Annotated in this window: 53 protein-coding genes (1 of these 53 running past the window's edge); 17 read left to right on the forward strand and 36 right to left on the reverse strand. The window is 65.5% G+C overall.

What is annotated here, in order from left to right; translation table 11 throughout:
* Together UNPF46_RS37380 and UNPF46_RS09620 are read left to right on the forward strand one after the other, a co-directional pair.
* Positions 1-384, forward strand: a 384-nt coding sequence (locus tag UNPF46_RS37380) for a hypothetical protein (RefSeq protein WP_181769871.1), incomplete at its 5' end; no start/stop codon positions are given.
* 192 nt (positions 385-576) lie between these two features.
* Entirely contained in the window at positions 577-933 is a 357-nt protein-coding gene (locus UNPF46_RS09620) for a hypothetical protein (RefSeq protein ID WP_142249850.1), read from the forward strand.
* Between the two features lie 111 nt (positions 934-1,044).
* On the opposite strand, the gene UNPF46_RS09625 is transcribed toward UNPF46_RS09620, so the two are convergent.
* Positions 1,045-1,176, reverse strand: coding sequence for an SDR family oxidoreductase (locus tag UNPF46_RS09625; RefSeq protein WP_100180613.1), 132 nt, complete (start codon positions 1,174-1,176; stop codon positions 1,045-1,047).
* A 138-nt stretch (positions 1,177-1,314) separates the two neighbouring features.
* Positions 1,315-2,913 carry a glutamine-hydrolyzing GMP synthase gene (gene guaA, locus UNPF46_RS09630; RefSeq protein WP_142249851.1) on the reverse strand — a complete coding sequence of 533 codons (1,599 nt, stop codon included), beginning with the start codon at positions 2,911-2,913 and terminating at the stop codon, positions 1,315-1,317.
* 148 nt (positions 2,914-3,061) lie between these two features.
* Between guaA and UNPF46_RS09635 the strand changes: the two genes are divergently transcribed.
* The 3 genes from UNPF46_RS09635 to UNPF46_RS09645 all read left to right on the forward strand — a co-directional run bounded on the left by UNPF46_RS09635 (position 3,062) and on the right by UNPF46_RS09645 (position 4,404).
* Entirely contained in the window at positions 3,062-3,433 is a 372-nt protein-coding gene (locus tag UNPF46_RS09635) for a nuclear transport factor 2 family protein (protein ID WP_142249852.1), read from the forward strand.
* A 163-nt stretch (positions 3,434-3,596) separates the two neighbouring features.
* Positions 3,597-3,929, forward strand: a complete 333-nt coding sequence (locus tag UNPF46_RS09640) for a DHCW motif cupin fold protein (protein WP_142249853.1) — start codon at positions 3,597-3,599, stop codon at positions 3,927-3,929.
* Positions 3,930-4,194: 265 nt separating this feature from the next.
* Positions 4,195-4,404, forward strand: coding sequence for a cold-shock protein (locus UNPF46_RS09645; RefSeq protein ID WP_008141931.1), 210 nt, complete (start codon positions 4,195-4,197; stop codon positions 4,402-4,404).
* Positions 4,405-4,611: 207 nt separating this feature from the next.
* Here UNPF46_RS09645 and UNPF46_RS09650 read toward each other — a convergent pair whose 3' ends face one another.
* Both UNPF46_RS09650 and UNPF46_RS09655 read right to left on the reverse strand, forming a co-directional pair.
* Positions 4,612-5,913 carry an RsmB/NOP family class I SAM-dependent RNA methyltransferase gene (locus UNPF46_RS09650; RefSeq protein ID WP_142249854.1) on the reverse strand — a complete coding sequence of 434 codons (1,302 nt, stop codon included), beginning with the start codon at positions 5,911-5,913 and terminating at the stop codon, positions 4,612-4,614.
* 46 nt (positions 5,914-5,959) lie between these two features.
* Positions 5,960-6,382: an MAPEG family protein gene (locus UNPF46_RS09655; RefSeq protein WP_100181547.1), complete on the reverse strand. Its 423-nt coding sequence runs from the start codon at positions 6,380-6,382 to the stop codon at positions 5,960-5,962.
* 159 nt (positions 6,383-6,541) lie between these two features.
* Between UNPF46_RS09655 and UNPF46_RS37385 the strand changes: the two genes are divergently transcribed.
* Together UNPF46_RS37385 and UNPF46_RS09665 are read left to right on the forward strand one after the other, a co-directional pair.
* Entirely contained in the window at positions 6,542-7,156 is a 615-nt protein-coding gene (locus UNPF46_RS37385) for an acriflavin resistance protein (RefSeq protein ID WP_181769872.1), read from the forward strand.
* 69 nt (positions 7,157-7,225) lie between these two features.
* On the forward strand, positions 7,226-8,068 hold the full coding sequence (locus UNPF46_RS09665; RefSeq protein WP_142249855.1) for a metallophosphoesterase family protein: 843 nt from the start codon (positions 7,226-7,228) through the stop codon (positions 8,066-8,068).
* Positions 8,069-8,081: 13 nt separating this feature from the next.
* Here the strand turns inward: UNPF46_RS09665 and UNPF46_RS09670 are convergent, their stop codons facing one another.
* From UNPF46_RS09670 to guaB, 3 genes are all read right to left on the reverse strand, one after another.
* On the reverse strand, positions 8,082-8,381 hold the full coding sequence (locus tag UNPF46_RS09670) for a hypothetical protein (protein ID WP_100180607.1): 300 nt from the start codon (positions 8,379-8,381) through the stop codon (positions 8,082-8,084).
* Between the two features lie 249 nt (positions 8,382-8,630).
* Entirely contained in the window at positions 8,631-9,665 is a 1,035-nt protein-coding gene (curA, locus tag UNPF46_RS09675) for an NADPH-dependent curcumin/dihydrocurcumin reductase (RefSeq protein ID WP_142249856.1), read from the reverse strand.
* Positions 9,666-9,955: 290 nt separating this feature from the next.
* On the reverse strand, positions 9,956-11,449 hold the full coding sequence (gene guaB, locus UNPF46_RS09680; protein WP_142249857.1) for an IMP dehydrogenase: 1,494 nt from the start codon (positions 11,447-11,449) through the stop codon (positions 9,956-9,958).
* Between the two features lie 484 nt (positions 11,450-11,933).
* Between guaB and UNPF46_RS09685 the strand changes: the two genes are divergently transcribed.
* The gene (locus UNPF46_RS09685) at positions 11,934-13,424 is read left to right on the forward strand and encodes a DHA2 family efflux MFS transporter permease subunit (RefSeq protein ID WP_100180604.1); all 1,491 of its coding nucleotides are present in this window, start codon (positions 11,934-11,936) and stop codon (positions 13,422-13,424) included.
* A gap of 22 nt (positions 13,425-13,446) precedes the next feature.
* On the opposite strand, the gene UNPF46_RS09690 is transcribed toward UNPF46_RS09685, so the two are convergent.
* From UNPF46_RS09690 to UNPF46_RS09705, 4 genes are all read right to left on the reverse strand, one after another.
* On the reverse strand, positions 13,447-14,136 hold the full coding sequence (locus UNPF46_RS09690) for a response regulator transcription factor (RefSeq protein WP_100180603.1): 690 nt from the start codon (positions 14,134-14,136) through the stop codon (positions 13,447-13,449).
* A gap of 46 nt (positions 14,137-14,182) precedes the next feature.
* On the reverse strand, positions 14,183-16,675 hold the full coding sequence (locus tag UNPF46_RS09695; protein WP_181769873.1) for a sensor histidine kinase: 2,493 nt from the start codon (positions 16,673-16,675) through the stop codon (positions 14,183-14,185).
* Positions 16,676-17,041: 366 nt separating this feature from the next.
* Entirely contained in the window at positions 17,042-17,746 is a 705-nt protein-coding gene (locus UNPF46_RS09700) for an RlmE family RNA methyltransferase (protein ID WP_142249859.1), read from the reverse strand.
* Position 17,747: 1 nt separating this feature from the next.
* Complete coding sequence (locus tag UNPF46_RS09705; RefSeq protein ID WP_142249860.1) at positions 17,748-18,833, reverse strand: Ppx/GppA phosphatase family protein; 1,086 nt, start codon at positions 18,831-18,833, stop codon at positions 17,748-17,750.
* 212 nt (positions 18,834-19,045) lie between these two features.
* On the opposite strand from UNPF46_RS09705, the gene UNPF46_RS09710 reads away from it, so the two are divergent.
* A complete protein-coding gene (locus UNPF46_RS09710; protein WP_100180600.1) occupies positions 19,046-21,418 on the forward strand; it encodes a xanthine dehydrogenase family protein molybdopterin-binding subunit in 2,373 nt (790 codons plus the stop codon).
* A gap of 101 nt (positions 21,419-21,519) precedes the next feature.
* Here the strand turns inward: UNPF46_RS09710 and UNPF46_RS09715 are convergent, their stop codons facing one another.
* On the reverse strand, positions 21,520-22,320 hold the full coding sequence (locus UNPF46_RS09715; protein WP_142249861.1) for a hypothetical protein: 801 nt from the start codon (positions 22,318-22,320) through the stop codon (positions 21,520-21,522).
* Between the two features lie 105 nt (positions 22,321-22,425).
* Between UNPF46_RS09715 and UNPF46_RS09720 the strand changes: the two genes are divergently transcribed.
* From UNPF46_RS09720 to UNPF46_RS09730, 3 genes are read left to right on the forward strand one after another with little or no spacing between them, the layout of a single operon-like run.
* A complete protein-coding gene (locus tag UNPF46_RS09720; RefSeq protein WP_100180598.1) occupies positions 22,426-22,917 on the forward strand; it encodes a YaiI/YqxD family protein in 492 nt (163 codons plus the stop codon).
* A gap of 2 nt (positions 22,918-22,919) precedes the next feature.
* Positions 22,920-24,731, forward strand: coding sequence for an ABC-F family ATP-binding cassette domain-containing protein (locus UNPF46_RS09725; protein ID WP_142249862.1), 1,812 nt, complete (start codon positions 22,920-22,922; stop codon positions 24,729-24,731).
* A gap of 3 nt (positions 24,732-24,734) precedes the next feature.
* Positions 24,735-25,814 (forward strand): D-TA family PLP-dependent enzyme, encoded by a 1,080-nt coding sequence (locus UNPF46_RS09730; RefSeq protein ID WP_142249863.1) that lies wholly within the window; start codon positions 24,735-24,737, stop codon positions 25,812-25,814.
* A 177-nt stretch (positions 25,815-25,991) separates the two neighbouring features.
* On the opposite strand, the gene UNPF46_RS09735 is transcribed toward UNPF46_RS09730, so the two are convergent.
* The 8 genes from UNPF46_RS09735 to UNPF46_RS09770 all read right to left on the reverse strand — a co-directional run bounded on the left by UNPF46_RS09735 (position 25,992) and on the right by UNPF46_RS09770 (position 35,329).
* On the reverse strand, positions 25,992-27,212 hold the full coding sequence (locus UNPF46_RS09735; protein ID WP_283811657.1) for a BaiN/RdsA family NAD(P)/FAD-dependent oxidoreductase: 1,221 nt from the start codon (positions 27,210-27,212) through the stop codon (positions 25,992-25,994).
* Positions 27,209-28,126 carry an SDR family NAD(P)-dependent oxidoreductase gene (locus UNPF46_RS38215; protein ID WP_142249865.1) on the reverse strand — a complete coding sequence of 306 codons (918 nt, stop codon included), beginning with the start codon at positions 28,124-28,126 and terminating at the stop codon, positions 27,209-27,211. The genes UNPF46_RS09735 and UNPF46_RS38215 overlap by 4 nt, the downstream gene beginning before the upstream one ends.
* A gap of 236 nt (positions 28,127-28,362) precedes the next feature.
* Positions 28,363-28,839, reverse strand: coding sequence for a MaoC family dehydratase (locus UNPF46_RS09745; RefSeq protein ID WP_142249866.1), 477 nt, complete (start codon positions 28,837-28,839; stop codon positions 28,363-28,365).
* A complete protein-coding gene (locus UNPF46_RS09750) occupies positions 28,840-30,558 on the reverse strand; it encodes an AMP-binding protein (protein ID WP_142249867.1) in 1,719 nt (572 codons plus the stop codon).
* A 128-nt stretch (positions 30,559-30,686) separates the two neighbouring features.
* Complete coding sequence (mmsB, locus tag UNPF46_RS09755) at positions 30,687-31,580, reverse strand: 3-hydroxyisobutyrate dehydrogenase (RefSeq protein ID WP_502705484.1); 894 nt, start codon at positions 31,578-31,580, stop codon at positions 30,687-30,689.
* 19 nt (positions 31,581-31,599) lie between these two features.
* Positions 31,600-32,667, reverse strand: a complete 1,068-nt coding sequence (locus tag UNPF46_RS09760) for an enoyl-CoA hydratase/isomerase family protein (protein ID WP_142249869.1) — start codon at positions 32,665-32,667, stop codon at positions 31,600-31,602.
* Positions 32,664-33,809: an isobutyryl-CoA dehydrogenase gene (locus UNPF46_RS09765; RefSeq protein WP_142249870.1), complete on the reverse strand. Its 1,146-nt coding sequence runs from the start codon at positions 33,807-33,809 to the stop codon at positions 32,664-32,666. Before UNPF46_RS09765 ends, UNPF46_RS09760 begins: the two co-directional genes overlap by 4 nt.
* 23 nt (positions 33,810-33,832) lie before the next feature.
* A complete protein-coding gene (locus tag UNPF46_RS09770) occupies positions 33,833-35,329 on the reverse strand; it encodes a CoA-acylating methylmalonate-semialdehyde dehydrogenase (RefSeq protein WP_100180589.1) in 1,497 nt (498 codons plus the stop codon).
* A 102-nt stretch (positions 35,330-35,431) separates the two neighbouring features.
* On the opposite strand from UNPF46_RS09770, the gene UNPF46_RS09775 reads away from it, so the two are divergent.
* Positions 35,432-36,340 carry a LysR family transcriptional regulator gene (locus UNPF46_RS09775; RefSeq protein ID WP_142249871.1) on the forward strand — a complete coding sequence of 303 codons (909 nt, stop codon included), beginning with the start codon at positions 35,432-35,434 and terminating at the stop codon, positions 36,338-36,340.
* Positions 36,341-36,458: 118 nt separating this feature from the next.
* On the opposite strand, the gene UNPF46_RS09780 is transcribed toward UNPF46_RS09775, so the two are convergent.
* Together UNPF46_RS09780 and UNPF46_RS09785 are read right to left on the reverse strand one after the other, a co-directional pair.
* The gene (locus UNPF46_RS09780; protein WP_142249872.1) at positions 36,459-37,076 is read right to left on the reverse strand and encodes a TetR/AcrR family transcriptional regulator; all 618 of its coding nucleotides are present in this window, start codon (positions 37,074-37,076) and stop codon (positions 36,459-36,461) included.
* 64 nt (positions 37,077-37,140) lie between these two features.
* Complete coding sequence (locus UNPF46_RS09785; RefSeq protein ID WP_142249873.1) at positions 37,141-37,674, reverse strand: PaaI family thioesterase; 534 nt, start codon at positions 37,672-37,674, stop codon at positions 37,141-37,143.
* Between the two features lie 154 nt (positions 37,675-37,828).
* Here UNPF46_RS09785 and UNPF46_RS09790 point away from each other — a divergent pair, with 154 nt between their 5' ends.
* From UNPF46_RS09790 to UNPF46_RS09800, 3 genes are all read left to right on the forward strand, one after another.
* Complete coding sequence (locus UNPF46_RS09790; RefSeq protein WP_142249874.1) at positions 37,829-38,599, forward strand: enoyl-CoA hydratase; 771 nt, start codon at positions 37,829-37,831, stop codon at positions 38,597-38,599.
* A gap of 130 nt (positions 38,600-38,729) precedes the next feature.
* Positions 38,730-39,926 (forward strand): acetyl-CoA C-acyltransferase, encoded by a 1,197-nt coding sequence (locus tag UNPF46_RS09795; protein ID WP_142249875.1) that lies wholly within the window; start codon positions 38,730-38,732, stop codon positions 39,924-39,926.
* Positions 39,927-40,037: 111 nt separating this feature from the next.
* Positions 40,038-41,333 (forward strand): MFS transporter, encoded by a 1,296-nt coding sequence (locus UNPF46_RS09800; protein WP_142249876.1) that lies wholly within the window; start codon positions 40,038-40,040, stop codon positions 41,331-41,333.
* On the opposite strand, the gene UNPF46_RS09805 is transcribed toward UNPF46_RS09800, so the two are convergent.
* The 12 genes from UNPF46_RS09805 to UNPF46_RS09860 all read right to left on the reverse strand — a co-directional run bounded on the left by UNPF46_RS09805 (position 41,330) and on the right by UNPF46_RS09860 (position 53,609).
* Complete coding sequence (locus UNPF46_RS09805; protein WP_246668622.1) at positions 41,330-42,670, reverse strand: carbohydrate porin; 1,341 nt, start codon at positions 42,668-42,670, stop codon at positions 41,330-41,332. The two genes, UNPF46_RS09800 and UNPF46_RS09805, sit on opposite strands and share 4 nt — an antisense overlap.
* A 63-nt stretch (positions 42,671-42,733) precedes the next feature.
* Positions 42,734-43,750: a transporter gene (locus UNPF46_RS09810; protein WP_142249878.1), complete on the reverse strand. Its 1,017-nt coding sequence runs from the start codon at positions 43,748-43,750 to the stop codon at positions 42,734-42,736.
* Between the two features lie 1,000 nt (positions 43,751-44,750).
* Positions 44,751-45,245, reverse strand: coding sequence for a hypothetical protein (locus UNPF46_RS09815; RefSeq protein ID WP_142249879.1), 495 nt, complete (start codon positions 45,243-45,245; stop codon positions 44,751-44,753).
* A gap of 344 nt (positions 45,246-45,589) precedes the next feature.
* Complete coding sequence (locus tag UNPF46_RS09820; RefSeq protein ID WP_142249880.1) at positions 45,590-46,336, reverse strand: CoA-transferase; 747 nt, start codon at positions 46,334-46,336, stop codon at positions 45,590-45,592.
* The gene (locus UNPF46_RS09825) at positions 46,333-47,139 is read right to left on the reverse strand and encodes a CoA transferase subunit A (RefSeq protein ID WP_142249881.1); all 807 of its coding nucleotides are present in this window, start codon (positions 47,137-47,139) and stop codon (positions 46,333-46,335) included. Before UNPF46_RS09825 ends, UNPF46_RS09820 begins: the two co-directional genes overlap by 4 nt.
* A 43-nt stretch (positions 47,140-47,182) precedes the next feature.
* On the reverse strand, positions 47,183-48,397 hold the full coding sequence (acdA, locus tag UNPF46_RS09830) for a 3-sulfinopropanoyl-CoA desulfinase (RefSeq protein WP_142249882.1): 1,215 nt from the start codon (positions 48,395-48,397) through the stop codon (positions 47,183-47,185).
* Positions 48,398-48,445: 48 nt separating this feature from the next.
* A complete protein-coding gene (locus UNPF46_RS09835) occupies positions 48,446-49,021 on the reverse strand; it encodes a peroxidase-related enzyme (protein WP_142249883.1) in 576 nt (191 codons plus the stop codon).
* A 19-nt stretch (positions 49,022-49,040) separates the two neighbouring features.
* Complete coding sequence (gene acuI / locus UNPF46_RS09840; RefSeq protein WP_210248331.1) at positions 49,041-50,036, reverse strand: acrylyl-CoA reductase (NADPH); 996 nt, start codon at positions 50,034-50,036, stop codon at positions 49,041-49,043.
* A complete protein-coding gene (gene acuR, locus UNPF46_RS09845; protein ID WP_142249884.1) occupies positions 50,026-50,697 on the reverse strand; it encodes an acrylate utilization transcriptional regulator AcuR in 672 nt (223 codons plus the stop codon). The genes acuI and acuR overlap by 11 nt, the downstream gene beginning before the upstream one ends.
* A gap of 269 nt (positions 50,698-50,966) precedes the next feature.
* A complete protein-coding gene (locus UNPF46_RS09850) occupies positions 50,967-51,620 on the reverse strand; it encodes a TadE/TadG family type IV pilus assembly protein (protein ID WP_142249885.1) in 654 nt (217 codons plus the stop codon).
* Positions 51,620-52,156 carry a TadE/TadG family type IV pilus assembly protein gene (locus tag UNPF46_RS09855; RefSeq protein WP_246668623.1) on the reverse strand — a complete coding sequence of 179 codons (537 nt, stop codon included), beginning with the start codon at positions 52,154-52,156 and terminating at the stop codon, positions 51,620-51,622. Before UNPF46_RS09855 ends, UNPF46_RS09850 begins: the two co-directional genes overlap by 1 nt.
* Before the next feature lie 31 nt (positions 52,157-52,187).
* Positions 52,188-53,609 carry a TadE/TadG family type IV pilus assembly protein gene (locus tag UNPF46_RS09860; protein WP_100181541.1) on the reverse strand — a complete coding sequence of 474 codons (1,422 nt, stop codon included), beginning with the start codon at positions 53,607-53,609 and terminating at the stop codon, positions 52,188-52,190.
* Between the two features lie 494 nt (positions 53,610-54,103).
* On the opposite strand from UNPF46_RS09860, the gene UNPF46_RS09865 reads away from it, so the two are divergent.
* Positions 54,104-55,579 carry an FAD-binding oxidoreductase gene (locus UNPF46_RS09865; protein WP_142249887.1) on the forward strand — a complete coding sequence of 492 codons (1,476 nt, stop codon included), beginning with the start codon at positions 54,104-54,106 and terminating at the stop codon, positions 55,577-55,579.
* Position 55,580: 1 nt separating this feature from the next.
* On the opposite strand, the gene UNPF46_RS09870 is transcribed toward UNPF46_RS09865, so the two are convergent.
* Entirely contained in the window at positions 55,581-56,018 is a 438-nt protein-coding gene (locus UNPF46_RS09870) for an EF-hand domain-containing protein (RefSeq protein ID WP_100180560.1), read from the reverse strand.
* A 206-nt stretch (positions 56,019-56,224) separates the two neighbouring features.
* Positions 56,225-56,552, reverse strand: partial view of a hypothetical protein gene (locus tag UNPF46_RS09875; RefSeq protein WP_246668624.1) — the 3' portion only. It continues 38 nt past the right edge of the window; the window shows 328 of its 366 coding nt (coding positions 39-366); its start codon lies off the right edge, out of view; its stop codon occupies positions 56,225-56,227.

Raw genomic sequence — 56,552 nt, forward strand, 5'->3', positions numbered from 1 at the left:
ACCGATGTCGTCACCGTTTCGGCGGTGCCGCTCAAGGTCACCGTCGAGGATGCCGCTGTCGCGGCGACCGTTACGTTGGCGTTGTTGCCCGTCAAGGTCAGGATGTCGTTCGACCCGTTCAGCGTCACGCTCGCTGTACTGCCGTTCACCACCCCCGAACTGCCCGCGCTCGCAATCGACAGCGTATCGTTTGTCCCGTTGACGGTAATCGTTCCACCAGGAGTGTTCAGCTCCACCCACCCTGAATTCACCAGCACCGTGTCGTTGGTGCCGGTGACGATCAGGCTGCTGCCGTCTGTGAGCGAAATCGTGGTGTTGCTGACGTTTGTCGTATTGGGCATTCTCGCCTCCCCCGAACCGGCAGTTGATCGCAGATCACGCTGACGCAACTCAGACCACGTCTGGGAATCGGCCGGTTTCGTGGATAACGTCCCTCTGAATCACGCGGCTTGCCGCCGATGATGCCCAACTGGCATTACGCGCAATCTCCCAACAGATCTCCGGGCGCAGGCAATCGCCCGCCCGCCTGAGACTGGGCGACCGACTTCTTGCGAAGTACTTCTGTCGATTGCGTGAGTGTGCCGCTACGCGAACTATGGCGAGTCGTTGCTACTCAGCCTGGTTCGTGACGGGCGCGAGATGATAGAGGAAAGTCATTCACATTCGCCAGCCAACATTCCCCTATTCCCCAAGCACTACCCCTATGTGCACAGTCAGAATGTCGCAACCGATGAAAAAGGGCAAGACACGATCGGAAATAATTTTGGGAGGTGCAGTTCCGAGTTCGGCGAGTGCGAACAGCGCGTCGATAAATTGCTCGTCAAGCCGGGAACCCGCCACGACTATTCCAGCGTCCTGTCAATCGAAATGAGGAGCGCGCTTTTAGAAGAGCGTCCGCCGCTCGCAACAATCGCGGCTTGCGCCGTGACGTGAATTTTGATCTTCGGATCGTGCGACCCGCCCTCGCGGCGCTCCAGCGCGATAGCCCTGATCAGGTGTAGGCTCATTCTTGTCGCGGCGGCCGAATGCAGCACTTCAGCTGCATCATAGTGACAGCTTGCCGATCGACGCCCCGCCATCGACGTGCAGTGTCTGACCGGTCGTGAAAGCTGCGTCGTCGGAGAGAAGAAAGGCGATTGCCGCTGCGACTTCCTCCGGCTTGCCGAAACGGCGCATCGGAATGCTGGCGAGACGGAGGCAGCCGGATGGGCCCAATGCCACGTCTGAGCAAGAATAAAGCCAGTGCAGTTATCGGTTAGAACAAAATAGCGAAAACGACCGCCGAAACTACGATATCGCCGCCGCCTGTATCCGTCACTCCCACTCGATCGTCCCGGGCGGCTTGCTGGTCACGTCGTACACCACCCGGTTCACGCCCTTCACCTCGTTGATGATGCGCGTCGCGGTCTCGCCTAAGAACTTCATGTCGAACTGGTAGAAATCCGCTGTCATGCCGTCGGTCGAGGTCACGGCGCGCAGGCCGACCACATAATCGTAGGTGCGGCCGTCGCCCATGACGCCCACCGTCTTCACCGGGAGCAGCACGGCAAAAGCCTGCCAGATCTCGTCGTAGAGGCCGTGCTTGCGGATCTGGTCGATGTAGACGGCGTCCGCCTTGCGCAGGATGTCGAGTTTTTCGCGCGTGATCTCGCCGGGGCAGCGAATGGCGAGGCCCGGGCCCGGGAACGGATGGCGGCCGACGAAGATTTCGGGGAGACCGAGCTCGCGGCCCAGCTTGCGCACCTCGTCCTTGAACAGTTCGCGCAGGGGCTCGACGAGCTTCATGTTCATGCGCTCGGGGAGACCGCCGACATTGTGGTGCGACTTGATGGTCACCGACGGTCCGCCGGTGAAGGAGACGCTCTCGATCACATCGGGATAGAGCGTGCCCTGCGCCAGGAAGTCGGCGCCGCCGATCTTCTTGGCCTCGGCCTCGAACACCTCGATGAAGAGGCGGCCGATGGTCTTGCGCTTCTTCTCGGGGTCGGTGACGCCTTCGAGCTCGCCGAGGAACTGCTTGGAGGCATCCACGTGCACGAGCGGGATATTGTAGTGGTGGCGGAACAGGTCGACCACGGTCTTGGCTTCGTCGAGACGCAACAGGCCATGATCGACGAACACGCACGTGAGCTGGTCGCCGATGGCTTCGTGGATCAGCACGGCCGCCACGGCGGAATCGACGCCGCCGGAGAGGCCGCAGATCACCTTGCCCTTGCCGACCTGCTGGCGGATCTTGGCGATCTCCTCCTCGCGGAAGGCGCGCATGGTCCAGTCGCCGGACAGGCCGGCGATCTTGCGGACGAAGTTGCGGATGAGCTTGGCGCCATCCGGCGTGTGCACCACTTCGGGGTGGAACATCAGGCCGTAATATTTGCGCGTCTCGTCCTGGATGATCGCGAAGGGCGCGTTCGGCGAGGTGCCGGCGACCGAGAAGCCGGGCGGCATCCTGGTGATGCGGTCACCGTGGCTCATCCAGACCTGGTTCTTGCTGCCCGACGACCAGACGTCCGCGAACAGCTGGCTCTGCGCCTTGACCTCGACATCGGCGCGGCCGAATTCGCGGTGATGACCGCCCTCGACCTCGCCCCCTAACTGGGCCGCCATGGTCATCTGGCCGTAGCAGATGCCCATCACCGGCACGCCGGAATCGAAGATCAGCTGCGGGGCGCGGGGCGAGCCGGCCTCATGCACCGATTCGGGCCCGCCGGAGAGGATCACCGCTTTCGGCTTCATCTCCTTGAAGGCCTCTTCGGCCTTGTTGAACGGGACGATCTCGCAATAGACGCCGTCCTCGCGCACGCGACGCGCGATCAGCTGCGTCACCTGGCTGCCGAAGTCGACGATGAGAATCTTGTCATGCGCCGAGGCCACCGAGGGCGTCGACGCGGAGCGGTCGTTCTGTGCTGCTGTCATGGCCAGCAAATACGCTGGCAACGGGCGCGCCGCAACCGCGCGCGCCGCGCGCCCACATGCTTCTTTGGGCATGGACAAACGCATATAGGTCAGTATTATTGACCTATTAGGCCCCACCCTCAAACAGGGGCTGATCAGGGAGAACGCCATGCCACAGCATCATCAGCCATCCACGCTTGCCGCGCTCGGCCGGAGCTGGGTCGAGGCCTGGAACGCGTGCGATCTCGAGCGCGTGCTCGCGCTCTACGACGAGGCCGCCGTGATGACCTCGGACCGCATCCCCGCGCTGGGCTTCGACGCCAGCGGCACCGTGCGCGGCAAGGACGCGCTTCGCGCCTATTGGGGCAAGGCGCTCGGCCTGCTGCCGGGGCTGCATTTCACGCTGATCGACCTGTTCGTCAGCCCCGACAGCGTCGTGGTGTTCTACGCCAACGAGCGGGGCAAGAAGATCTGCGAGTATCTGCGGGTGAACGCATCAGGGCTGATCGTGCAGGGCTCGGCGAACCATCTGGTGGCGTGAGCTGCTCTCTCCTCGTCTTTGCGAGGAGCTCTTGCGACGAAGCAATCCAGACCGTCGCCGCGGACGCAATCCTGGATTGCTTCGCTGCGCTCGCAATGACGGAGACCGTGGCGGCAGCATGCGCTAACAACACCACTGCCGGCTCCGAGACAGGATTCCCCCTATGAAGCTCCCCGCCTCCCCCTTCACCGTCACCGACTGGAGCAAGGTCGAGCCGACCACGCATGCCGGCGAGACCGGCCAAGCTACTTGGCGCACGCTCAATATCGGCGAGCTCCGGGTGCGAATCGTCGAGTATTCGCCAGGCTATCTGGCCGACCATTGGTGCGACCGCGGCCATGTCATCTACGTCGTCAAGGGCGAGCTCGACAGCGAGCTGCGTGACGGGCGCACCTTCAAGCTGACGGCGGGGATGAGCTACCAGGTCTCGGATTTCGGCGACGCCGCGCACCGGTCCTCGACGGCGTCAGGGGCGACGCTTTTCATCGTCGATTGAGGTGCGGCGGGCGGTTAATTTGCACCGCAAAATAGAAAAGTCGCGCCACGTTCCGGGCCGCGGGTGGTGCCTTGAACTGGCCCCAAATTCTCGCTATATTGTGATCATCGATACTTGGCCGAACGACTGGGCCGCTTCGCCTTGTTGCTGACGGGCGCGCACGCTTCAGATGACTTCTCCAAACATCGACTGAACAGGGCTATGGGCGCAAGGCTGCGTTCCGGTCCACGTGCGTACTCTCTCTAACTAACTAAAGGAAATTCCCATGGCTATGGGCACCGTGAAGTGGTTCAACACCCAAAAGGGTTATGGTTTCATCCAGCCGGACGACGGCCAGAAGGACGTGTTCGTGCACATCAGCGCCGTCGAGCGCGCTGGCCTCTCCTCCCTCAACGAGGGTCAGAAGGTCTCGTTCGACATCGTCGCTGACCGCCGCAGCGGCAAGTCGTCGGCCGACAATCTCCGCGTCGGCTAACGCCAACGCACCGTTCTGACCACGGACGTACCGGCAGAACGTTAGAACTTGAAAACCCCGCGACCGGGATCCGGTCTGCGGGGTTTTTGTTTGCCCCGGTCATTCCGGGGCGCCCGCAGGGCGAGCCCGGAATCCATCAGGCCACGGCGACTGTTGCCCGATGGATTCCGGGTTCTCGCTTCGCGAGCCCCGGAATGACGACGTTGATCAGGCCGTCTTCCTCAACACCGACACGAAGAACCCATCCGTCCCGGTCCTTCTCGGCGTCATCAGCCAGCCCTCGGGCGATTGCAGCGCGGCTTCGGCAAAGGCCTCCGCCTTGTCCCAGAGCACGCTTGCGGTCTGTTCGGGCGGTTGAATCGCGAACTCGCCATGGCGCGCGACGAACGCCCTCACCTGCCCGCCGTTCTCCTCGGACAGCACCGAGCAGGTGATGTAGGCGATGCGCCCGCCCGCCTTCACCAGCGGCACGGCGCGCTCCAGCACCTCGGCCTGGTCGCGCAGGCGGATCTCCAGCGCGCCGGGGCGCATGCGCCATTTGGCGTCGGGGTTGCGGCGCCAGGTTCCGGTTCCCGTGCAGGGCGCGTCGATCACGACCAGATCAGCCGAGGCGCGGATGTCGGCGAGCGGATCGGCCTCGCCCTTGGGCGTGCGGACATCGGCATTGTGGACGCCGGCGCGCGACAGGCGTTCATGAATGGGAGCAAGCTGCCGCTTGTCGCGGTCGGTCGCGATCAGCCGCCCTTTGCCCTGCATCAGGGCCGCGAGCGCCAGCGTCTTGCCGCCGGCACCGGCGCAGAGATCGATCACCTGCTCGCCGGGTTTTGCCGCGGTGAACTGGGCCGCAAGCTGCGATCCCTCATCCTGCACTTCAATCGCGCCCTTGATGAAATCCTCCTCGGCCTGGATGCCGGGGTTGCGCGCGTCGGCCGAAAGCTCGATGCGCAGGCCCGTTGCCGACCACGGCGTCGGTTTCGCATGAAGATGAGAAAGCGCCTTCAGCACCTTGTCGCGATTGGATTTTAGCGTGTTGACGCGCAGGTCCAGCGGAGCCCGGCTCGCCATCGCGGCCGCCTCCGCCACGCGGTCCTCGCCGAACACCTTTGCAAGGTGCGGATCAAGCCATTCGGGATAGTCGCCGGCGATCGCGGCCGGCGCATCCCTCAGGGAGCGCGAGGCGAGCGCGGCCTGCTCGGCCTCGGTCAGCGGCGCCGGCGCAAAGCGGCTGCCGTCGAACAGCGCGCCCATCGTCGCCGCGTCCATGTCGCGCTCGAGCCGGAGCATGCCGATCAGCCGCGCGCGCGCGGTATCGGCGTCCATCAGCCAGGCACTCGAGGCGTAGCGGCGCAGCACGTCCCAGACGAGGCCGGCGATGGCGGCGCGGTCGCCGGAGCCGGCGAAGCGGTGCGCGGTGCCCCACTCTTTCAGCGCTTTCGCCGCGGGCACGCGGTCCTTCTCGATGGTGTCGATCAGTTCGATGGCTGCGGACAGCCGGGCAGCGGGGGTCATTTGAATCTTTCAGTGAATCTTGCAGGTCAGGAATTGCGCGCAAGCGTCAGATCAGCAACAGCATCTTCAGCGCGAAGTAGATCCACATTGCCAGCAGCACGAGGCAGCCGGCGAGCCAGACCGAGGAGCGGCGGCCGAGATCGTTCGAGGAGACGAACACGCCGGCATGGGCGAACCGCGTCACCACGAACACCCAGGACATCAGCACGATGAAGAGATCGGCATGGCGGAGCGGGAGCGCCAGCGCGATCAGAACGTAGAACAGCACCGGCAACTCGAACTGGTTGCGGTAGCAATTGGCGATTTGCGTGGCGCCCTTGGGCCAGTTCGGCTCGCCCAGCGCGATGTCGCGGATCTTGGTCTCGCCCGCAACCAGCGCGCGGCGGCGCGCCAGCACCATGCCGATCAGCAGCGCGAAGGTGAGCCCCACCTGCACGAACACAGGCAGCAGAACCATCTGGATAGACATCGGAACTTTCCCGTAAGGCGGCACGCCGCGGACCGTCATTAGCCGCGTCTGCTGGTTCTGACAATCAACGAGTTGAACCGGCGTTCCAGATCTTGCGACCAACCAGCGATAGTTAAAGCGATTTCGGCCCCATCACGGGGCCCGAGGCGAGATGGCGCCATGACCACCCTTTCCAGCCTTTGGACCGATTCCGCCGACGGCCAGCTCGGTATCCTGATGTCGGCCCTGTCAGGTATCGCGATGGCGCTCGCGGTCGCGCTGGCCATGACGGTGTATTTTCGCCTGAGCTACCGCAGCTGGCGCGATGTCGTCCGGCATGGTCTCGCCGGGTTCGCGGCGCTCGCCTTGTTCGCCTTTGCCGCCTACGACATGCGCCACGCCGCGCTCGCCTATCTCGGTCTCAATCCGTCGAAGCCCGCGGTCGAGTTCGAGATCCGCATGCCCCGGGAGATGCTGGCGGCGGCGACAGACAGCCAGATCGAGCTGCATACCGACCGCAACCAGATCCTGGCGCTGGTCGACGGCGTCCGCGACCTCGCCGACGGCCGCGCGCTGCTGCGGGGCGCGGTCGCGCTCAACCACCGCACCGCCGACCGCGTGCTGGTCGTGAACCTGCCGGGCAAGGGCACGTTCGAGTTCCGCCTGCGCCTGCCCGCCGAGCCACATCGCTCCACAGAGTTCGGCCCCTGGCACCTCGCCGACCGCATCGCCTCAAAGCTCGCAGGGCCGATCGCGCCGCAGGACGCCTACACGATCCGCTATCGCGTGCTTTAAACTTTGTTCGTCTGCGATCCATCCCGCGCCGTCATCGTATCGACGCGCGAGGGCGGCTAAGCTGATCGCATGTCCGAATTTCGCCTGACGCAGATTTCCGACACCCATCTCGGCCGGCGCTTCCCCGGCCTGATCGCCAACTTCCATCGCGTTTGCGAGCACATCGACGCTGAGCGGCCCGATCTCGTCGTCAACAGCGGCGACGTCGCCTTCGACGGGCCGACCGGCCGCGACGATGTCGTCTTCGCCAAAGGCCTGCACGACGCCCTGCCCGTCGCGTGCCGCTACATTCCCGGCAATCACGACATCGGCGACAATCCGACCGCGATCGGACCGGCGCCAAAGCCGCCGGTCAGCGAGGCGCATCGCCGGCAATTCTGCGACATCATCGGCGAGGACCATTGGGCCTTCGAGGCCGCGGGCTGGCGCTTCATCGGCCTCAACACGCTGGTGATGAATTCAGGGCTCGCCTTCGAGGCCGCGCAGTTCGACTGGCTGGCGTCCGAGATCGCGCGCACGAACGGCCGGCCGGTCGCGCTGTTCCTGCACAAGCCGCTCTTCCTCAATTTGCCCGACGACCCTGAAACGCCGGAGACCTCGATCCGCTATGTACCGCAGCCGGCGCGGGCTCGGCTGATCGAGATGTTTGCGGGCGTCGATCTGCGCCTGGTCGCCAGCGGCCACGTGCACCAGCGGCGCGACTTCAGCTGGCGCCACACCCGCCATGTCTGGGCGCCGTCGGCCGGCTTCATCATCAACGATCAGCGCCAGGACCGGATCGCGATCAAGGAGGTCGGGCTGGTCGAGTATCGCTTCCGCCCCGACAGTTTCGAGGCTCGCCACGTCAGGGCCGCGGGTCAGGTCGATGTCGACATCGAGGAGCTCTTCGCCCAGATGGGCGGCGCGCACTGATGCGCTCGGCCGCTCAGGCGACGCTCTTGAGGTCCTGCTGGATCGCAGCGAGCAAGGACTGCAGCGCCTCGCTGTTCACCGGCTTGGCCGCGAGATCATTGGCGGGCGGCTGCCTGACAGGCAATGCGGCCTTGACCGGACGCTTCGGGAATGGCGGCGGCGGTGTCGGCATCGAGGGGCGGGTCAGACCGCCCTCCTCGTCGACATGGACGAACTTGCCATGGATGACGTCGTCGCGACGGCCCATGATGAACATGGCCGTCCAATAGCCGGCGGCCAGCAGGATTACGCAGAAAACACTGATCTCTAACATCGCAGCACCTGAAATATGCGCGATGATTCAATGCCTTCGCGGGCCCGTCAATGAACGGCCGGTCACACCTGCGGCTTTTGCGGGCAGGTGTGACCATTTGGTGACTCTTTTTTAACTATCCCATCGGGCGTGTGGCTCTCGAGCCACGGGAGTCCCACTCCCTGTCGCCTAAAGCGCGATGAGTCGCGCTTTAGGTTGTTGTTGGGCATCATCCTCCGGAGAACCGCTTCGCACTTTTCCGGATCACGCCTAGGCCTTGTCCGGCCCGACCCGGACCAGCTGCTTGCCGAAATTGGCGCCCTTCAACAGGCCCATGAAGGCACCGGGCGCGCTCTCCAAGCCTTCGGTGACGAACTCCTTGTACTTGACCTTGCCGTCGCGAACCCATCCCGACATGTCGCGCAGGAAGTCGCCGTGGCGGGAGGCGAAGTCGGAGACGATGAAGCCGCGGAAGGTCAGACGCTTGGTCAGCGTCGCACGCATCATGCTCGCGGCCCATTTCGGCGGCTTGGCCTCGGTGTCGTTGTAATGCGCGATCAGGCCGCAAACCGGCACGCGCGCGAACGGGTTGAGCAGCGGGAATACCGCCTCGAACACGGCGCCGCCGACATTCTCGAAATAGACGTCGATCCCTTTCGGGCAGGCCTCTTTCAGCTTGGCGGCGAGATCGGGATCGCGGTGATCGATGCAGGCATCGAAGCCGAGCTCCTTCACCACGTAGTCGCACTTGTCCTTGCCGCCGGCGATGCCGACTGCGCGTGCGCCCTTGATCCTGGCGATCTGCCCCACCGCCGAGCCGACCGCACCGGAGGCGCCGGCGACGACGACGGTCTCGCCTGCTTGCGGCTTGCCGATGTCGAGCAGGCCCGTATACGCGGTCATGCCGGGCATGCCGAGCACGCCGATGGAGGTCGAGATCGGACCGAGTTTCGGATCGACCTTGATCAGGCCCTTGCCATTCGAGATCGCATGCGTCTGCCAGCCCGAGCGGATGCGAACGATGTCGCCTACCGCAAAGTCAGGATTGTTGGAGGCCGCGACCTCGCTCACCGCCTCGCCTTCCATCACGCCGCCGACTGGCACCGGTGCGGCATAAGACGGTCCCTCACTCATGCGCCCGCGCATATAAGGATCGAGCGACAGCCAGATCGTGCGCAGCAGCACTTCGCCCGCGCCGGGCGTCGGCACCGCGAATTCCTCCAGACGAAAATCAGACGGCTTGGGCTCGCCGACGGGACGCGCGGCGAGAACGATGCGCTTGGCGCTATGTTGAGCTTGGGACATGTTGGCTTCCTCCGATTTTCTGTCGACGTGGACGGAAGCGGAGGGAGGTAGCTGCGTCAATACAAAAGCGGCGGAAGTCGATGGTGTTTCGCCGCGCGCACCTCTCGTGTCCCGGACGCGCTGCAGCGCTCTTGCGCTGCTGCGCAGAGCCGGGACCCAGCAGGCAACACGGTATGTTCGGAGACATGGGCCCCGGCTCTGCAGCGCATCACACCGGACGACGCTTCGCATCGCCGGGGGTGCTGCGCTGCGTCCGGGGCACGAGAGCGCCGCGAACGAGGACGGAGCGACTAACCCCCGCCCGGATAGTTCGGGCTTTCGCGGGTGATGGTGACGTCGTGGACGTGGCTCTCGCGCAGGCCCGCGCCGGTGATGCGGACGAACTGGGCCTTCTCGTGCAGCTCCTTCATGTCCTTTGCGCCGACATAGCCCATCGCGGCGCGCAGGCCGCCGGCGAGCTGGTGCATGACATGGCCGACCGCGCCCTTGTAGGGCACCTGGCCCTCGATGCCTTCAGGCACGAGCTTGAGCGTGTCCTTGATGTCCTGCTGGAAGTAGCGGTCGGCCGAGCCGCGCGCCATCGCGCCGACCGAACCCATGCCGCGATAGGCCTTGTAGGAACGGCCCTGCCACAGGAACACTTCGCCGGGCGTCTCGTCGGTGCCGGCCAGCAGCGAGCCGACCATGGCGATGTCGGCACCGGCGGCGAGCGCCTTGGCCAGGTCGCCGGAGAACTTGATGCCGCCGTCGGCGATGACGGGAATGTCGGCCTTCTTCGCCGCCTCGACCGCATCCATGATCGCGGTAAGCTGGGGAACGCCGACGCCGGCGACGATGCGCGTGGTGCAGATCGAACCCGGGCCGATGCCGACCTTGATGCAATCGGCGCCCGCATCGATCAGCGCCTGCGTGCCTTCCGTGGTGGCCACGTTGCCGGCAACGACCTGAACCGAGTTGGAGAGGCGCTTGATCCGGTTCACGGCATGCAGCACGTGGCGGGAATGGCCGTGCGCGGTGTCGACGACGATGAGATCGACGCCGGCATCGATCAGCCGCTCGGTTCGCTCGAAGCCGGTATCGCCGACGGTGGTGGCGGCGGCAACGCGCAGGCGCCCCTGCGCATCCTTGCAGGCGAGCGGATGGGCGACCGCCTTCTCCATGTCCTTGACGGTGATGAGACCGACGCAGCGATATTGCTCGTCGACCACGAGCAGCTTCTCGATGCGGTGCTGATGCAGCATCCGCCGCGCCTCGTCCTGGCTGACATTCTCGCGCACCGTGACAAGGCCTTCATGCGTCATCAGCTCGGAGACTTTTTGCCTGCGGTCGGTGGCAAAGCGCACATCGCGGTTAGTGAGGATGCCGACCAGCTTGCCGGGCGTGTTCTTGCCGGCGCCGGTGACGACGGGAATGCCGGAGATGCCGTGATCGCTCATCAGCTTCAGCGCTTCGTCGAGCGTGGCGTCGGGACTGATGGTGAGCGGGTTCACCACCATGCCCGACTCATAGCGCTTGACCTGCCGCACCTGGGCCGCCTGCCCTTCGGGATCGAAATTGCGGTGGATGACGCCGAGACCGCCGGCCTGCGCCATGGCGATCGCCATGCGGGACTCGGTGACCGTGTCCATGGCCGAGGCCATGATCGGGATGTTGAGCGGAATGGCGCGGGTGACGCGGGAGCGGATGTCGACCTCGCCCGGCATGACATCCGACAGGCCCGGCTTCAACAGCACGTCGTCGAACGTAAAGGCTTCGCGGATGCCCTGAAGTTGCACCGTGGCCATTTGCCAACTCCTTCCTGCGGCCTTGCCGCAAATGCTAATGGATGAGCGCCGCCCTCGGCGTACCTTGCGGCATCGCCTTGAGAATCGGAGCCCATCGGTGGGGTTGACGCGGGTCGATAGCACGGCCGCGTGACGAATCAAAGCAATTCGGACCGCTGGCCAGCCATGCACAGGCTTTTTTGGGTGGTATCGGCGGGGATGGCCGGTCCGCCCTCCCTCCGCCGTCATTCCGGGGCGCGACGAAGTCGCGAACCCGGAATCCATGTCCCGGCGGTGCCCGCATCCCGATGGATTCCGGGTTCGCGCCAAGTGGCGCGCCCCGGAATGACGAGAGAGTGAGAAGCCGTGTGCCCCGGAATGACGGAGGGGCCAGACCGTGTCACGCAGGATTTAGGTGCTATGCGCCGATCCGCAATGGTCGCAGGCGAGCGCCGGTGATAAGCCGCAAACAGCCTCTCCTTCCGATTTCCCTTACCAATCCGTCATGGTCGACAAGCAACGCATCATTCCGCTGATCGTGGCCACCGCACTGTTCATGGAGAACATGGACTCGACGGTGATCGCCACCTCGCTGCCGGCGATCGCGGCCGACATCGGCACCAGTCCGCTGACGCTGAAGCTCGCGATCACCTCCTATCTGTTGTCGCTCGCGGTGTTCATCCCGGCGAGTGGCTGGACCGCCGACCGGTTCGGCGCGCGGATGGTGTTCGCGATCGCGGTCGGCGTGTTCATGGTCGGCTCGGTCGGCTGCGCGCTGTCGTCCTCGGTCACCGATTTCGTGTTCGCGCGCATCCTGCAGGGCATGGGCGGGGCGATGATGACGCCGGTCGGGCGCCTCGTGCTGCTGCGCTCGGTGGACAAGAGCGCGCTGGTCAACGCCATGGCGTGGGTGACGGTCCCTGCCCTGATCGGTCCGGTGATCGGGCCGCCGCTCGGCGGCTTCATCACGACCTACGCGTCGTGGCACTGGATCTTCCTGATCAACATCCCGATCGGGTTGCTCGGCATCTTCATGGCGCTGAAGTTCATCGACCCGATCAAGAGCGAGGAACGCGAGCCGTTCGATCTCTACGGCATGGTGCTCGCCGGCATCGGGCTCGCAGGCATCGCCTTCGGCCTGTCGGTTGCCGGGCTGAACCTGCTGCCGTGGAGCACGGTCGCGGCGCTGATCGCCGGCGGCGCGATCTCGATGACGCTCTACGTCATGCACGCCCGGCGTACCGGCTCGCCGGTGCTCGATTTCTCCCTCCTCAAGCTGCCGACGCTGCGGGCGGCCGTGTTCGGCGGCTTCCTGTTCCGGCTCGGCATCGGCGCGCTGCCGTTCCTGCTGCCGCTCTTGATGCAGATCGGCTTCGGTCTGTCGCCGTTCCATTCAGGCCTCGTCACCTTTGCCTCCTCGCTGGGGGCCATGGGCATGAAGACGCTGGCGGCGCGCCTCATCCGCACCTTCGGCTTCCGCAACCTGATGACGGTGAACGCGATCGTCAGCGCGTTCTTCCTCGCCGTCTGCGCGCTGTTCACGGTGACGACGCCGCTGCTCATCATCATGGTCATCCTGGTGGTCGGCGGCTTCTTCCGCTCGCTGGAGTTCACCGCCATCAACACGGTCGCCTATGCCGACGTCGAGACTGCGCAGATGAGCCGCGCAACGACGCTTGTCAGCGTCAACCAGCAGCTGGCGGTCTCGGCCGGCGTCGCCGTCGGTGCGGCCTGCGTGGAGACGACGATGTGGTTCCACCATGTCAGCGAGATCGACGCCACCGTGTTCGCACCGGCCTTCCTCGTGGTCGCGCTGACCTCGGCGGCGTCGAGCTGGTTCTTCTGGCAGATGCCGGCGGATGCCGGCCACGAAATCTCCGGCCGCAAGGCGGTGGAGATTGCGAGCCGCAAGGGCGCCGGCAAGGGCGCGGAGAAGGCCGGCGTCAAGGCGGCATCCGAGGATACGCAGGACGTGCGGGATCAGCGGCTGGGATGAAAGCTGCGGCGCCCCAGGCGTCTCAGGATCGGGTTGCCGGCTGCAGCGGAACCAGGGCGTAGCCGACGCCGCGCACCGTCGCGATCGGCGCGGCGACACTGCCAAGCTGCATCTTCCGGCGCAGCCGCACGATCAGGTTGTCGACGGTGTGCTCGCTGATCTCCCTGGGATCGCGGTTCGAGATGACGTCGAGCAGGAAGTCGCGACTGAGCGGCTGCGTCATGTGCGAGGCCAGCGCCACGAGGATGTTGAACTCCCCCGCGGTCAACTGGACCATGCTTCCATCAGGGCGGAACAGCTCGCGCCGGACCGGATCGAGGATCCAGCCGTCGAAGGTGATGATCGATTCCGTCGTCCGCCGCAACACGCTGCGGATTCGGGCCAGCAGCGTGCGCAGATTGATCGGCTTGGAGACGTAATCGTCTCCGCCGGCATCGAGGCCGGACAGCATGTCGTCCTCGGAGTCGCGGCTGGTGACGAAGATCAGGCCGCATTTTTCGCCGAGCCGCAACTCGCGCGCCAGCGCGATGCCGTCGGCGTCCGGAAGGTTGATATCGAGCAGGACGATGTCGGGCCGAAGCTTGGGCAAGGCGGTGCGCAGCTCGGCGCCGGTCGCCAAGCCATGCGCGGCCATGCCCTGCTCCCTCAGGAACGAGGTCAGCATCAGCCGGATTTCCGGCGCATCCTCAACAACGAGCACACTGGTCGACATCTGCTCTCCGAAATCACCTCTAACGGCCGCGCGAGGCCGCGGCGCCTCATCCGACGGCGCCCTGCTCCCTCAACACCAGACCGATCTGCCGGCGCAGCGCGTTGACGGCTTCATCGCGGTCGCGAAGCCCCGCCAGCACCGTCCTTGCGGCGATCATCGCGTCGTCGGCGCTCGCGGCAAGTTCGGACATGCGCAGATTGGCCGCGCTGCCCTTGATGCGGTGGGCGATGCCCGCCAGCTCCTTCGGCGTCAGATCGCTGCGCGCCAGCGCGCGGTCGAGCTCCAGCAGGCTGTCGGCAAACAGCTCCTGGAATTCGTCGATGCGATCCCGCCCGAACACCTCTTCGAGCGAGAACGCGCTGTCGGGTGTTTCCGCGGCGAGGAACGCCTCGATTTTCCAGATGACCTCCTCCGCAGACAGCGTCGCCGCAAGCACGAGATCGGCGCCTTCCTCCAGCATCCGGGTGCCGTCCTCCGGCGCGGACGCGGCGATGATGAAGACGCGCTTGCCCTGATCCTGAGCGCGCGAACGCAAGCCCAGCACGAATCCGGGCGGCGGGGCGACCGCGACGATCGCGGCGAATTCGCGCGCCGCCAGCATCGCACCGGCGGCATCGAACGAGCCGGCCGGAAAGACGCGAAAGCCGAGACGCCGGAGCGGATCGTGGGTAGCCTTGCGCCCGTCGCCCACCACGAGGACATCACCGCCGGCATTGAGCGGCGCCCCGGGCCCGGCCACGGACCAGCGCCGGCTCGCCAGCGCCGTCTCGATCGCACGATGCAGGGCCGCAGCGTCGATCGGCTTGGCCAGATGCCCGTCCATCCCCGCCGCACGACAGGCCTCGACATCCTCCGCCATGACGTTGGCGGTCAAGGCCACGATCGGGACCTCGCTTTGCGGCGAGGCCAGCGCGCGAATGCGCCGCGTGGCCTCCAACCCGTCGACGTCGGGCATCTGCACGTCCATGAGCACGGCGTCGAAGCGCGCGCTGCGGACGAGCTCGATCGCCTGCTCGCCCGACTTGACCAGCGCGATCCGATGACCTGCCCGCTCGAGCATCCCGCGCGCGACGGCCGCATTGATCTGGAGGTCCTCGACCAGCAACAGGTTCAAGGGCCTCGTCGGCGCAGGCGTCTCGTCCGCCGGATCGCGCATGGCCGGCCCGTCGGCCGCCGGCAGCGGCAACGAGAAGCGGAAGCGGCTGCCGAGCCCCGGCGTGCTCTCGGCTTCGATCTGCCCCTTCATGCCCTCGACGAGCCGCTTGCAGATCGCAAGGCCGAGGCCCGTGCCGCCGAAGCGCCGACGGATCGAGGCATCGCCCTGTTCGAAGGATTGAAACAGCCGAGCCCGTTGCTCGGGCGGAATGCCGATACCGGTGTCCGCAACGCAGAAGACGACGACCGCCTCGTCCTGCGGGCGCGATGCGGTGACCTCGACCGTAACGCCGCCGCGGCTCGTGAATTTCAGGGCGTTGCCGATCAGGTTGAAGAGAATCTGCCGCAGCCGCGACTGATCGCCGAGCACCCAGCGCGGCACCGTCTGAGAAATCGCGAGCTGCAGCGTCAGCCCCTTCTCATGCGCGCGCGGCGACATCAGGTTGACGATCTCGCGCAGCCCCTGCCTGACATCGAACGGGGCACGTTCGTAAATGTCGGCCTGTCGTTCGAGCTTCGATATATCGAGGATGTCGTCGAGGATCTTGAGCAGTCCCTGCGCCGAGGAACGAATGGTCGAGACCCGCCGGCGCTGGGACGGCGGCAATGGATCATCCAGCGCCAGTTTCGCCATGCCGAGGATTCCGTTCATGGGCGTGCGGATCTCGTGGCTCATGACCGCCAGGAAGTCGGCCTTGACGCTCGCTGCCGCCTCCGCCGCGTCCTTGGCTTCGCGCAAATCGAGGTTGATCTGCTGCTCGCGCGCAATGCGCAGATATTCCTCGCGCCTGAGACGGTTGAACTGTGTGCGCGCCATCGCACCGACGACGTAACCGACCAGTATGACCAACCCTATGATCGTCAGGTCGAGCGGGCTCTCCGGGTCCGGCCTGAGCACTGCCCAGAACAACAGGCTGACCGTGGGGGCGTAAGCGCTCAACAGCGTGACCCAGCGGAAGCGCCCGGGGACACAGAGGTTGAGCGCGATGGCGATCAGCGGCAGCAGCAATCCGCCGTGACGGGTCAGGCTCGGCTGGTCGAAGACGAGCGCATTGAGCGTGAAGAACGCAATCTGGTGCGCATAGGTGATCGCGACGATGCGCGCGTATCGCGTCGTCTGCAGCACGGCGAGCACGGCGGCAAGCGCCGCGAGCGCGATCAGGATCCGGATCTCGGTGAAGAACGCCAGCCGCGGGCCGGTCAGCATCAGAAAATCCAGCGGCGCGAACGACAGGCTCGCGGCCGTCTCGGCGAGGATGCAGAGCAGCGCCATCGCGCGCGCCGACTGCCACACGCTCGCGGAGAATGCCGCCTCCATCTTGCCGTCGCGAAATTCGCCGCTCGGCCCTATGACCCCGCGAAGGTCGAATTCTACCGCCGGCATTCCGGCCCCATCTCCTCGCCAGCCAACCACGCGCATCCTTTGCAGGAGCGCCCAGCTCTCGTCCAGCGTCAATTCCGGCGCGCCGCGCGCACCGCGGCTACGATCAACCGCCGTTGATGTTGTGGTCGCATATGAGAGACTTCGCCTGTGGCGATCCTTCGAGACACCCGTCGTCGGTCGCGTGCGCGGCACTCATTTCAGATGACAGGCTCCGCGGTCGTCTCGAAGGACGAGGCGCGCGCTCAGGTCGCGCCAAGGGCCATGTGCGGTAGCCCTCAATAGAGGGGCACGACGAGGTCGGCGCGAACTCGCGGACGATCGCGAACGGCAAGATCGTATCCGACATGCTGTCGAGACGCGGGTCCGCTAGGTCTCGCCTGTTGCCCCGCCGCGAAATCCCGTGGCCAGCACGTAGCGTTCCGAGGAGTCCTGCCGGCTCGCGGCCGGCTTGACGTGGCGCACGGTGGCGAAGTCGCGCTTGAGCTGGGCGAGCAGATCGGCGTCGGCTCCGCTCTGGAAGGTCTTTGCCAGGAAGGTGCCGCCGGGCTTCAGCACATCGCAGGCGAATGCGGCCGCGGTCTCGACCAGGCCGACGATGCGAAGCTGGTCGGTCTTGCGGTGGCCGGTGGTGTTGGCGGCCATGTCGGACATCACGACGTCGGCGCCGCCGCCCAGCATCGCGGTGAGCTTTTCGGGCGCGTCATTGTCCATGAAGTCGAGCTGGGCGAAGTCGACGCCGGGAATCTCGGGCATCTCCAACAGATCGATCGCAACGACCTTGCCTTTGCCCTCGGTGGAGCCGACGCGCTTGGCGGCGATCTGGCTCCAGCCGCCGGGCGCAGCGCCAAGGTCGACCACGGCCATGCCGGGCTTCAGGAAGCGAAACTTGTCGTCGATCTCCAGAAGCTTGAACGCGGCGCGCGAGCGATAGCCCGCGGCCTTGGCTTTGGCGACATAGGGATCGTTGAGCTGGCGTTCGAGCCAGAGCTTCGACGACAATTTGCGCTTGCCGCCGGTCTTGACCTTGGTCTTGACTTGGACGTGCAAGCGGCCGGTGGTGTCCTTGGCCATCTCACCAGCTCCTGAGCGCGCCGTCCTCGCGCATCATCTCGACCAGCATGCCCTCGCGCAGGCCCCGGTCGGCGACGCGCAGGCGCGGCAGCGGAAAGGCGCGGCGGATGGCATCGAGGATGGCGCAACCGGCGAGCACGAGATCGGCGCGTTCGACGCTGATGCAGCTGTTGTTGGCGCGCTCCTCGTAGCTCATGCCGAGCAGCTTGTTGATGGTCGCGGTGATGTCGGAATCGTTCATCCAGATGCTGTCGATGCGGCGGCGGTCGTAGCGCGGAAGATTGAGATGGATGCCGGCGAGCGTCGTCACCGTGCCCGAGGTGCCGAGCAGGTGCATGTCGGCCAGATCGCGGCCGTGCTCCTCGGCGAACGGCGCGACGTGGTCTGCGACCGCCCGCTCCATCGCGGCGTAGATCTCCGGCGTGACGTCGCGGCCGCCGAACTGCTCGGCGAGCGTGACCACGCCATAGGGGATCGACATCCAGGCTTTGATGCGCGGCTCCGGATCTTGAGCGTCGCGCTCGATCCGCACCAATTCGGTCGAGCCGCCGCCGATGTCGAACAGGATCGCGCCGCGCCCCCTGGGATCGACCAGCGGCGAGCAGCCGAGCACGGCGAGCGCGGCCTCGGTCTCGCGGTCGATCACTTCCAGCTCGATGCCGGTCTCGGCCGCGACGCGGCTGCGGAACCCCTCCGCATTCGAGGCCGCGCGGCAGGCTTCGGTCGCGATCAGCCGCAGCCGCCGCGCTTTCCGCAAGTTGATCTTGTCGCGGCAGATGCTGAGCGCGGCGATGGCGCGCTCGATCGCGGCATCGCTGATGCAGCCGGTTGCCGAGACGCCCTCCCCGAGCCGGATGATGCGCGAGAAGGAATCGACGACGCGAAAGCCGTCCTGGGTCGGACAGGCGATCAGCAGCCGGCAATTGTTGGTTCCGAGGTCCAGCGCCGCGTAGACGCCGGTTCCCGGCGCTTGCGCGGCGACGGCCGGTTCGGTGGCCAACGCCACCGTCGCCATCGACCCCTCCAGCTCACCGTGCGGCCCATGTTGGCTTACATGGCCGTCGCGGAGCCGCGTGTGGTCATTCATACAAACTGTCTTTCCGCGGCCGGTCGGGCCGGTCTGGAATTGCTTTTTTCGCCTGAAACATTAGCAGCGCGGCGGGTATGCGCAACAACGCATCACATGGGACCATGCCCATTCGTGCGTTGTCGTGAACGGGACCGTGGGTTATTTTTGGGTGGTCCGGTCCCTCTAGGCGCCCCCAAAACGCGCAATTGCCGGCTTTTCAGGTCAATTCCATGCAAGAACACACCAAATCGTCCACGCTCGAAAACGCTATTGCACTGCAAAAATATGGCGTCGGGCAGCCCGTCCGCCGCAAGGAGGACGACACGCTGGTGCGCGGCAAGGGCCGCTACACCGACGATTTCAACCTGCCCGGCCAGGCCTATGCCGTGGTCGTCCGTTCCACCCACGCTCACGGCACCATCCGCGGCATCGGCATTGATGCCGCCAAGGCGATGCCGGGCGTGCTGGGCGTCTGGACCGGCAAGGATCTCGACGCCGCCGGCTACGGCCCCTTCACCTGCGGCCTACCGCTGAAGAGCCGCGACGGCTCGCCCCTGCTGCAGACCAACCGCCAGCCGCTGGCGACCGACAAGGTCCGCTTCGTCGGCGATCCCGTCGCCTTCGTGGTGGCCGAGACGCTGGCGCAGGCCCGCGACGCCGCCGAAGCGGTCGAGCTCGACGTCGAGCCGCTGCCGGCGGTAACCGACCCCGAGGAAGCCGCCAGACCCGGCGCGCCGCAGCTTTACGACCATATCCCGAACAACGTGGCGCTCGACTACCATTATGGCGACATCGACAAGGTCAACGCGGCTTTTGCCAGTGCCGCGCATGTCACCAAGATCGACATCGAGAACACCCGCGTCGCCGTGGTCTCGATGGAGCCGCGCGTCGGCCTTGCCTCCTACGACAAGAAGACCGAGCGCTACACCATCCAGGTGCCGACCCAGGGCGTCGCCGGCAACCGCGCCAACCTCGCCAAGAACCTGAAGGTGCCGAACGAGAAGGTGCGGATCCTCACCGCCAATGTCGGCGGCTCCTTCGGCATGAAGAACATCAACTACCCCGAATACATGTGCATTCTGTACGCGGCCAAGGCGCTGGGCCGTCCGGTGAAATGGCTCGACGAGCGCTCGACCGCCTTTCTCTCCGACAGCCACGGCCGTGCGCAGAAGATCCATGCCGAGCTGGCGCTCGACGCTGAAGGGCACTTCCTCGCGGCCAAGCTGTCCGGCTACGGCAATCTCGGCGCCTACATCACCGGCGTCGCACCGGGGCCGCTCTCGCTCAACACCGGCAAAAACTTTTCCAGCGTCTATCGCACGCCGCTGATGGCGGTCGACATCAAGGTGGTGCTGACCAACACCACGTTGATGGGCGCCTACCGCGGCGCCGGCCGGCCCGAGGCCAATTATTACATGGAGCGGCTGATCGACCGCGCCGCCGACGAGATGGGCATCAACCGCCTGACCTTGCGCAAGCGCAACTTCATCAAGCCGAGCCAGATCCCGTTCGCGGCCTCCTCCGGCGTGACCTATGACAGCGGCGACTTCCAGGCCGTGTTCAACAAGGCGCTCGAAATCTCCGACCACGAGAACTTCGCCAAGCGCAAGAAGGAGAGCAAGAAGGCCGGCAAGCTGCGCGGTATCGCGGTCGGCTCCTATCTCGAGGTCACGGCGCCGCCGAGCCCCGAGCTCGGCAAGATCGTGTTCGATGCCGATGGCTCCGTGCAGCTCATCACCGGCACGCTCGACTACGGCCAGGGTCACGCCACGCCGTTCGCGCAGGTGCTGAGCGCGCAGCTGGGAGTGCCCTTCGAGAGCATCAAGCTGGTTCAGGGCGACAGCGACATCGTCCACACCGGTAACGGGACCGGCGGCTCGCGCTCGATCACCGCGACCGGCCAGGCCATCGTCGGCGCTGCCAAGCTCGTCATAGAGAAAGGCAAGCGCGCCGCGGCGCACATGCTCGAAGCGTCCGAAGCCGACATCGAATTCGAAGGCGGCAGCTTCACGATCGCCGGCACCGATCGCAGCATCGACATCATGGAGCTCGCCAAGCGCTTGCATGACGGCAAGGTACCTGACGGCGTGCCTGACTCACTCGATGTCGATCACACCAGCGAACCGGTCGCCTCCGCGTTCCCGAACGGCTGCCACGTCGCCGAGGTCGAGATCGATCCTGAGACCGGCGTGGTGCAGATCGTGCGCTACAGCGCGGTCAACGATTTCGGCACGGTGATCAACCCGCTGCTGGTCGCCGGCCAGCTCCATGGCGGTGTCGTCCAGGGCATCGGCCAGGCGCTGATGGAGCACATCCGCTACGACGACAGCGGCCAGCCGATCACGGGCTCGCTGATGGACTACGCCCTGCCCCGCGCCGAGGACGTGCCCAACATGACGATCGGCGATCATCCGGTACCCGCCACCACCAATCCGCTCGGCAGCAAGGGCTGCGGCGAAGCCGGCTGCGCCGGCAGCCTGTCGACGGTGGTGAACGCGGTGCTCGATGCGCTCTCGGATTATGGCATCAAGCACATCGACATGCCGCTGACCCCGGAGCGCGTCTGGCGCGCGATCCAGGACGCGAAGGCAAAGGCGGCGTAAGCGCCGTCTTGTCGTTCCGGGGCGATGCGCAGCATCGAACCCGGAACCTCGAGATTCCGGGTTCGGTCCTGTGGACCGCCCCGGAATGACGGCGCTGCGTGCTACGCCGCCGCCTGCTCCCGCGGCTGGGTGATCGCGGTATGCTGGCAGTGCGCGATCGGCGTCGTGCCGTTGGCGACGACGAGTGCGTCGAGCTCGACGAAGCGGTGGCCCTTCTTTTCGTAGTTCGCCGTGACCTTTGCTCGTGCGGTGATCTCGTCGCCGGCGCGCGCGGCGGACAAGAGCTGCATGCGGCTGCCGACATGGATCCACGGGCCCAGAATGGTGTTGTCGACCAGCACGCGGTTCATCACGCGTTGGATCAGGCCGGGATGGCCGAGCCCCTCGCGCGCGAAGATCGGATCGGTCTCCCTGACATCGGTGAGATAATCCGCCGCATCCTGCCCGGCCCAGCGGCGCGGCGTCGTGCCCAGCCATTTGCCGGTCTCGAACGTCGCTGGATCGACCGGCTTGCGCTCGGCCACGGCGGGCACCGCGACATAGTCGCTCAGCGCCACCGCCGGCGCAGCGGCCGGCAGCGAGGCCGTCCCCGTGGCGCACAGTGTGGTGCGGCTGAACACTTCGATCGTCAGCAGGTCGTTATGCTCGGTGGCATCGACATCGGCCGCCTCGCCATCATAGACCGGCTTGATGAAGCGCGCCTCGACCAGCCCGCGTGACAGGAAATCACGACCCCAGCGGGCGATCGGCACGTGCATCATGTAGGCGAAGACATCGACGCCCGGGACCAGCCCGCCGGAAAAGCCGAAGCGGCGCGCCACCGTGTCGTCATGCATCTTGTTTTCGGATTGTTTGGCGGTGTTGTAGGCCTCGACGCGGTAGGTTTCGAGCCGGTTCGGCATGGCTTGGCGTTCCCCATATTCTTGTTTCGGGACCGATCGTAGGCCCCGGGGAACAGCGGTCAATCCCCTCGCCTTTGCGGCCCGAATGGGGTACCACGCGGCGGAATGACCGATACCCCCACCCGCATCTATGTCGATGCCGACGCCTGTCCGGTGAAGGACGAGATTTACCGCGTGGCGCTCCGACACGGCGTGCCCGTGAGCGTGGTCGCCGGCAACTTCATTCGCGTGCCCCAGGACCCGCTGATCTCGCGCATTGCCGCAGGCAGCGGCATGGACGCGGCCGACGACTGGATCGCCGAGCGCGCCAGGCCGGGCGACGTCGTGGTGACCTCGGACATCCCGCTGGCGAGCCGCTGTGTGAAGGCGGGCGCCGACGTGATCGCGCCGAACGGCAAGCCCTTTACCGAGGAATCGATCGGCATGACGCTGGCGGTACGCAATCTGATGACGGATTTGCGCTCGGCCGGCGAGGTCACCGGCGGCCCCAGATCATTCGCGCCGCGCGACCGCTCCGCCTTCCTCTCGGCGCTCGACCAGACGCTGCGCCGGATCCAGCGCCGCCGCGCCGACCAAGCCGCAACACATCAGGGCTGACCATGGCGCCCCCGCTGATCCAACTCAAGGACATCAGGCTGACCTTCGGCGGCACGCCGCTGCTGTCGGGCGTCGAGCTCAATGTCGCGCCATCCGAACGCGTCTGCCTGATCGGCCGCAACGGCTCGGGCAAGTCGACGCTGCTCAGAATCGCGGCCGGCCTTGTCGAGCCCGATAGCGGCAGCCGCTTCGTGCAGCCCGGCGCCACCGTGCGCTATCTGCCGCAGGAACCCGACTTCGGCGACCACAAGACCACGCTGGCCTATGTCGAGTCCGGGCTCGCCCCCGGCGACGACCAGCATCAGGCGCGCTACCTGCTGGAGCAGCTCGGCCTCACCGGAGAGGAGAACCCGCACAATCTCTCCGGCGGCGAAGCCCGGCGCGCGGCGCTGGCCTACGTGCTGGCGCCCTCGCCCGACATTCTGCTGCTCGACGAGCCGACCAACCATCTCGATCTCGCCACCATCGAATGGCTGGAACAGGAGCTCGACTCCAGGCGCAGCGCACTGGTGATCATCAGCCACGACCGCCGCTTCCTCACCAATCTGTCGCGCTCCACGGCCTGGCTCGACCGCGGCAAGATCAAGCAGATCGACCGTGGCTTTGCCTCGTTCGAGACCTGGCGCGACGAGGTGCTGGCCGAGGAAGAGCGCGATCAACACAAGCTCGACCGCAAGATCGTCGACGAGGAGCACTGGCTGCGCCATGGCGTTTCCGGGCGCCGCAAGCGCAACGTCAAGCGCCTCGCCAATCTGCATGCGCTGCGCGACCAGCGCCGCAACTATCGCGGCACCGCCGGCACCGCCAGCCTCGCAGCTAGCGAAGCCGACCAATCCGGCAAGCTGGTGATCGAGGCCAAGGGGATCACCAAGGCCTATGGCGAGCGCAAGATCGTCGAGAACTTCTCGACCCGCATCCAGCGCGGCGACCGGCTCGGTATCATCGGCCCGAACGGCGCCGGCAAGACCACACTGGTCAATCTGCTCACCGGCGGCATGCAGCCTGACTCCGGCACCGTACGGCTAGGGGCCAATCTGGAGACAGCCACGCTCGACCAGCACCGGGAAAGCCTCGATCCCAAATCGACACTGGCCGAGGCGCTGACCGGCGGCCGTGGCGATCAGATCATGGTCGGCGGCAAGCCGAAGCACGTCGTCGGCTACATGAAGGACTTCCTGTTCGCCCAGGAGCAGCGCGGCACCCCGGTGGAAGTTCTCTCCGGCGGCGAGCGCGGCCGGCTGATGCTGGCGCGCGCGCTGGCAAAGCCGTCCAACCTCCTGGTGCTTGACGAGCCGACCAACGACCTCGATCTCGAAACCCTCGACGTGCTTGAGGAGATGCTCGGCGACTACGAGGGCACCGTCATCCTGATCAGCCACGACCGCGACTTCCTCGACCGCGTCGTCACCTCCGTCATCGCGCCTGAAGGTAACGGCAAGTGGATCGAGTATGCCGGCGGCTACAGCGACATGCTGACCCAACGCGGCGCGGACCTCAAGCGCGAGGCGGCGAAGGCGCAAGCCCCTGTCGAGAAGAAGGAGGAGCGTGCTGCGGCTCCCTCGTCCGCGCCGAAGCGCAAGCTGAGCTTCAACGAGAAGCACGCGCTGGAGACGCTGCCGAAGAAGATGGAGACGTTGCAGGCCGACATCGCCAGGCTGCAGCGCGTGCTCGACGATCCCAATCTTTATGCGAAGGATCGCAAGAAATTCGACGATACCTCGGCCGCCATCGCCAAGGCGCATGACGAACTGTCCGCCGCCGAAGAGCGCTGGCTCGAACTTGAAATGCTCCGCGAAGAGATTGAACAGGCCTAAACCATGACAACCACCCTCGCCGCCAAGATCGCCCGCGAATACGGCACCCCCTGCGCCGTCATCGACATGGACAGGGTCGAGCGCAACATCGCGCGGATCCAGAAGGCCTGCGACGAGGCCGGAATCGCCAATCGTCCCCACATCAAGACGCACAAGAATCCGACCATCGCCAGGATGCAGGTCGCGGCCGGCGCCAAAGGCATCACCTGTCAGAAGATCGGCGAGGCCGAGATCATGGCCAATGCCGGCATCGACGACATCCTGATCAGCTACAATCTGCTGGGCGAAGAGAAGATGGCGCGGCTTGGCGCGCTGAATGCCAAGACCAACATGACAGTCGCCGCCGACAATTCGACCGTCGTCGCGGGGCTGCCCAAAGCCGCCGCAGCGTCCGGCCGCCCGCTCTCGGTCGTGGTCGAGTGCGATACGGGGCGCAAGCGCGCCGGTGTCGAGACCCCGGCCGAGGCAATCGCGCTGGCGCGCGAGATTGCCGCGTCCAAGGGGCTCACGTTTGCCGGCTTCATGATGTACCCGACCGAGACCGGCTGGGGCGATGCGCAGAAGTTCTACGACGAGGCTCTGGCCGGCGTGCGCGCGCACGGGCTGGACGCCAAGATCGTCTCGACCGGCGGCACGCCGAACCTCGTCAACATCGGCAAGCTCAAGGGTGGCACCGAGCATCGCTTCGGCACCTACATCTACAACGATCGCATGCAGGTCGCGGCCGGCGTCGCCAGCTGGGACGATTGCGCGCTTCACATCTATTCGACGGTGGTGAGCCGCGCCGCGCCCGAGCGCGGCATCCTCGACGCCGGCTCGAAGACGCTGACCACGGACACCGGCGGCCTCGACGGCCACGGCCTGATCCTGGAGCACCCCGAGGCCAAGATCGCAAAATTCGCCGAGGAGCACGGCTTCCTCGACCTCTCCCGCAGCAACACCCGCCCCAACGTCGGCGACGTCGTCCGCATCGTGCCGAACCACGTCTGCGTCGTCGTCAACATGATGGACGAGGTGTTGATGGTGCGCGGCGAGGAGATCATCGGCACGCTGCCGGTGGCGGCGCGCGGGAAGCTGCGGTAGACTAGGCGGAGCGCCCGCGCATCCTTCGAGGCGCGGCCTCAGGTGCTTTGCACCGGAGGCCGCGCACCTCAGGATGACGCTCTCTCTTGAGCTATGCTCGAGAATAGAGGGCGCTCACGCGTAGCCGTCACCCTGAGGTGGCCGCTTCTTCAGCGGCCCTCGAAGGGCGGCGGCATTCTAAGAACGCTTGAGCCACGCCAACACACCCCTGCCCGCGGCGGCCCCCGTCGCGAACGAGGCTTGCAGCAGGTAGCCCCCGGTCGGCGCCTCCCAATCCAGCATCTCGCCTGCCGCGAACACGCCCGGCAGCTTGCGCAACTTGAAGCGGTCGTCGAGCTCGTCGAACGAGATCCCGCCCGCGGTCGAGATCGCGCGCTCGATCGGGGCTGTGCCGGTGAGCTGAACCGGAATGGAGTTGATCAGCTCCGCAAGCTCAGCCGGCGAGTACGAAGCCAACTGCCGCCCGGATGCGATCGCAGCCTCCTGCATCAGACCAATTCCGACCGGCGACACTTGCGCGGCCTTGCGCAGGAAGTTCGCCAGCGACTGCTTGCCTCGCGTGCCCGACAAGCGCGTCGTCAGCGCAGCAACGTCGAGATCAGGCCGCAACGCGATCATCAACGTCGCCGGCCCGAGACCCAGCACCGCCTCGCGCAGCTCCGCCGACAGCGCATAGATCGCCCCGCCCTCGATGCCGCTGCGCGTGATCATCGCCTCGCCGCGCACCGTGTGAGCTCCGATCGTCAACGCCACGCCCTTGAGCGGCTGGCCCTCGAAACGATCGCGGAACACGTTTGACCAAGCGACCGTGAAGCCGGAATTGGCCGGCCGCAGCTTTGAGACGGCGATGCCTTTGGTGGCGAGCAATTCGACCCAGCCGCCATCTGAGCCGAGCCGCGGCCAGCTGGCACCACCAAGCGCGAGCACGGTCGCATCGGCAACGACGGCTACCACGCCATGCTGCGTTCGAAACAGCAAGCGCCCCTCGCCGTCCCAACCGGTCCAGCGATGACGGAACGTAAACCTCACGCCGGCCGCATCGAGCCGCCGCAGCCAGGCGCGCAGCAACGGCGAGGCCTTGAACGCTTTCGGAAACACGCGCCCGCTGCTGCCGACGAAGGTCGGCTCGCCCAGCGCCTCGCTCCAGGCTCGCAAAGCCCCCGGCGAAAACGCCTCGATCGCCGCCTGCAGCTTCGGCGCCGCCTCGCGGTAACGCGCCATGAACTCCGGCAGCGGCTCGCTGTGGGTGAGATTGAGCCCGCCCCGGCCCGCCATCAGGAATTTGCGGCCCGCGGACGGCATGGCGTCGTACACGGTGACGCGCGCGCCGCCCTGCGCCAGCACCTCCGCCGCCATCAGCCCGGCGGGACCGGCACCGATGACGGCGACGTCGGTCAGAGCTTGATCCCCGCCCGTGCCGCGGCCTGCGCCACGTATTTCTGGGTCTGCTCGAACGCGCCGGTCAGCGCCTTCGCCTTCGACATGTCGCTGATCTCCGCGAAATGCGCAGCAACCGCGTCCGGTGTCCATTCGGACTCCGGCAGGTTGATGCCTTCGCTCTCCAGGATCTTGATGACCGCGAAGGAGCCGGCGCCGGCGCCCATGATGGTGCGGGTCGGCGCATCCTCGCTGAGCATGTACTCGACCGCGGGCGTGATCGCGTTCGGCTTCATCAGCTGCAGCGCCTGCGGCGGCAGCAGCTCCTCGGTCATGCGGGTCGCCGCCGTCGGCGAGATGATGTTGACGCGGATGTTGTTCTTGCGCCCCTCTTCGGCGAGCACGTTCATCAGGCCGACCATGCCGGACTTGGCCGCGCCGTAATTGGCCTGGCCGAAATTACCGTAGAGGCCGGAGGACGACGTCGTCAGCACGATGCGGCCGTAGTTGCGGTCGCGCATGCCGGCCCAGGCCGCCTTGCAGCAATAGAAGGTGCCGACGAGATGCACGTCGAGTACCTTCTGAAAATCGGCGGCTTCCATCTTGCCGAACGACTTGTCGCGCAGGATGCCGGCATTGGCGCACATCAGATCGACGCTGCCCCACTCCCTGGTGGCGCGTTCGACCATGGCGGTGACCTGCTCGAAGTTGGAGACGTCGGCGCCGTCGGCCATCGCGGTGCCGCCGGCTTTGCGGATCTCCTCGACCACGGCCTCGGCCGGGGACAGCGAGCCGCCGGTGCCATCACGCGCGCCGCCAAAATCGTTGACCACGACCTTGGCGCCGCGGCTGGCCAGCCCCAGCGCATGCGCCTTGCCGAGACCATTGCCCGCGCCGGTGACGATGGCGACGCGTCCGTCGAACCTGATTGCCATTGTGCAGTTCCTGCCTCTTCTTCCTTCTCCCCCTGTGGGAGAAGGTGGCGCGAAGCGCCGGATGAGGGGTCTCTCGCAACAGATGCGCTCGCGGAGAGAGACCCCTCACCCGGCTTCGCGTTCCGCGAAGCCACCCTCTCCCACAAGGGGAGAGGGTGAGAGCGCTCCGCGAGAGATTTGGTCAGCTTTTGAGCAGCGATGGGTTGCCGGGTCAAGCCCGGGAACGACGCGCGGTATCAAGCGAAATAGATCAGGCCCAGCCACTCCGCGACCAGCGCCGGCTTGTCCTCGCCTTCGATCTCGACCGTGACGTTGGTGCGGGACTGCAATTCGTTCGGCTTGCGCAGCTTGGCTTCCGCCAACACGAAGCGGCCGCGGACGCGCTTGCCCGAACGAACCGGCGAGATGAAGCGCAGCTTGTCGAAGCCGTAATTGACGCCCATCGTGGTGCCTGCGATCGCCGGCATCACTTCATAGGACATCACCGACAACATCGACATCGTCAGAAAGCCGTGGGCGATGGTGGTGCCGAACGCGGTTTCCTTGGCGCGCTCGGGATCGACGTGGATGAACTGGTGATCCTCGGTGTCGTCGGCAAAGGCGTTGATGCGGGGCTGGTCGATCAGATGCCACGCCGACACGCCGATCTCCTTGCCGACCAGGGCCTGATAGGCCTGAAGCGTGATCGGCGGCGACTTCCAGATTTGGTTCACTTAGGTCTCGCTCCGTGTCTTGGACAACTCCGGAAAATCCTCCTCGCGGAATTCGCGGCCGCGCAAGGGATCCTCGCGATCGTCGTCGCGTTCGAGCCGTCGTAGCTGCACGCGACGGATTTTGCCAGAGATCGTCTTCGGCAGTTCGGTGACGATTTCGAGACGGCGGATGCGCTTGAACGGCGCAAGCCGCGTATGCAGATGCCTGAAGATGGAAAGCGCCGTCTCCGGCGTCCGCTCCGTGCCGGAGGTCAGCAGCACGAACGCCTTGGGGATCGCAAGACGGATCGGGTCCGGGCTCGGCACGACCGCGGCCTCCGCGACCAGCTCGTGCTCGAGCAGCACGCTCTCGAGCTCGAACGGGCTGATGCGGTAATCGGATGACTTGAAGACGTCGTCGGAACGGCCGACGAAGGTGAGATAGCCCTCGTCGTCCTCGAACACGACATCGCCGCTGCGATAGAGCTCGCCCTCGGCGCCGGACAGCTTGCCGTCATCGCCCTGGTAGCCCTGCATCAGACCTGCGGGCCGCTCGGAGCCGAGCACCAGCGTGACCTCGCCTTCCCTGGCGGGGTGGCCGTCGGCGTCGCTGATCTGCACGCGATAGCCCGGCAGCGGCCGGCCCATCGAGCCGATCTTGATCTTCTGGCCCGGCGAGTTGCCGGCGAGCGCCGTGGTTTCGGTCTGGCCGTAGCCGTCACGGATGGTGAGGCCCCACGCCGCCCGCACCTGGTCGATCACTTCAGGGTTCAGCGGCTCGCCGGCGCCGCAGACCTCGCGCAGCGCCACCTTGAACGAAGCAAGGTTCTCCTGGATGAACAGCCGCCACACCGTCGGCGGCGCGCACAGCGTGGTGACGCCGCAGCGGCCGATGGTGGCGAGCAGGCCCTTCGCATCGAAGCGCGGCTGGTTGACCACGAACACGGTCGCACCCGCATTCCACGGCGCGAAGAAACAGCTCCAGGCGTGCTTGGCCCAGCCGGGCGAGGAGATGTTGAGATGGAGGTCACCGGGCTTCAGCCCGATCCAATACATGGTGGAGAGATGGCCGACGGGATAGCTGCGCTGGCTGTGCCGGACGAGTTTTGGTTTCGCCGTGGTGCCTGAGGTGAAATAGAGCAGCATCGGGTCGTCGGCATTGGTCGGACCATCAGCCGCGAAACTTTCGGAGGCCTTCGCGGCTTCATTGTATGACAGCCATCCGTCGGAGGCGGTGCCGTCCACGATGCGAACGATGCCCTCGGCACCGAGGCTTGCGAATTTCGCCACCTGATCCTCGGCAGCGACAACCGCCCTCGCCCTGCCGCGATCGAGGCGATCGCGCAGCTCGTCCGCGGTGAGCAGCGTAGTCGCGGGAATCACGACGACGCCGAGCTTCATCGCCGCCAGCATGGTCTCCCACAGCGGAACCACATTGCCGAGCAGCAGCAGGAGATGATCACCGCGCTTCAAGCCTTGCGCGCGGAGGAAATTGGCGACCTGGTTGGAGCGCTTGGAGAGCGCCGCGAATGACAGTTTTGTCTGGCGATCCTGCGCAGCGTCGACGATCCACAGCGCCGGCCGATCCCTGGATTCCGCATTGGCCGCCAGCTCGGCGTCGAACCAGTCGAGCGCCCAGTTGAAGGGAACCGGATCCGGCCAGCGAAAGCCTTTGACCGCGGCCTCGTAGTCCGTGCGGTGATCCAGCAGAAACGCGCGCGCTTCCAAAAATGTCGTCATGATCCGGGCCCGTCGAATTGATCTTCGAGCGTAGCCCGGATGGAGCAAAGCGCAATCCGGGGCCGGCTACGCCATTGGAAGCAGCTATCCCGGATTTCGCTTCGCTCCATCCGGGCTACGAAGCCCCGCTATTTTCCAGCGAGGCTGCGAACGTGCTTGATAATTCCGGAAAAATCCACCCCGCCCTGGCCGGCTGCGTCGAAAGACTGATAGATCTCCTGCGCATGCTTGCCGAGCGGCGTAGCCGCACCGGCGGCCTTGGCGGCGTCCTGCGCCAGCGTCAGATCCTTCACCATCAGCGCCGAGGCAAAGCCCGGCTTGTAGTCGTTGTTGGCCGGCGAGGTCGGCACCGGGCCCGGCACCGGGCAATACGTCGTCAGCGACCAGCACTGGCCCGAGGAGGTCGAGGCGACGTCGAACAGCGCCTGATGCGAGAGCCCGAGTTTCTCGCCGAGCGCGAACGCTTCGCTGACCGCGATCATGGAGATGCCGAGGATCATGTTGTTGCAGATCTTGGCCGCCTGGCCCGCGCCGGCGCCGCCGCAATGGACGATCTTCTTGCCCATGTTTTCCAGCACGGGCTTCGCAGCGGCAAACGCCTTGTCATCGCCGCCGCACATGAAGGTGAGCGTGGCGCCCTTGGCGCCGCCGGTGCCGCCGGAGACCGGCGCATCGACCGAAAGCACACCGCTCTTGGCGGCGAGCGCATGCGCGGCCCGCGCGCTCTCGACGTCGATGGTGGAGCTATCGATGATCAGCGCGCCCTTGGTCATGGCGGGCACGACCTCGTTCCAGACGCCGAGCACGTGCTTGCCTGCGGGCAGCATGGTGACGACGACATGAGCGCCCTTCACCGCGCCCGCAGCGCTGTCGGCAATGCTGGCGCCATCGGCCTTGGCCTGATTGCGCGAGGCTTCGACGAGATCGAACGCCACCACCTTGTGGCCGGCCTTGACGAGGTTGGCGGCCATCGGGCCGCCCATGTTGCCCAGACCAATGAATGCGATCGTGGCCATTGTCATTTCCTCCGCTGTCGCGTTGTTAATTGAACTTCAGCTCGTCGGCGCCAATCTCGGCGAGATACGGCGCCAGCATCTCCGGCGTCACATCCTCGATGCGCGGCGGCGACCAGGTCGGGTTGCGGTCCTTGTCGATCACGGCGGCACGCACGCCCTCGCGAAAATCGTCGCTGCGGAAGACTTCCAGCGCGGCGCGGTATTCGCGCACCAGGCATTCCTCGAGGCTCGATGAAGCGCGGGCGAGCCGCAGCAGCTTCAGCGTCACCACCATGCCGCGCGGCGACTTTTCGTTGAGCGTCTTCAATGTCGCCAGCGCGAAGTCGGAGCCGTCGCGCTTCAGCGCCGCGAAGATGTCCTCCATGCGGTCGAAGCCGAACAGCGCGTCGATGATTGACTCCTTCTCAGCCACCGGTCCTGCGGTCTCGCCGGTCGCAAAGCCGCTGATGAGCTTGCCGACATCGGCCGCGCTCGCACCGGGGTGCAGCTTCGTCAGCGCCTCGCGCAGCTCGGGCAGCCTCAAAGCCGGCACCACCCAGTCGGCGAATTTCGCATGGATCGCGTCCGGCCCGTTCATGGTCTGGCCGGTGAGCCCGAAATAGGTGCCGATCTCGCCCGGCGAATGCGAGAGCAGATAGGTGCCGCCGACATCGGGGAAGAAGCCGAGGCCGACTTCGGGCATGGCGAGCTTGGTGCGATCTGTGACGACGCGATGGCTGGCATGGGCCGAGAGGCCGACGCCGCCGCCCATCACGATGCCGTCCATGAAAGCGACATACGGCTTCGGGAACTTCTTGATCCGGGCGTTGAGGATGTATTCCTCGCGCCACAGGACCTTGCCAAGATCGCCGCCAGCCTTCGAGCTTTCCCAGAGCGTACGGATGTCGCCGCCGGCGCACAACCCGCGCTCGCCGGCACCTTCGAGCAGGATCACGCTGACGGCGGGATCGGTCTCGAAACGGTCGAGTGCCTTCTCGATGTCGCGAAACATCTCCAGCGTCACGGCATTGATCGCCTTGGGACGGTTCAGCCGGATGATGCCGGCCGCGCCCTCGACGCGGGCGACGAGATCGCCCTCCTCTGCTCCGCTCATCGCGCGCCCTCGATCAGCTTGCGCGCCACGATGAGCCGCATGATTTCGTTGGTGCCTTCGAGGATCTGGTGCACGCGCAGATCGCGCACGATCTTCTCGATGCCGTATTCGCTGAGATAACCGTAACCGCCATGCAGCTGCAGCGCATGGTTGGCAACCTCGAAACCGACATCGGTGCCGAAGCGCTTGGCCATCGCACAGAGCATGGTGGCGTCGGGATCCTTGCGGTCGAGCGCCGCGGCGGCGCGCCACAGGAATGTGCGCGCGGCCTCCAGCTCGATCGCCATGTCGGCGAGACGGAATTGCAGGGCCTGGAATTCGTCGAGACGTTTTCCAAAGGCCTTGCGCTCCTTCATATAGGCGCGCGCCTTGTCGAGCGCCGTCTGCGCGCCGCCGAGCGAGCACGCCGTGATGTTGAGGCGGCCGCCGTCGAGACCCGCCATCGCGATCTTGAAGCCGACGCCCTCCTCGCTGAGCCGGTTCGCAACCGGCACGCGGGCGTTCTCGAAGATCACGGCGCGGGTCGGCTGCGCGTTCCAGCCCATCTTGCGCTCATTGGCGCCGAACGAGACGCCCGGCGTCTTGCCGTCGATGACGAGGGTCGAGATGCCGCCGGGACCGTCGCCACCAGTGCGCACCATCGCGACCAGGAGATCGGTGCCGCCAGCGCCGGAGATGAACTGCTTCTGGCCGTTGAGAACGTAATGATCGCCGTCGCGCACCGCCCGCGTGCGCAGCGCTGCCGCGTCCGAGCCGGCGCCCGGCTCGGTCAGGCAGTAACTCGCGATCAGCTCCATCGAACAGAGCTTTGGCAGCCATTTGTGGCGCTGGGTGTCGCTGCCGAAGGCATCGATCATCCAGCTCGCCATGTTGTGGATGGAGATGAAGGCCGAGGTGGTCGGGCAGCCCGTCGCCAGCGCCTCGAAGATCAGCGCCGCGTCGAACCGCGTCATGGCGGAGCCGCCGACATCCTCGCGGATGTAGATGCCGCCCATGCCGAGGGTGGCAGCCTCGCGCATCACGTCGACGGGAAAATGCTTCTCCTCGTCCCAGCGCAGCGCATGCGGCGCGATCTTCTCGGCCGCAAACGCCAGCGCCATGTCGCGAATTGCGACCTGATCCTCGTTCAGAGCGAACTGCATCCCGGCCTCGCTCCTCAAGAGGATCACTTCATCAGCGGGATCGAGAACTCCGCGCCTTCCTTGACGCCGGACGGCCAGCGCGAGGTCACCGTCTTGGTCTTGGTGTAGAAGCGGACCGAATCCGGGCCGTGCTGGTTGAGATCGCCGAAGCCCGACTTCTTCCAGCCGCCGAAGGTGTAATAGGCAATCGGCACCGGGATCGGCACGTTGATGCCGACCATGCCGACATTGACCTTGGCCGCGAAGTCGCGCGCGGCGTCGCCGTCGCGGGTGAAGATGGCAACGCCGTTGCCGTAGTCATGCTCCGACGGCAGCGCCAGCGCTTCCTTGTAGTCGTGCGCGCGCACGACCGAGAGCACGGGCCCGAAGATCTCTTCCTTGTAGATCCGCATGTCCTTGGTGACGTTGTCGAACAGCGAACCGCCGAGATAGAAGCCCTTCTCGTAGCCCTGCATCTTGAAGCCGCGGCCGTCGACGGCGAGCGTCGCGCCTTCCTTGATGCCGATGTCGATGTAGCCCTTGACCTTCTCGACCGCCTCGCGCGTGACCAGCGGACCGTAGTCGGCCGACGGATCGATCGAGGTGCCGATCTTCAAGGACTCGACGCGTGGGATCAGCTTTTCCATCAGGCGGTCGGCAGTGGACTTGCCGACGGGGACGGCGACCGAGACGGCCATGCAGCGCTCGCCGGCCGAGCCGTAGCCCGCGCCGATCAACGCGTCGACGGCCTGGTCCATGTCGGCGTCGGGCATGATGATGGCGTGGTTCTTGGCGCCGCCGAAGCACTGGCAGCGCTTGCCGGTCTGGGCGGCGCGCTCATAGATGTACTGCGCGATCGGCGTCGAGCCGACGAAGCCGACGGCCTTGATATCGGGATCGTCGAGGATGGCGTCGACCGCTTCCTTGTCGCCATTGACGACGTTGAGGATGCCGGCCGGCAGGCCCGCTTCCATCATGAGCTCGGCCAGCAGCATCGGCACGCCGGGGTCGCGCTCCGACGGCTTGAGGATGAAGGCATTGCCGCAGGCGATGGCGGGCGCGAACTTCCACATCGGGATCATCGCCGGGAAGTTGAACGGCGTGATGCCGGCGACGACGCCGAGCGCCTGGCGCATCGAATAGATGTCGATGCCGGGGCCGGCGCCTTCGGTGTACTCGCCCTTCATCAGGTGCGGGATGCCGCAGGCGAACTCGGCCACCTCGAGGCCGCGCTGGATGTCGCCCTTGGCGTCCGGCACGGTCTTGCCATGCTCGCGCGCGAGCAGCTCGGCGAGCTTGTCGTAGTCGCGCTGCACCAGCTCGACGAATTTCATCATCACGCGGGCGCGGCGCTGCGGGTTGGTCGCGGCCCATTCGGGCTGTGCCGCGCGCGCGTTCTCGACGGCGGCGCGAACCTCGGCCTTGGACGCCAGCGCCACCTTGGCCTGGACGTCACCGGTCATCGGCTCGAAAACGTCGGCGGTGCGGTTTGAGGTGCCCTTGACCTCCTTGCCGCCGATGAAATGTCCGATTGAACGCATGGAATGGTCTCCTTCAGGCCGAGCGTGGTCGCTTTGACAAATCCTATCGACCTGCATTTTATAGGATTCAAGTCTGAGATAATGCACCATAGATGTGCGAAAATGCTGGATCAAGGCGCTATCGACTGGGACGACTTTCGCTTCGTGCTGGCCATCGTGCGGGGCGGCTCGGTTTCGGCTGCGGCAAAACAGCTCGGCGTCGACCATGCCACCGTGATCCGCCGCGTCGACCGGCTGGAGAAGCACCTCTCGGCCAAGCTGTTTGACCGGCGCAAGACCGGCTATCTCCTCACCGAGGCCGGCCAGCGCGTCGCCGACAGCGCGGAAACCATGGAATCGACCATCGTCGCCAACCAGGAGCAGGTCGGCGGCTCGGTGGCACGTCTGACCGGCACGGTGCGGATCGGCGCCCCCGACGGGTTCGGCACCGCCTTCCTGGCGCCGCGGCTGACGCCGTTCGCGGACCGGTATCCCGATCTCGACCTGCAACTTGTGGCCACCGCCCGGCTGTTCAGTCTCTCCAAGCGCGAGGCCGACATCGCCATCAGCCTGACCATGCCGAAGGAAGGCCGCATCGTCGGCCGCAAGCTGCTCGACTACCGCCTCGGCCTCTACGCCGCCCCCACCTATCTCGACCGCTTCCCGAAGATCGCTTCAAAGCAGGACCTGCCGCAGCACCGCTTCGTCGGCTACATCGAGGAGCTCCTGTTCACCCCGGAGCTCGATTATCTGCCGCAGGTCTCGCCGCGGATTTCCGCCCGCTTCCGCAGCGCCAATCTGATCGCCCAGCTCAACGCCACGCTGTCAGGCTTCGGCATCGCGGTGCTGCCCCATTTCATGGCGAGCGATTACCCGCAGCTGGTGGCCGTGCTGCCGCAGGAGATCTCGATCACGCGGACCTTCTGGATGCTGATGCACGCCGACAGCAAGGACCTCGCCCGCATCAGGGCGGTGGCGGATTACATCGGGGAGATCGTGGAACGCGAGCGGGCGCTGTTTGCGGGAAGGTGAGCGACGGTCTCGTGACGGTCTCGTAGGCTGGGCAAAGCGAAGCGTGCCCACGTCAACGCCGACGTTGGAGAGAGATCGTGGACCCGGCACTGATGCGCCTTTGCCCAACCTACGACACCTAGGTCTTCGCCTTCTTCGCTGCCGCCGCCTTCGACTCGCGCTTCGTGACGTCGAGCGCACTGTCCTTGCCCGCCTTCAGCACTTCGTCCGACAGCTCGCTGGAGCCGGCGATGCGCGCCAGCAGCATGGTGCCGGCCATCGTCGCCAGCGTCGCGATCGCCTGCTTGCGGGCAGCCTTGCGCGGCAGGTTCGGGATGTAATCCGCCATCAGCTCGATCATCTCGTCGAGCTTTCCGGCAAACGCCTTGCGGGTTTTCGGGCTCTCGCGGGCGATCTCGGCGCCCAGCGCGGGAATTGAGCAGCCATGGCCGGGATTGTCGCGATGCAGCGCCGAGAGATAGGCCTCCGCGATCAGCGCCAGCCGCTTGTCCGGCGCGGCTTCGCCGGTGATCTTGCGCCAGTGCTCCATCGAGCGGTCCATGGCGTAACCGAACGCCTCGATCACCAGCGCCTCGCGGGAATCGAAATGCGCGTAGAAGCCGCCATGGGTGAGGCCGGCCTCCTTCATGAGGTCGGCGACGCCGATGCCATGGGCGCCCTTTTCGCGCAACCGCACAGAGGCCTTCCTCACGATGCGGTCGTGGGTTTCCTGCTTGTGTTCCCGGGAGTAGCGCATGCGGTTCTCATTGGATGTCGATGGTCATCTCATAGCACGCCAATCACGAAATGGGTGCATTAATTCATGTCAAGTTGCTTCCGATCATGGAAAACGTTGCAGTTGCATGCACCGCAAGGGCCCCCTTGCCGTCGCGGACGAAGCCTTCGGTGTAGCTGGTCTGCCGCCCCAGCTTGATCACCTTACCTTCGGCCGAGATCAGCCCGGAACGGACCGAGAGCGGACGCAGGAACGTCATTTTCAGGTCGAGGGTCACCGAGCTCTGCCCCGCTTCCAACCGGGTCGAGATGGCGCATCCCATCGCGGTATCGATCAGGGCCGCCGCCGTCGCGCCGTGAAGCAGCCCGATGGTGTTTTCGAGGTCCTCGCGCGGCTCCAGTTCCATGACGATCCGCCCCGGCTCGACCACGGCCATGGTGAAGCCGATCAGTTTTGCGAAGGGCGGCGGCGGCAGCCGGCCGTCGCGAATCCCCAGCATGGCATCCATGCCGGACAGCCCCAGGGCCGCCCGCGCGACCGGCGCAGGCGCCTGCCAGTCCACCACGCGCTCACGCCGCTGCGCGGGCGCAAACAGATCGAGTTGATCGGGTTCAGTCATGGGACTCCCTTTGTATGATTGTTATCATACTATCTCACGGACTTCGCACTTGCAACTCGGCGGCGCGCCCGCTTGACAACAAGGACGTTTCGGCCCGGAAGTAGCCTCGACCCGCGCGCCTCGCGCCGGTCCACGAAACTTTCGAGTTGCCAAAATGGAAATGCTCAATCCCCACTGCGGCGTGACGCACGATGCGCGCGGTGTCGTTCATGTCGCGATCTGCAACGCCGGCCCGCTCAACATTCTCGGCTCGCCGGTGACCGACGCCGTGCGCGAAGGCCTGCAGCAGCTTGCATCCGACCGCAGCATCCGCGTCGTGGTGCTGCGCGGCCAGAGCGAGAAGAGCATGATCGGCGGCGCCGACATCAAGGAGATGGCGAAGCTCGACCAGAAATCCGCTGAGGCCTTTATCAGCCGCCTTCGCGACCTCTGCGAGGCGGTGCGCCAATTCCCGGCACCTGTGATCGCGCGCATGCCCGGCTGGTGCCTCGGCGGCGGCCTCGAGGTCGCGGCGGCCTGCGACTTCCGGATTGCCGCGCATGATGCGCATTTCGGCATGCCCGAGGTGCGCGTCGGTATCCCCTCGGTGATCCATGCGGCACTGCTGCCGCGCTTGATCGGCTGGGCCCGCGCGCGCTGGCTGGTGATGACCGCGGAAAACATCGACGCAGCCACAGCGCTCGCCTGGGGACTGGTCGACAAGGTCGCCCCGGCAGGCGAACTGGACGCCGCCGTCGAGCATCTGGTGAACATGCTGCTCGACTGCGGCCCCGAAGCGCTGCGCGCGCAGAAGGCCCTGCTGCGGCAATGGGAGGAACTGCCGCTGACGGAGTCGGTGAATCTGAGCGTGAAAGTGTTCGGCGAATCGTTCCTGACCGACGAGCCGACGCGGCTGATGGGCGCGTTCGTGAACCGGAAAAAATAGCACTACTCCCAATCGGACGACCAAATCTCATCCCACCCACGACAATTTCTCATCATTGGCGCGGGTTGCATTTTTTGCGCCGCATCATATGATGATCATAATCTTACCCATCATCGCAGGGAGTTTCGCCATGGCCGAAGCCGCCGATCCCGTCGTCATCGTCTCCGCCGCCCGCACGCCGCTCGGCCGCTTCATGGGCGAGCTGTCGCCGCTTTCCGCGCACAAGCTCGGCTCGCATGTGATCGGCGCGGCGCTGGAACGCGCCAAGCTCGCGCCGGAGAAGGTGGACGAGGTCTTCATGGGCTGCGTGCTGCCGGCCGGCCAGGGCCAGGCGCCCGCGCGCCAGGCCGCCCGCGCCGCCGGTCTGCCCGATGCCACCGGCGCCACCACGGTCAACAAGGTCTGCGGCTCCGGCATGAAGGCGACCATGCTGGCGCACGACATCATCCGCGCGGGCTCGGCCGAGATCGTGGTCTCCGGCGGCATGGAGAGCATGAGCAACGCGCCCTATCTGCTCGCCAAGGCGCGCGGCGGCTATCGCGTCGGCCATGACCGCATCATCGACCACATGATGATGGACGGCCTCGAGGACGCCTACGAGACCGGCCGCTCGATGGGCGATTTCGGCGAGGCGACGGCCGAGGCCTATCAGTTCACCCGCAAGGACCAGGACGCCTATGCCATGGAGACGCTGAGCCGTGCCCGCAAGGCGGTCGAGGACGGCGCGTTCAAGGCCGAGATCGCGCCGGTCACGCTGGCCGAGAAGGCTGGACCTCGCGTCATCGCCAATGACGAGCATCCGCTGAAGGTCGATCCCGCCAAGATTCCCGGCCTCAAGCCGGCGTTCCGCGCCAACGGCACGATCACGCCGGCGGCCTCCTCCGCCAATGCCGACGGCGCCGCGGCGCTGGTGCTGACGAAGCGCTCGCTCGCCGATCGGAACGGCCTGCCCGTTCTCGCCGAGATCAAGGGCCATGCCACCCATAGCCAGGAGCCGCAATGGTTCACGACGGCGCCGATCCCGGCGATCCGCAAGCTGCTCGACAAGGTCGGCTGGGCTGCCTCCGATGTCGACCTGTTCGAGATCAACGAGGCCTTCGCCGTCGTGGCGATGGCGGCTCAGCGCGATCTCGGCATCGCCAGAGAGAAGCTGAACGTCAATGGCGGCGCCTGCGCGCTCGGCCATCCCATCGGCGCCACCGGCGCGCGGCTGATCGTGACGCTGCTGCATGCGCTGGAGGCCAACAACCTCAAGCGCGGTGTCGCCGCGCTCTGCATCGGCGGCGGCGAAGCGACCGCGATCGCGGTGGAGCGGCTGAGGCACTAGCACCAATGTCCGAAATTGAGGGAAGTCTGTCATTTTAGACTTCCCTCAGTTGTGCCAAACAGGAAACATGACGCGGGTCCCCGTGGGACTCGCCAACAAGATTGAGGCGCAATGATCTCGAACTGGCTCGCGGCAGCACTGTCCCGCCGCAACATTCATTATGGCTGGGTGATGGTCGGCGTGACCTTCCTTGCCGCGCTGATCAGCGCCGGCACGGTCGGCGCGCCCGGCGTGTTCATCGTCCCGCTGCAGAAGGAATTCGGCTGGAGCACGGCGGAGATCTCCTCCGCGCTGTCGATCCGCTTCATCCTGTTCGGGCTGATGGCGCCGTTCGCGGCCGCCCTGCTCAACCGCTATGGCCTGCGCAACGTCACGCTGACCGCTCAGCTGATCGTGGTCTCGGCGCTGGTCCTCTCGCTCGGCATGACCGAGGTCTGGCAGCTCGTCGCCCTCTGGGGGGTCGTGATCGGCATCGGCACCGGCATGACCGCGCTGGTGTTGGGCGCGACGATTGCTACGCGCTGGTTCGCAGCACGGCGCGGCCTCGTGGTCGGCATCATGACCGCGAGCGTCGCCACCGGCCAGCTCGTATTCCTGCCGCTGCTGGCCAGCCTCACCGAACGCTATGGCTGGCGGCTCGCGCTCGGCTTCGTCTGCATCATGCTCGGCGTCTCCGCGCTGGCGGTCCTGCTCGCGATGCGCGACCGCCCGAGCGACGTCGGCCTGCGTCCGTTCGGCGACGAGGGCACCGAGCCCCTGCCCGTTCCGCCCGTCAATCACGGCTCCATCACGGCCGTGGCGCTCGGCACGCTGCGCGACGCCTCGAAGTCGACCGCGTTCTGGATCCTGTTTGCGACCTTCTTCGTCTGCGGCGCGTCCACCAACGGCCTCGTCCAGGTGCACCTGATCCCGATGTGCCTCGATTTCGGCATCCCGCAGGTGCAGGCGGCGAGCCTGCTGGCCGCGATGGGCATCTTCGACTTCTTCGGCACCATCATGTCGGGCTGGCTGTCGGATCGCTACGACAACCGCTATCTGCTGTTCTGGTATTACGGCCTGCGCGGGCTCTCGCTGATCTTCCTCCCCTTCAGCGATTTCTCGTTCTATGGCCTGTCCATCTTCGCGATGTTCTACGGTCTCGACTGGATCGCGACCGTGCCGCCGACCGTGCGTCTCACCGCGCAGAAATTCGGCCCCGAGCGCGCCAATCTCGTGTTCGGCTGGATCTTCGCCGGCCATCAGCTCGGCGCCGGCACCGCCGCCTTCGGTGCGGGTTTCTCGCGAACGGTCTATCAGAGCTACCTGCCCGCGTTCTTCATCGCCGGCGCACTCTGCGTGTTCGCCGCACTGATCGTGCTGGCGCTGTCGCGGCAACCGAAACCGCAGCCGAATCCCGCCATGGCCTAGTACCTGATCGTGGTGGTGACGCCGAACACAGCGGCGTCACCAATTCGCGAGACACCGGCCGGATCGTTCGGATTGGGAATTCCGCCGGAGGGGCGGAACACATACTGGAAATAAGGCGCGACCAGCCAACCCGGCTTGACGTGCGCCTCGTAGATCATCTCGATCAGCGTTTCATTGCTGCGCACCGGGCTCCGGATCCCGGTGAAGGCCTGCGTGTCGAGATCGAGATTGCGCGCGGTGTTCGAGATTCGCATATAGGCCATCGCCACGCCGAAGCGGTCGAGTGGACGGCCCGGTGTGAAACCGACAAAACCGATGCCCCCGTCCAGGTACAGATCGATCAGATTGCGATCCGGCGGGCTGTACGCGACACGGCCGAACGCGGTGATGCCCGGGAGCGAGGCCGAGGTGCTGTTCTCGGTCACCGATGGCGGGCGATACAGCACCTGCTCGATGACCGCAAAGATCCCGTAGTTGCCGCGTAGTTTCGCGGGGATGCCGCTTCCGCCGGGATCGGCGATCGACAGCCCCTCCGCCGTGAAACGCTGGCTGTCGAACGAGCCATAGTGCTTCCAGGCGCCCGGCGTGAAATTGCCGGCGAGCGGCCGGCCGCCGATATCAATGTCGTAGTTGAAGCGGACCTGCCCGATCACCCACGGCGGATCGTTGACGCGGAATGCCAGGCCATGGTGGTCGCGCAGCTGCGGATCGGCCTCCCCTGGCCCCGACGGGTCGCCGTCGAACACCGCGCCGTAAGCGGTGATCCTGTCGGTCAGCGCGGCCTTGATGCGAATGCCGGGCACCGCGATCGGCGGCGCCGGGCCACCCGCCGGAAGGTTGGAAGCCTTGATCGCGGGCCAGCCGAAGGTGCCGTTGATGAAGAGGTCGTCGGTCTGGCTGTCGAAGAACTCGACATCGGCTGCTTGCTGGCCGGCCCTGATGTTCAGGCGGTCGTTGAAGAAGCTCTGCTCGAAATAGGCATTGTAGAGCCGCTGGTCCGGCAGCGCTTCGATCTCGCTGATGGTGGCGAGGTTCATCACGTAGTTGCGCGAGAGCCCCTGGCCGTAGATCACGAACGCGTTGGCGTAGAATCGGCCGCCGCTCCAGCCAATCAGCTTGTCGAGATCGGCATCGACCGACAGATCGAGACGGCCGAAATGGACGGCGCCGCGCTTCACGCCGCCGGAGGCGTTGGCGATGTTGTCCGCGATATAGGTGGCGCCGAAATTCAGGCCCTTGCCGGCAAGGCCGTCATGCCACGCGTTGAACCATTTTGGAAACAGCCATTCGGCCGCGCTCTCGTCCTTGGCGCCGGCGAATGCGCTGGGGCTTGCCACTATGTGGGCCAGCGCGATTGCAGCCAGGGTTGTTCGGGTCCTCCAACTCACGCTCGGCGCACGCTATTTGAAAATGCCTGTGCGCCGCATGAACAGATAGGCCGCACCGACGGATGACGCCATCAGCATCGCGGCCCAGAGAAACCCGCTCTCGACGTCGGTCAGCGGCAGGCCTTTCGTGTTCATGCCGAAAATGCCGGTGATCAGCGTCGGCGGCAGCAGCAGCGAGGTCACGATGGAGAGCGTGTGCAGATGACGATTGCTCTCCTCCTCGTTCTTGAAGCGCAGCTCCTCCTCGAGCAGCCGGCTGCGCTCGCGGAGCTCGACGATGTCGTGATCGAGCCCGTCGAGCCGCTGCGCCAGCTTGCCGGCCTGGATCCGCAACGCCGGTGAGAGACGGTCCGTGTTCTTCTGGTCGAGGCGATGGAACAGCACGCGCAAGCCGGTGAGCTGGCGATGCAGCCTGACGCAGGTCCGGCGCAGACGGCCGAGGTTGCGGCGCATCTCCGGCCTTACGTCGTCGGCGAGAATCCGTTCCTCGATGTCGTCGATCTCCTGGCCGAGCTTGTCGGCCATCCGATCCAGCGTATCGGCGACCTCGTCGACGATCTTTTCCAGGAGATGGGCGACATTGTCGACGCGATAGCCACCCTCGAGCACGCGCCGCGTCGCGTCCGCCGAGCACAGCGCCTGATGGCGGCCGCTGATCAGAAGACGCTCGGTCATGGCGAAACGCAGGAACGCAGTCTCTTCCGTCGCGCTGTCGATGTCGCGGATGAGATCGGAGAACACGCCGTAGACGCAGTGGTCGATGACGTGAAGCTGCTGGAACGTGTCGCTCGACAGCAGCAACTCCCGCGCAAGCGGCGGCAGCTGCGACGACGCGATCCACGGACGCACCCGACCGTCCGTCAAATTGAAATGCAGCCAGAGCCGGCCGTCATGACTGAATTCGATCGGCCGGTCGATCGGCAGCGCCTCGGCGCTGCCGTCACTGTGCAGACGGAAGGCCCAGACCAGACCGGGAATGGCCGGGTCGGCCTCCTCTATCGCGCTGACAAGCTTTGCCGGCTCAGCCATGGATAGCCCCAACCGTCAACGACTGTCCCATTCCGGAAGATGGCTGACGGCATCTTTTCCGGATCCATGCGGGGTACTCAATTACGCCAGTGTTACAGCTTGATGATGGCGCCTGATGCCGCCGCCGGCCCGATCGCAGCTGTCGGCCTCCGTGGCACGAGCATCCACAAGACATGATCTTTCCGGAAGACACACTTCTGCATTCTCGCGGCTGATTTCGCCCGAGCTTTGCTCTCTTCGTTGCGCCTCTTGTTGAGAAAGGGCGCAGGGAAGGCCGGGCGCCGGCTGGCACCCGAAGTCCCGCGTGCGAACAAAGACGCGCACGGGGTGGACCACAGGTGTTGCCGGTCGCCCGGCCTTCCCTGCGCGGATGGTTTTACGGCTTATGTCGCGCTCTCCCCGGGGAGCGATGCACTATTGCCCCCGTCGCCTTGCGGATGGCTGATGCGTCGCCCCGGTTGGGCCGCCACATCACCGCAACACTTGACGCACAGACCCCGGGCGTCAGGACCACACGATTTTGCCGCCGCGCACATCCTCAGCCCCTGTCTCCGGCGGCTGGCGTGCGCTCGCCACCGGGACCGAACGAGGACGCTGTCAACGCCGTGTCGTATCGCGCGGGCTGCTGCTCACGGGAAGTCCCGCCCTGCAGCCGACCCGGCGCGCCGACGCCGTCGCGGCCACCGCCTCCCGGCCCGCGTCTCGTGACGATCGCGAAACGCCCCTTGCGGCGGGCGGGATGGGTGAAATATGCGATATTTCCGAATTCTTGTAAAGCGAATTCTTGTCCCCCTGGTCCGAGGGTGCTCTTCCCGGGTACCCGCCGCCCCTTCTGTGCCGGCAATCGACCGTCACAGTTGGGGAGGACGCTGAAACGGGAGAGAGGACCGCCGCCAGTTGGGGGTGCCAACGTCGGGGTGCGAGACGACGGTCCTCAGGCGAGAGAACTTGGAGAAGGATCTGAGGGGAATGAGCAGGGACCGAGCTCAAGCGATCGAAGTCACCTGGCGTCCTTGTTCAATTCGATCGCGACTTCCGACATCCAGGAGCCCGGCGCCTCCATCAGGAAGGACTGGTGATTGCTCCTGGTCTGGATCGTCACCAGGGCGGCCACCGTGTTTCCCTCAATTCGCGCCTCGATCAAGCCGTCCTTGTTGCTGCCGTAGACCTTGCCGCCCTGTCGGTATTCGCTCTCGAACCAGTTGCCGGAAAGCTCCGTCCCACTCTGCTCGATGTTGGCGGACAGGACCATCTTGTACGCATCGCTCGCGCAACGCAGATCGAGCGTCAACGACCGTCCCGGCCTGGTGACGTTGTACGCCACCTTGCAGCGGACCTTCTCACGCGGACCGTCGGACGGCTTCATCGTGCCGATGCCCGACCATGCGCCGGCCAGACCGTCGAACACGGGCTCTGCGCGCACCGCGCTGGTGCCGACGAGCACGAGGCATGCCGCGCCGACGCCCATGCGCGCCGCCGAACTCTTCAATCGCATTCTGTCAATCCTGATTCGTGAAGTCTCGGCGCGTCCTACACCCGGACAGCCGCGGGATGTTGACGAAGATGTTTAGAAATGTTGCGGAGATTGCCTGAACGTTGCCGGGACCGGGCTGCCCTCCCCCGGGCCGGAGCTATCGCTTTCGAGCTGTTCACTCTAGGCACGATAGTCCCAGATCGTCATGGCCGGGCTTGTCCCGGCCATCCACGCCGCCACGCAGCACAAAGAACGTGGATGTCCGGGACAAGCCCGGGCATGACGACCTTTGCTGAAGTTCAAATGCGACCGCCCTAACTCCGAGCCGAGGGGCCACCGGGGCTAACCGGAGTAGAAACCCGGCCTCACCCCGGCCCGGGCAGGCCGCCTGCGAACTGCGGATAGCATTCGCGCAGCTCCTCGCGAATGCGGTCCCGCATCAAGGACAATGTCGCCTCGTCCGGCAACGGGGTCGTGATCTCGCATTGCTCGTTGTCGTAGGAAAAGCCGGTCGTGCTTCGGATGTCGCGCCAGTCATATCCCGGATGCGTGCTCTCCAGGCGAAAGCGTCCGGCCTCCCGGTCGAACGAGAACAACGCCGCATTGGTCAAGAGGGCATGCGGGCCGCCGCGCCGATAGACCGTCTCGTCGCTGACGCCTGGCGCAGACACGAAGTCCACGCGTTCGACCAGGGATCGCAGGCTGTGCTCCTCGCGGAACAAAATGACCCTGGGAACGAGGAAGTACAGATAGGCCGAACCGAACGAGCCGGGCCATCGGACCTGATTGTTCGGATAGTCGCCGGTGCCGACGAGATTGACATTGCCCTGGCCGTCGATCTGGCCGCCGCCGAGAAAGAAGGCGTCGAGGCGCCCCTGCGCGGCGCAATCGAACAACTCCTCGGCACCGCCGGTGAAGGAATTGTGCTTGACCGAACCTAGGATCGAGACCTGCACGCGCTCCTGTCCGTCACGCTCGTTGAGTGCCCGCAACAGCATCGCGCCGGCGGCCGGCATCGGCGACGACTGGCCGACCGCAACATGCCGCACGCCCCTGAGCAACCGCGAAATCGTGTAGATCATCAGCTCGCGGCTGGTACACGCCTCGCTCATGCCGCGCTCCTGGAATCCCGGAGATAGGCCTGGAAGCCTTCCGGCGAACGCGCCGCGCGCGCATATTTCTCGACCTCCTGCCCATCTCTGGGATACTCGGCGTAGAGGCCCGTAGGCCACCCGCCCTTCTCGAGCCGAGCCACCGCACCCACATAGATCGCGGGCAGCACACCGGCGGCCAGCTTCTCGTCCTCGAGCAGCGACGTCTCGGAGATGCGCTCCACGGTCACGAAAGCCGTCTTGGACGCATGGGCCAGCAGCATCGTTTCGCGCCGGCGCCCGAGCCGGACATTGCCGAACCGGTCCGCTTCGGGCGCATGAAACAAGGCGATGTCGGGCTGGATCGCCGAGACCACGACGATCTTCTCACCGTCGTCGAACGGATTCGACGTCACCTTCCAGTCGTCCCGCTTCTTCAGGACGTCGCTGCCGATGATGCCGCGGATCGGCATGAACGGAACGCCCTTCTCCGAAGCCGTGAGCCCTGCGAACACCGCGGGGCACGTCGCATCGCGAAGGCGAATGGACCCATCGCGGACGGCCCGGCTGAAACACGGCGCGCCGCCGGCTTCGCCGAGGCTGACGGCGCTGGTCTCCAGCGTCGCCACGGCGCCGGCGCCGATGAGCATATCGACCTGCATGCCGCCGATCGGCGCACAGACCACGTGAAGATCGCGAATGCCGCGATCGATCAGCATCCGGACCAGTCCCGGGGCCGCAGCGTAATCGTCCGGCGCCAAACCGAGCTTGCAGCCCGAGGGGATCATCTCCGCCATCTCCCGCGGCGTTACGAAGTCTGTCATCTCTCCACCTCTCCCTCGATCTTCAATCAGGACGAGTCACGCCCTAGTCCTTTTCCGTGCCGCCCCTTGACGAGACGTAGCCGTCCCGCGTCTGCGGCAGCTTCCAGCCCAGCACCTTGCTTGCGACCAGCGTCCGCAGCACCTGAGCCGTGCCGCCGCCGATCGTGAACATGCGGACATCGCGCGCCATGCGCTCCAGCGGAAAGTCACGCGAATAGCCGCGGGCGCCGAACACCTGAAGGGCGTCGTTGACGATCTTGATGGCGGCTTCCGAGGCGAAGATCTTCGCCTGGGCGGCAAGCGTGGGATCGGGGAATGCACTGCCGCCCGGCCCGCGCGAGGTTGCAGCTGCGTGCAGCATCAGGCGCGATGCGGTGAGTTGCGTCTGCATGTCGGCGAGCATCCAGTGCAGCCCCTGGAATTCGCCGATCGGCCGGCCGAACTGCTCGCGTGTCTTGGCCCATGCGACGGCGTGCTCCAGCGCGCCGGCGGCGATCCCCATGGCGACCGTGCCGGCGCCGACACGCTGACTGTTATAGGCATTGATGAGGTCGGCAAAGCCGCGTTTGAAGCCTGATGGCGGCAGCAGCACCATGTCCGGCGTGATCTCGAGGTCCTCGAACACGAGCTCGCCCTCGGGCATGCCGCACAGGCCCATCGTCGTCTCGCGCTTGCCGACGCGCAGCCCCTCGGCCTCGCCGCGGACGGCGAGAAAGCCGCCGACGCCGAGCTCCTCGCCGCTCTCGTCGAACACGCGCGCAAAGATCAGGTGCAGGCGCGAGACTCCGGCGCCGGTGATCCAGTGCTTCCTGCCGTTGAGCACGTAGCGGTTGCCGCGCCTGTCGGCCCGGGTCGTCATGCCGCTGGCATCGCTGCCGGCGTCAGGCTCGGTGATGCAGATGGCGGGCTTGTCGCCTCCCAGGACGAGATCGGCCGCGCGCTTCTTCTGCGCATCGGTCCCGTACGCCATGACGGTCGAGATCGCGCCCATATTGGCCTCGACCACGATGCGCGCAGAGACGGTGCAGGACCGGGCGATCTCCTCGATGACCAGCACCGTGTCGAGGAAGCTCCGGCCCTGGCCGCCATATTCAGGCGGAATGGTCATGCCCATGAAGCGCTCGGCCTTCAGCGCCTCGACGACGTCCCACGGATATTCGCGCGACGTGTCGATGTCGGCCGCACGGCCGCGGATCGTCCCGTTGGAGAGCGCCGCAGCCCTTTCCTTCAAGGCCAGCTGCTGGGACGAGAGCTCCATGACCGTTCTCCATTCCCCGCGGACGCGCGTGCTCGCCGAAGCGATCCGTCAGCCGCGTCCCATGCTGTAGAATTCCGCGTTCGGACGCATGCTGGTGACGTTGGCAAGCCGGTTGGAGAGGCCGAAGAAGGCCGTGATCGCGGCAATGTCCCAGACGTCCTCTTCCGTGAAGCCGTGCGATTTCAGCGTGGCGAAATCGGATTCGGAAACCTTGTAGGCCTCGGTCGAGACGCGCACGGCGAAATCGAGCATCGCCTTCTGCCGGTCGGTGATGTCGGCCTTGCGGTAGTTGACCGCGACCTGGTCGGCGATCAGTGGATCCTTGGCGCGGATGCGCAGGATCGCGCCATGCGCGATGACGCAATATTGGCACTGGTTGAGGTTGCTGGTGGCAACCACGATCATCTCCCGCTCGGCCTTGGTGAGGTTGCCGGGCTTGTCCATGAGCGCATCGTGGTAGGCGAAGAACGCGCGAAACTCGTCCGGGCGGTGCGCGAGCACGAGAAACACGTTCGGAATGAAACCCGACTTCTCCTGCACGGCCAGGATGCGGGAGCGGATGTCGTCCGGCATGTCGGCGAGATCAGGGACAGGGAAGCGGCTGATGGCGAGTGCCTGGGTCATGGCCTGGAGATCCTTCAGATTAGTCGATGGAGATCGGTACGATCACGCGTCCCCGCACCGCGCCGGCAAGGAGACGGTCCGCGACGGGAATGCAGTTTTCGAGCGAGACTCTCTCGGTCATCGCATCGAGCAAATGCAGATCGAGATCGCGGGCGAGCCGCCGCCACGCCTCGCGGCGTTCTTCGCGCGGACACATCACGCTGTCGATCCCGACCAGCGTGACGCCCCGCAGGATGAAGGGCGCAACGGTGGCCGGAAAGCTCATGCCGGCGGCCAGCCCGCAGGCGGCAACGACGCCGCGATATTTCATGGACGCGCAGACATTGGCGAGCACCTGCCCGCCGGCCACGTCGACCGCGGCGGCCCACTGCTCCCTGGCAAGCGGCTTGCCCGGCTCGCTGAAGAGCGATCGCGGCAGGATCCGCTTGGCGCCGAGGCTCGTCAGATAGTCGCTCTCCTCCATGCGGCCGGTCACGGCGACGACGTCGTAGCCGAGCTTTGCGAGCAACGTTGTCGCAACGCTGCCGACGCCACCGGCTGCGCCGGTGACCAGCACCTCACCACGACCGGGCTTGATGCCGTGACGCTCCAGCGCCATCACGCACAGCGCCGCGGTGTAGCCGGCGGTACCAATGCTCATGGCTTGCGCAAAGGAAAACGCAGGCTCGAGCGGTATCAGCCAATCGCTCTTGAGGCGGGCCATCTCGGCCAGACCGCCCCAATGCTGCTCGCCGACGCCCCAGCCGTTCAACACGACCTTGTCGCCGCGCTTGAACTCGGACGAGGAGGATTCCTCGACCGTCCCAGCAAGGTCGATGCCGGGCACCATCGGAAACTTGCGGACCACCGGGCCCTTCCCGGTGATGGCGAGCGCATCCTTGTAGTTCAGGGTCGAACAGGCGACCCGCACGGTCACATCGCCATCGGGCAAACTGTCCCGCGGAAGCTCTGCCAGCCTTACGGACTGCTTGCCGCTCTCATTCTCGATCAGGATGGCTCTGAAACTATTGCTCACGGTCGTGGGTCCTCATGTCCTTGGCCTCAATCATCGCGAAGAATCCTCGCGCGAATACGTCGAGCGCCTCGGGGCGTCGTTCCAGCTTCGCCCGCAGCACCGCCCCCTCCCAGCCGATCCAGAAGAAATGCGCGAGGCTATCGCAATCGAGGCTCTTCGGTATGTCGCCCGCGCGCTGCGCCGCGCGGAGGCAGCGGGAGGTCCGCGCTTCCCAATCCCTGAACACGGCGGCCAGGCGCTGCCGGAACGGCTCCGGCAAGGCGCCCATTTCCTGTCCGAGATTGCCGACCAGACAGCCGCGTCGATAGAAGTGGCGCGCCATGCCCGAGCGGGCGTCTGCGATGAAATCTCGAAGGCGGTCGAGCGGAGCGCGCGTCCCATCGTCGAACCAACGATCCAGCTTGTGCGCGAAATAGGCGGCATACGTATCGATCAGCTCGAGGCCAAAGGCCTCCTTGCTGCCGAAGTAGTGATAGAACGACCCCTTTGGCACGTCCGCCGCGGCGAGGATCTCCTCGACGCCGACGGCGCTGAATCCCTTCTCGGTCAAGATCGCCAGGCCCGTGCGCAGCAAGCGGGCGCGCGGCGCGTTCGGCTGCGACTGATCCTTCGGAGGACGACCGCGCCGACGCCGCTCTGAAACCGAGGCTTCGCTGTTCATGCGAATTTATTAGACCGATCGTTTTATTAAATCAACCCCGTGGCTGAACGCGATCCCCGGCTCCCCGGCGTACCGGCGCGGAAACGCGAGCTTGCCCTGGCGGGCCCGCTCCGATGTCGTGAAGCAATGCGAGGTGCTGCGGCGAGCCGCGCGCGGAATGCGCACAGAGACGATTGCAGGCGGGCTGCGCTAGCGAGATGAACTTCTCTCGGCGCGTCGGACGCGGCAACTCGGCGGCATCCCGTTCGATCAGGCTCGCTTTCGCGAGATCAGCAGGTCTTCTGCTGCAAATGCTGCACGCAGGTGCAGGTGGTCGCCGGATATTTGATGTCGTAATAGGGAGAGCTCGAGGAGCCGCCCGGGCCGTTGGTCGAGCAGCGCGGGAACAGATAATAGCTGTCCGACAGCTTGACGGTGCCCGCGATGGTGAAGCCGAGGTTGGGCGTATAGTCGTAGGAGACCTCGCTCAGGATGAGGGAGATGTTGGCGTTGGTGGTTCCGCCCGGCGCCGTAAAGGACGACAACGTCATCTGCTGACCGACAGTCCTCGCCGCCGACGCGTTGGTCGACGCACTCCACTGCACCGTCGCTTTGCCGCTGCTGTCGGTCGAGACTTCCGAGACCGTGATCGTCATCAAGGAGGCGCTGCCATTCTTGATGGGATATGGCGCCATGATGGCACCCGCAGCCGCAAGGATGCCGGTCATCTGCGTCGCGCTGACCTGCGTGTTCTGCGTGATCATGTCGGCGACGCTGTGAGCGGTGGCGCTGACCTTGACGTTCATGGCGAGCCCGTTGCCGAGCTCGACGCCGCCGATATAGAGCACCAGCATGAACGGCGTCACGATGGCGAACTCCGTCGCGGCAACGGCGCGGACATCGGTCAAGAGGTGCCGAGCGCGGGATGTCAGGGCGGAGATCATCAGTTGGCTCCTGGCTCGTTCTGGAACGCGGCGGACGACATGACCAGCCGGTTGCCGTTGCCGAGGTTGGACAGGTTGAAACCGAGCGGCCCGAGCACGACGGGCCACACGTACATGACGCGGAGAACGACGATGTCGCCGGCATTGCCGGGGTTGTACTGCCACGTATTGGTGACGTTGCCCGAGGCATCGAAGGTCAATGTGGGCATCGCCGTGTTCGCCGATGTCCACGAGGTTGCCACCTGCATGTCGACCATCAGGCCGCTGCACTTGAACAGGATCACGATCTGATCGCAGACCTTCTGCTTGAACACGTCCTTCGTCATCTGCGCGGACTGAACCTGTCCAGTCATGACGAGGCGCGCCGACTGCTGCACGACGGATTCCAGCATCTGCTGGGCGAAGAAGACCAGAAACGTCTGAATGAGCGCGATGACGAGCGCGAGGAACGGCGCTGCGACGAGCGCGAACTCGACGGCCGTGGCACCCTTGCTGTCCCGCGCGAAAGCGGCGCAGCGATTGCGGCGTCTCCTCATTGTCGAGGCGGATCCGAACATGGCCCCTTCCCTACTGCACGAGGCTGGCCGTGCTGGACGCGACCTTGATGAACAGGTCGGTCAGCGCCTTGGAAATGTCGCCGCCATTCTGGACGTTTGCGTACAGGCCCGGTGAGGCACAGGATTGCAGCCGTTGCGCGATCGTGCCCGTCGACGAGGTCGGATTGTTGAACTGCGCGATACGGCTGGTGTACCAGCCATCGCTCGGCAGTTGCAGATACTCGGTGTAGAGGATCGCGATACGGATGTTCCGGCTCTTGATGGTGTCGCATATCGCCGTGTTGAGCGGTTGCTGGCATCGCGCGGTCGTGCTGTTGGCGGACGGAAGCGGATAGGTGGCGTTGGGGTCGCAGCTGCCCCCCGACTTCGGGATGAGCTTGTCCTCGACGCCGTCGGTGACGAGGAAGACCACTTCCTGGGGCGTTCCGGTCGCGCTGCCGTCGCCGGGATTGGGCATGGCGGCGTTGAGGTCCGTCAGCCCCTTCGAGATATCGGTGCCGTAGTCGGTGGTATAGATGCAGCCGCCCGAGCCGTTGAGAACGGGGCAGTTCTGGTGATCGACCGTCAGCAGCTGAATGTTGCCGATCTTCGTGCCGGCGGTGGTCGGGGTAGTCAGCGTCTGGATCGTGTTCAGGGCGTAGTCGAAGGTATAGATGGCAGCCTGGTAGGTCGTGTTGTTGAGCGCCGACATGCACTGCATGACGCCGCCCGAAGTGCCCGACTGCGGGCAGGTCCAGGGTCCGACCATCAATTGCTTGACGGCATTGGTCACGAGATCGATCCGCAGCGTGATGTTGTTCGCACGCGCGACCGTGAGATTGTCCTTGTTCGTCGAGCTGGGGGCTGCGTTGTTGGGATGCGCCTCATGGCAGGCGAACGCGCAATTCTTCGCGTAGGTGGGCTGGTTCTTCGTGGCGAGAACCATGTTGTCGATGTCGCTCTGGGTCGCCGCCAGCGCCATCGACGGGGAATCGTCCAGCAGCAGGTAGAAGTTCATGTTGGGTGCGCTCGACGCCTTCGCCGTCGACGAACCGGACACCTGCCAGGTCTGCTTGCCGAGGACGCCGGGGAAACTGTTCACGGACTGCGCCACGTAGGACACCGTGATGGTCCGCGCGAGGCCGACATCCGTGACCGTGACCGTCGGCGTCGGCACGGCCGCGAGCCCGGGCAGATTGGCCTTGGCGGCAAAGACGGCCGTCGCCGTCGCCTCGATGACGGACTTGGTGGTTTGCGTCAGCATCGCCGGCCGCACGGCTGCGATCGCGGCCGCGTCGGCGGCTGCGTTCAACTGCTCACGCTTGCGCAAGGCCTGCGTGTAGTCGAGCGTCATGCCCAGGAGAAAGATGATAGGAACCATCGTCAGCGCGAAGATGATGGCGACGTTGGCCTTCCGGTCTGTCGCAAAACAGAGCATTGCGCGGCGGAGCATGAGGTTCATCCTGGCTGCCGTCGTTGCGGCAGCGGTCCTTTCCCTGTGAAATCGACGGAAGAGATCGTCGGGTCTCGATCCCGGCGCTCCTCCCATCACGGGCGGACTATGTCGATGGCTCTCTTAATCAACGCTTACGGCCAATTCGCAAACCACGGCCGAAGCGGATCGAGATGTCTCATATCGAGAAGGCATCATTAATGTCGCTTAAATGCAATCGCAGCGATTGGCGCTAAACCCCAGCAAACACCCGTAGATTTCCGGATGAGCCACAATTTGCGCGTGCCGGCGGAGGGCCGTGAGGCGCTTCGTGCGCGCGGCTCGAACAGGCATCCGAAAACGCTGCCGCGCACGGTGCCCGGCGCAAACCGCCCTGCCCGCCTTGCTCTGCGGATGAGAGACATATTGCCGTTAGACTCCGCCGCGCAAACGTGGACAATGCCCTGACGCACATGACGTGCGCAGTGCACACCAAGATGCGCCAGGGGAAACAAATGCCGGCTGCCGGTCCGTCGTCCGAATCCATCATTCCAACAGCTCCGCTCACCGCCCACATGCGCGATTCGCTGCGCGCGATCGTCGGCGAGAAAGGTTTCATCGAGGACGAGCACGGCAAGCAGCCGTTCGTGACGGACTGGCGCGGATTGCTGGTTGGACGGGCCGGAGCCGTCGTTCGCCCCGGCAGCACCGAGGAAGTCGCCAAGGTGGTCAGGCTCTGCCACGAGCATGGGGTCGCGATCGTGCCGCAGGGTGGCAACACCGGCCTGATGGGCGGCGCCACGCCCTGGCCCACGCACACGGGCATCGTCTTGTCCTTGGGCCGCATGAACCGCGTGCTGGATATCGATGCCACCGGCTACACCATGACGGTCGAGGCCGGCTGCGTGCTGCAGTCTCTGCAGGAGACGGCAAGCAGGCACGACAGGTTCCTGCCTCTCAGCCTCGGCGCACAGGGCTCGTGCATGATCGGCGGCAATCTGTCGACCAACGCCGGCGGCGTGCAGGTGCTCCGCTATGGCAATGCCCGCAATCTCGTCCTGGGACTCGAAGTCGTTCTGCCGAATGGCGATGTCTGGGACGGTCTGCGCGCGCTCAAGAAGGACAATACCGGCTACGACCTCAAGCACCTCTTCATGGGGGCCGAAGGAACGCTCGGCATCATCACCAAGGCGGTGCTCAAGCTATGGCCGGCTCCCAGGGACGTCTGCACGGCGTGGCTTGCGATCCGGGATCCGCGCGCAGCGCTGGAGATCCTGTCGGACGCCCATAGCGCATCCGAGGACAATGTCGGCTCCTGCGAGTTGATGAGCCGCGCTGCCGTCGACATGGTGCTCCGCCACATTCCCGGCACGCAGGATCCGCTCAAGGCGGACATGCCATGGTACCTCCTGCTGGAATGGTCGTCCTCGCGGGCACGCCAGGACGGGGCCGCGGGCATCGCAGAGAAGATGGAGCAGTTTCTCGGCGATCAACTCGAGGCCGGACGCGTGCTCGACGCGGTGATCGCCCAGACCGGAAATCAATCGCGCAACATGTGGCACATCCGGGAAAGCGTTGCCGAAGCCTCGCGCGCCGAGGGGCCGGGGCTCAGCTACGATGTCTCGGTGGCCATCTCCAGGATTCCGGAGTTCATCGACCTCGGCCTCAAGGCCGTGCGCGACATTCTCCCGTCCATCCGGCCCTATCCTCTCGGGCATATCGGCGACGGCAATCTGCACTTTTCGTTCATGGCGCCGGTGGGCATGGATCAGCAGACGCTGACCCAATACAAGACCGCCATCACGCGGGCGGTGAACGATCTCATCACCTCCATGGACGGCTCGATCTCGGCGGAGCACGGCATCGGCATCGACAAGCTCGACGAGCTCAGCCACTACCGCTCGAAGATCGAGCTCGACGTCATGCGAACCATCAAGCGCGCGCTCGATCCGCAGAACATCATGAATCCCGGCAAGGTGCTGCGGCTGTGAGCTAGAACTTCGCGCCGAAACCTCCGGCGCCTCCCCGGCCGCCCGGACCACCCGGCCCCGGCGAAGGCGACGATGTGCCGCCCTTCAGCTCGGCGGCCGTAACCTTGCAGTCGGCGTTCTTGTCGTACTGGCCGATGAAGCGGCTCGGCTTGTCCACGAACTCGGAGCGGCTGACTTTGCCGTCGTGGTCGTCGTCGAAATATCCAAGCTCTGCCTGGGCGAAGGTCCGCTCGGCGCGACGGATAGCGGGGAATTCCGATGCGCTGAGAAAGCCATTCCGGTTCTGGTCGGCAAACCGGAACAGCTGCTCCATGTAGCGCTTCCATTCATCGCAGGTGTAGGTGCCGTCGCGGTCGTAGTCCCAGATCAGCGGGCCGTCCGGCAGCGGATCGACGCGCGGCGGCGTTGCGCCTCCCTGCGCCGGACCTCCTGGAGGCATTTGCGCGTGAACACCAGAGACGAAAACGAGGGAGAATACGACGACGAGAAAACAGCTCGCGGCGCGGAATGCGGGAGTCATAGGAGTGAACCGGAGATGGGAGCTTGCATGCGGACTGAGCAACCAGCCGCCGGCGGCGACAGTGTGGCTTCCGCCCGTCCGGCAATCGACTGTGACAAATCGGGGAGAGCCCGCATGGGTCGACGTCACCTGGCGTCCTCGTTCAGTTCGATCGCCACCTCCGACATCCACGAGCCCGGCGCTTCCATCAGGAAGGATTGATGGTTGCTTTTGGTCTGGATCGTCACCAGCGCAGCGACGGTGTTGCCCTCGATGCGCGCCTCGATCAGACCACCCTTATTGGTGCCATAGACCTTGCCGCCCTGCCGATACTCGCTCTCGAACCAGTCGCCTGACAGCTCCGTCCCGCTCTGCTCGACGTTGGCCGACAGCACCATTTTGTACGGATCGCTGGTGCAGCGCAGGTCGAGCGTCAGGGATCGTCCGGGCTTCGTGACGTTGTAAGCCACCTTG

Source organism: Bradyrhizobium sp. UNPF46 (assembly GCF_006658625.1).
Taxonomy (GTDB): domain Bacteria; phylum Pseudomonadota; class Alphaproteobacteria; order Rhizobiales; family Xanthobacteraceae; genus Bradyrhizobium; species Bradyrhizobium nitroreducens.

Coding starts and splice junctions, on each gene's coding strand:
- UNPF46_RS09625 (WP_100180613.1), bottom strand. CDS start 1,176: ATGCGCCGTTTCGGCAAGCCGGAGGAAGTCGCAGCGGCAATCGCCTTT.
- guaA (WP_142249851.1), bottom strand. CDS start 2,913: ATGACAGCAGCACAGAACGACCGCTCCGCGTCGACGCCCTCGGTGGCC.
- UNPF46_RS09635 (WP_142249852.1), top strand. CDS start 3,062: ATGCCACAGCATCATCAGCCATCCACGCTTGCCGCGCTCGGCCGGAGC.
- UNPF46_RS09640 (WP_142249853.1), top strand. CDS start 3,597: ATGAAGCTCCCCGCCTCCCCCTTCACCGTCACCGACTGGAGCAAGGTC.
- UNPF46_RS09645 (WP_008141931.1), top strand. CDS start 4,195: ATGGCTATGGGCACCGTGAAGTGGTTCAACACCCAAAAGGGTTATGGT.
- UNPF46_RS09650 (WP_142249854.1), bottom strand. CDS start 5,913: ATGACCCCCGCTGCCCGGCTGTCCGCAGCCATCGAACTGATCGACACC.
- UNPF46_RS09655 (WP_100181547.1), bottom strand. CDS start 6,382: ATGTCTATCCAGATGGTTCTGCTGCCTGTGTTCGTGCAGGTGGGGCTC.
- UNPF46_RS37385 (WP_181769872.1), top strand. CDS start 6,542: ATGACCACCCTTTCCAGCCTTTGGACCGATTCCGCCGACGGCCAGCTC.
- UNPF46_RS09665 (WP_142249855.1), top strand. CDS start 7,226: ATGTCCGAATTTCGCCTGACGCAGATTTCCGACACCCATCTCGGCCGG.
- UNPF46_RS09670 (WP_100180607.1), bottom strand. CDS start 8,381: ATGTTAGAGATCAGTGTTTTCTGCGTAATCCTGCTGGCCGCCGGCTAT.
- curA (WP_142249856.1), bottom strand. CDS start 9,665: ATGTCCCAAGCTCAACATAGCGCCAAGCGCATCGTTCTCGCCGCGCGT.
- guaB (WP_142249857.1), bottom strand. CDS start 11,449: ATGGCCACGGTGCAACTTCAGGGCATCCGCGAAGCCTTTACGTTCGAC.
- UNPF46_RS09685 (WP_100180604.1), top strand. CDS start 11,934: ATGGTCGACAAGCAACGCATCATTCCGCTGATCGTGGCCACCGCACTG.
- UNPF46_RS09690 (WP_100180603.1), bottom strand. CDS start 14,136: ATGTCGACCAGTGTGCTCGTTGTTGAGGATGCGCCGGAAATCCGGCTG.
- UNPF46_RS09695 (WP_181769873.1), bottom strand. CDS start 16,675: ATGCCGGCGGTAGAATTCGACCTTCGCGGGGTCATAGGGCCGAGCGGC.
- UNPF46_RS09700 (WP_142249859.1), bottom strand. CDS start 17,746: ATGGCCAAGGACACCACCGGCCGCTTGCACGTCCAAGTCAAGACCAAG.
- UNPF46_RS09705 (WP_142249860.1), bottom strand. CDS start 18,833: ATGAATGACCACACGCGGCTCCGCGACGGCCATGTAAGCCAACATGGG.
- UNPF46_RS09710 (WP_100180600.1), top strand. CDS start 19,046: ATGCAAGAACACACCAAATCGTCCACGCTCGAAAACGCTATTGCACTG.
- UNPF46_RS09715 (WP_142249861.1), bottom strand. CDS start 22,320: ATGCCGAACCGGCTCGAAACCTACCGCGTCGAGGCCTACAACACCGCC.
- UNPF46_RS09720 (WP_100180598.1), top strand. CDS start 22,426: ATGACCGATACCCCCACCCGCATCTATGTCGATGCCGACGCCTGTCCG.
- UNPF46_RS09725 (WP_142249862.1), top strand. CDS start 22,920: ATGGCGCCCCCGCTGATCCAACTCAAGGACATCAGGCTGACCTTCGGC.
- UNPF46_RS09730 (WP_142249863.1), top strand. CDS start 24,735: ATGACAACCACCCTCGCCGCCAAGATCGCCCGCGAATACGGCACCCCC.
- UNPF46_RS38215 (WP_142249865.1), bottom strand. CDS start 28,126: ATGGCAATCAGGTTCGACGGACGCGTCGCCATCGTCACCGGCGCGGGC.
- UNPF46_RS09750 (WP_142249867.1), bottom strand. CDS start 30,558: ATGACGACATTTTTGGAAGCGCGCGCGTTTCTGCTGGATCACCGCACG.
- mmsB (WP_502705484.1), bottom strand. CDS start 31,580: ATGACAATGGCCACGATCGCATTCATTGGTCTGGGCAACATGGGCGGC.
- UNPF46_RS09760 (WP_142249869.1), bottom strand. CDS start 32,667: ATGAGCGGAGCAGAGGAGGGCGATCTCGTCGCCCGCGTCGAGGGCGCG.
- UNPF46_RS09765 (WP_142249870.1), bottom strand. CDS start 33,809: ATGCAGTTCGCTCTGAACGAGGATCAGGTCGCAATTCGCGACATGGCG.
- UNPF46_RS09770 (WP_100180589.1), bottom strand. CDS start 35,329: ATGCGTTCAATCGGACATTTCATCGGCGGCAAGGAGGTCAAGGGCACC.
- UNPF46_RS09775 (WP_142249871.1), top strand. CDS start 35,432: ATGCTGGATCAAGGCGCTATCGACTGGGACGACTTTCGCTTCGTGCTG.
- UNPF46_RS09780 (WP_142249872.1), bottom strand. CDS start 37,076: ATGCGCTACTCCCGGGAACACAAGCAGGAAACCCACGACCGCATCGTG.
- UNPF46_RS09785 (WP_142249873.1), bottom strand. CDS start 37,674: ATGACTGAACCCGATCAACTCGATCTGTTTGCGCCCGCGCAGCGGCGT.
- UNPF46_RS09790 (WP_142249874.1), top strand. CDS start 37,829: ATGGAAATGCTCAATCCCCACTGCGGCGTGACGCACGATGCGCGCGGT.
- UNPF46_RS09795 (WP_142249875.1), top strand. CDS start 38,730: ATGGCCGAAGCCGCCGATCCCGTCGTCATCGTCTCCGCCGCCCGCACG.
- UNPF46_RS09800 (WP_142249876.1), top strand. CDS start 40,038: ATGATCTCGAACTGGCTCGCGGCAGCACTGTCCCGCCGCAACATTCAT.
- UNPF46_RS09810 (WP_142249878.1), bottom strand. CDS start 43,750: ATGGCTGAGCCGGCAAAGCTTGTCAGCGCGATAGAGGAGGCCGACCCG.
- UNPF46_RS09815 (WP_142249879.1), bottom strand. CDS start 45,245: ATGCGATTGAAGAGTTCGGCGGCGCGCATGGGCGTCGGCGCGGCATGC.
- UNPF46_RS09820 (WP_142249880.1), bottom strand. CDS start 46,336: ATGAGCGAGGCGTGTACCAGCCGCGAGCTGATGATCTACACGATTTCG.
- UNPF46_RS09825 (WP_142249881.1), bottom strand. CDS start 47,139: ATGACAGACTTCGTAACGCCGCGGGAGATGGCGGAGATGATCCCCTCG.
- acdA (WP_142249882.1), bottom strand. CDS start 48,397: ATGGAGCTCTCGTCCCAGCAGCTGGCCTTGAAGGAAAGGGCTGCGGCG.
- UNPF46_RS09835 (WP_142249883.1), bottom strand. CDS start 49,021: ATGACCCAGGCACTCGCCATCAGCCGCTTCCCTGTCCCTGATCTCGCC.
- acuR (WP_142249884.1), bottom strand. CDS start 50,697: ATGAACAGCGAAGCCTCGGTTTCAGAGCGGCGTCGGCGCGGTCGTCCT.
- UNPF46_RS09850 (WP_142249885.1), bottom strand. CDS start 51,620: ATGATCTCCGCCCTGACATCCCGCGCTCGGCACCTCTTGACCGATGTC.
- UNPF46_RS09855 (WP_246668623.1), bottom strand. CDS start 52,156: ATGAGGAGACGCCGCAATCGCTGCGCCGCTTTCGCGCGGGACAGCAAG.
- UNPF46_RS09860 (WP_100181541.1), bottom strand. CDS start 53,609: ATGCTCCGCCGCGCAATGCTCTGTTTTGCGACAGACCGGAAGGCCAAC.
- UNPF46_RS09865 (WP_142249887.1), top strand. CDS start 54,104: ATGCCGGCTGCCGGTCCGTCGTCCGAATCCATCATTCCAACAGCTCCG.
- UNPF46_RS09870 (WP_100180560.1), bottom strand. CDS start 56,018: ATGCCTCCAGGAGGTCCGGCGCAGGGAGGCGCAACGCCGCCGCGCGTC.